Below are 56,722 nucleotides of genomic sequence, written 5' to 3' on the forward strand. Positions count from 1 at the left end.
CGCTCAGGGCGCGATTGACGCGTTAGTGGCAGGGGGCTTACAGCGCAATGTTGAAAAGCTCATGGGCCGGTTGCTCAAGCACGTGCTGACGTAATTGCGGATTGTGGTCGATCGCCCTCAGGCGGCGCCAGAAATTTGTGCGGGCTCTCCTCGGCCGTGAAATGAAAGGCTCGAGGTCGAGCAGTGCCCTCAGATCTCGTCGGTAGTGCAGCGGCAAACGTTGCCAGAGTGCCGCTTCAGCGGGGCCAGTACCTCGGAAAAAACTATCATAGTCGCTGTTGTCCACTAGCAGATCCACCTGATTCATCACATTGTAGGCTTCGACTTCAGCGAGCATGCGTGGGCTGAGCCATCGGCTTTCAAGGCGCATCGCCTGGGCGACTGCGTGCGATAGCTGAAAGTTGGCCGGTAGCTGTTGCAGCTGATTGTCAGCCAGGTCGAGCGTCACAGGCGTGCTGGTGATGCTTTCCAGCCCGCGCGGCAATTCGGTCAGTGCGCAATTATCCAGGAACAGTGTGAACAGGCGCGGTATCCGACTCAGGTCTGGCGCGCGCAGCAACGGGTTGCCGCCCATGTCCAGCACGCCCAGGTTGGTGAACTGGTCGAATGTCCGCTGGGCGTCGTCATCCCAGGTGATGCGGTTGTTGTCGAGGTCAAGCCAGGCCAGTTCCTGGGGGTTGGCCAGGCGAGGCAAGCGATTGAAACGGCAATGGCTCAGGAGCAAGCGCTTGAGCCTGGGGAAACGTTCCAGGAACTCGGCAGGCAACTGGCTCAAATTGCGGTTGTATTTCAGCGATACATGTTCGATGTGAGTGAATTCGTCCGGCAGGGCCAGGCTCGCCAGGTCGTGATTTTCCAGGTCAAGCCGTGAAAGGTCCAGGCTGCACACGTCGGTATTGTGACCCAGCGGCAACCTGGATATGCGTCGCCAGGCATTGATGATCGGCGCGATGGCCTCCTGCCGCCGATGAGGGGACTGCGGGTCGGGACGTGCCCATTCGCCAAGGTCGCGGCGCAGGGCCTCCAGGCGTCGCTCAAGGTTGCGCATTTCCATCGTGGGTGAGCGCCCTTGCAGTTGCCAGTCGTCCATGGCGCGGAGAAACTCCTGTTCGGTTGCGGTGGGATACAGGCGCCGATAGCGGGTTGCCAATGGGGCTTCAAGGAAAGGGCCGACTGGTTGCACAGCGCGACCTCCCCGCAGCCCTTCGCCGCCAGCCCGGCGCCGTGCGCCTGCGCCCCAAAGGCGCTGAAGCAGGTCGATGCGACGGGGTTCGGTCCAGGCCAGCACACGCTGGCGCAGGGTGTTGCCATCAGTGCTGGAGATACCCAGTGCCTGGCGTCGGATGCTTGGCAGTGCTTGCTCGATTGCCCTGCACAGGTCCTGATCCTGTGTCGCTGGGGCGGGTCGTTCGCCCAGGTCGGCCTCATAACCCTCAGCCGATTTGATGACTTGGCACACCGTGGTTGAATCGCTGCTGCCCATGCTGTCGAGCACAGGGCCTTGCGGGCTGCCTGAGCGAAGCTCCAGGCGCAGGTCCGCAGGCCAATCAGGCATGCTATCCAGGTAGCTGAACAGCAGCCGTTCACTGTCGGTCGTCGCCTGTACGGGCAGTAGCAGATCTTGTAGCGCACGCACCAGTGGCCACTCGCGGTGTTGTTGCAATAGCTGTTGGCTTTCAGGGGGCGCAGTCTTTGCCATGCGTTTCAAGGTGTCCAGCATCAGCGCTGGCGCAGGTTGCCCCTCAAGGTGTACCTGGCACAGATCGGCCGCGTCGACACCACAGATACGCCCGGCCAGTTCCAGCTGGGCCGGTGTGAAAGCTGCATAGTCTTCGCCTAATCGTTTTGCCAGTACGGCGAACGACCACTGCTGTGGTTGCTCGTGGGCTGCGCGCCAGGCGCCATGACCGTTGTGTTCGAGCGGGGGCTCAAACGCGTGCGAGTTGTCGGGGTGAACGATCCGCCATTGCTGGCTGTGCGGGTCGAAACGCTGTTTGTAGAGCGCGCCGTCCATGCGGATGAAATGGCTGCCGTCCTGTACATACTGACCTTGCTCATTGGGCCGCAAACCTTCCGGTAGGGCCTGGGGGCTACGGTATGGCTTGAGGCTCGGCTGCCACAGGCGATTGCGGCCGTCGTCGCAGCGAACTTCCTGCAGGTTCTCCAGTAACGGGCTTTTGAACAGCTTCGGCACGACGTGACCCGCTGCTGCCAGGCCGCCGATCAGGGCCAGGTTCACGCCGACGGCTTCCAGGTGCTGCCAAGCCATCTGGCGATCGCCCTCACTCCAGGCTTCATAGCCTTCGTAGGCTTCGCCGAGCAACTGGCAGGCAGCCACGGCCAGCATCACGGTACCCACGGCCGGGATGAAAAAGCCGGCCAGGTTGAGCACATCCAGCCCAAGGTTTTCCCATTCATCAAGGCGTCTGGCGCGCGCCTGGGCGTCCGCCACGGCAGTGGGTACTGCTAGCTGTTCGGCTTCGCTTTTCAGGCGGGCCACATGCTGATCCTGAAAAAAACCGAAGGGTTCGTCGGTAATGCGCTGCATCGATGGATGCAAGTCGGCCGGACTGGCTGTGTCCAGGTTCTGCTGCAGCAAGCTGAGGAAGTGGGGTTGGTCCTGGTGGCTCAGGAAAGCCATAAAGCGCTGACGGTTATCGGGTTGCTGCAGCAGTGCTGCCAGTACGCGGTTGACGGCGTCCAGATCGGTGCAGGGATGCAGGGCAGGGGTATGGCCGGGCAAGTAGAGCAGCAAGCCGGCAGTACTGGCGTCGATCAACATCACCTCGTGCAAGGTGATACCGAACAGTGCCAGTTGCCAGCAGGGCACGGGGCCGTTTTGCAGCAGCAGGTCTAGCCGATCGCGAGTTACACCGCCCACTTCATGGCGCAGGTACGCCAGGTCCGCTGCCAGGCGCAGGCGGTCCTGTTGTACCGCAATCGCCTGTTCACGCACCTGTGGTGCACTGAAGCATTGCTGTAGATGAGCCTGGTAGGCAGCACCGAGGTCAAGTTCCCGACAGAGCTGGGCGAATGCCCCGGGAGCGAGATCGAGACGATCGACCTGATAGCGCTCCGATGCCAGCGTAAAATGCACAGTTGGCGTCTGCGGCCCAGTCACCGCCGTTGCTTGCACACTGATCGGCGTCACCTGGATTGCATCGCGATTGGCGATTGCACTTTCGGTGATGAACGTTTCGTCATCGGCAAAGTTCTGCAGCGCGGCCTGCAACAAATTGTCACGGCGGTGGCTGTATAGAAAGCGCAATACACGCCAGCTCCAGCTTCGGTCGACGCGCAGCAGTTCACTGGTGCGCAGCGGTTCAGTGAAGCCGCGCTCGGCCAGGCGTGCTTGCAGCATCGGCTCGGCGAATTCGGTGATCTGCTTCAGGTTCTTGAGTGAATGCGCCAGTGCGGCTTGTGAGCGCAGCAGGCGCTTGTGGCTGGTCATCACCGTTTCACGCAAGTCGGGGGCAGCATTGTTGAACCAGTCCTGCTCGTATGCCTCCAGGCGATGGCTTTGACCCAAGGCCTGCCATTGCTCAGGCGTAGCGTGTTGAACCCACTTGGGCAGTTGCTCTGCGATCAGGGTTTCATTGGGGGTGGGGAAGTTATGGTCGTTCATGTTGATGCTCCTTCATTGAAGGTGGCATCAAGCGATATTGGCCTGCAGGCGGAGCGGTAATGGGGTACCGCAATTTTCACTTGGGTGAAATACGCCTGATATATAGCAAAAGCAATACAGCACGGTAGTGCGGCATGGTATTTTTTGACGTCATGAAATAGGCCCGCATGCTGTCAAAATGCCGCTTGCCAATGCGCGCGCTTGCATCTTAAATTGTTACTGAATGTAAGGCTGGTCAAGGTAGTTGATGTTATATACATCAAAGGCTTATGTGTGCATTCGCAGTTTTATCATGCTCTTTCCCGATCAACCCATTGGCAACAGCAAAGGACGTTGAAGAAGACATGAAAGCGAAGCTGACGGCTGTTGCGCGAAAATTCATCTCGCCCTCCATGCGCTACGAAATACGAAATGTATCAGACAAGTTACGCGAAGTGCTTGGACGTGCCTGTTTCTGGCGATGGGAAGTCGCAAGGTTCAGCCTGCGGCAGCAAAGCCCCTACGAAATTCTCTACATCGGCCGCAAGCAGCAACGGGAAATGGCCAGCCTGCTGATCGGCGGCAAGGATCAGGCGCCAGTAACGGTGGCGGCCAGCGGCGCCAAGCGCCCGGTGGTGTTGGTAAGTGAACTGCCCACTGCCGGCGCATTGTCGGTGCCGCATTATGTCAGTGCGGTGGTGCCCCTGGGGCGGCCACTGGACGAGATCATTGCCCGCTACGACAGCGAACTGCGCCGCACTATCCGCAAGAACCGGTCGCTGTACCAGATGCGCCCGGTGATGTCGGACGAAGAAATCGCCATGGCCGACCGTGACTTGTTGCGGCCATACGCCACCGCCAGGCAGGGCAGCAAGGCGGCGCAGTTTCCCACCGAAGAAGTGTTCCGCCTGGCCAAAGGCTATGGGCGGCTCGATCTGATCACACTTGATGACGAGGTGGTCGCCTGTCATCTGGGGTGTGAGGTCATCCGCGGTGGCAAGCGTTACTGGAGCACATTGCGTTTTGGCTATTGCGAAAGCGTGTTCTCGGACGCAAAAAAGCTGCGCGAAGTCAATTCCATGACCACTTTCATGACGCTGGAATGGGCGTTGGCCAATGGTTTCGATTACCACGATATCGGCCTGTGCGTGGCGCGCCCGGATGACGGGTTGCTGAGGTGGAAGCGCAGGCGTGGCGGTGATGTGGACACCCTGAACAACCACGCCTGCCTGTTCGTGCGCCTGCCCAGAACCGGCAAGGCGGACTTCCTCTGGGAAACGCCGCTGTTCGCAATGGAAGGCAACAAGGTCACTTTGCACCTGGGCCTGCCGGATACAGCCAGCGACGAGGAAATTGCCAGCCGTTATCAGGAAATGGTGTTCGGCGGCCTGCACAAAATCTACCTGTACAGTGCCAAGCGGGCAGGGGAGGTGTTCCTGCAGACGCTGCGCAGCCGCTATGCGGGCTTTCCCAGTCCACCGATTCTGGAACACGTTGCCTGTCAATGACAGGTAGCCGTGCCGAAGCATGTACTGACCTGGCCTTCAAGGGAGGGCGCAAATGGGTACTGATATTTCCAGGTTCGCTACGCCAAGCGGTTTCGGCCGCCACAGATGGACACTGGCTGCCTACAGCGCCATGGTCAGGAAGCGTCTGGGGCACCAGCCCGGTCTGGAACTCAAGAGCTTGGCCGAAAAAAGCTGGGATATCGCGCCGGGTGGCAGCGCCGTTTCGCCTGCGGCGATTTTCCTGCCCGGCCAGATGGAACGGGTCACGGGCTGGCAAGAGAAAGAATTCTTTCCTTACGTGCATCCTGGCCCGACCATGCAGGGCGGGCTGTCAGTCACGCATGGCCCGACTCGCGGCTATCTGCTGAAGGATGTGTGGCTGATCGATGGTGCCTTGTACAAGGGCAAGGCAAGCCAGTGGCTGTCGTTGCGGCAAGTCAGTGTTCCCTCGCTGAAGGTCGAGCACGAAATCGAGCGCGCGGCCATCTACTGCACGCACAACGGCAACAGTTGGTTCGGAACCTGGATGATGGAGGATTGCCCGACCTATGCCCTGGCCAGCAATGAGGGCGTGCCGGTGACCATTGCGCCATCGGCACGCTACCCGCTGTTTACTCAGGCCCCGGCATACGAGGCCTGGCTGGGCATGCAGCCCCTGCGCCTGCGCACGGCCCTGTTCCGCGAGCTGGTGCTGTTCGACGACATGAGCAACAACGACAGCCGTTTCCAGCGTTTCCGCGACATGGGGAACAAGCTGCTGGCCCATGTTTCCCATGCGCCGCACCCTGGCGTGTTCATTCTGCGTGGCAGCGATGGCGAGCGGCGCATGTTGCGCAATGAGCTGGAACTGGCCGAATACCTGCGCAAGTCGCGCGGTTTCAGGGTCATCAACCCGCTGAAGATGCAGGTGCCGGAAATCGTAGCAGCGTGTGCCGGAGCCCGAGTGGTGATGGGTGTCGAAGGCAGCCAACTGGTACACGGTGTCAATGTCCTTCAGCCGGGTGGCACCGTGTTCGCCTTGCAGCCACCGAACCGCTTTGTCAGCTATTACAAGTTCCTGACAGACCGTGACGGTCAACACTTCGCGTTCGTGGTCGGGGAGCCTGACGGCGAGGGTTTCAGCATCAGTATTGATGAAGTGGAGCGAACCTTGGACCTGTTGCCTGCCTGAATATTGGCGTGACGATTTTCATATCGATATAACAATGATTGCCGTTCAGTATTTCAGCAATGCAACAGCGGCGCGGTCCCTGTTTTGGCGCGTCATGCAAACAGGGGCGCCGCTGTTCACTTTTCAGCTGGTAACCTCTGCGGCTGAAAACCCTGTGCCAGAGCCTTCCTGTCAAAATACGTGCACACCGTCAATCCTGCTGTAGAGCGACGGCGGGTTTCTGACGCGACCATGTGATGGTCATTAATTTTTATTATGGTGTCGGATCGTTGACGTAATGTCATTCTGCCCATAAGCTCAAATCAGCAGCGATCAAGTCTTCCGACTACCTGAATAATAATGATCTGTCCTCTTTGCAGGAGGGGAACATGCGCTCGACTCTCTTCATCAAATCGATATTCCTGTTGGTGTTAATGAGTGGTGCAGCGCGAGCCGCAGACTCTTACATGAGTCAAACCAATATTGTGCCGCTGGCAACCGCAGGTTGGTTGTTTGCATTTGCCATTATCGGCTTTGTGGCGGTGGCCAACAGAAAGAAGATCTAAGTTGTTTCAACGTTGCCGCAATGCCAACGGATTGACGCTAGAAAATGGATATTTGCGTTTTTCCGGCCGGCCATTGCTTGTCAATTTTACAGCCGTTGCTATATTCCACTAGCCAGTACCCCCTGTGGGTGCGAAGCGGCAGAGGCAAGAGTGGCGACATTGCGGCATCGGGCCTCGAGGAAGGTAGAGGCCAGCGCGGCGGGTAATGCCCCTGCGACGTGGAGCGAGAGGTTTGCTGCTGTTCTCATTCAGTGCTCTTAACCTGGGCCGACTGGCCGGAGGGATCCCTCATGGTACGTTTGCTGATGTCCGTTCTCTGTGCCTTGGTGGTGTGGTCTGGCATCGCCGCTGCCGACACTTCCTCTTCTGCCTACCTGTTAAGCCCCGGCGACAAAGTCATGATTTCGGTCTGGCAGGAAGATACCCTGCGTCAAGAAACCGTGGTCCTTCCCGATGGCAGTATCACCTTCCCGCTGGCGGGTCGCGTGGATGTCGCCGGCCTTGAAGCTACCGCCGTGGCGAAAAAGATCGAGACCGCGCTGAAACCTTACTTGGCCCAGCCCAATGTCAGCGTGGTGGTCACCAGCACGGCAGGCAACCTTGTGTATGTGCAAGGCAAAGTGATCAAGCCCGGCCCGGTGCCGATGGCAGGCCCTACGGCGGTGCTTCAGGCCTTGAGCATGTCGGGTGGAATGGACAAATTCGCCGACGAAAGTGCCATCAAGGTCATTCGCGGCCAAAAGGTCATGCCGGTGCGATACAAGGATCTGGTTTCTGGGCGTGACATGTCCACCAACTTCCAACTTCAGGCTGGCGATACGCTGGTCGTACCTTGACTTTCCTAATAACTAAGAACGACTTGTGCCTATCAATAAAACGACGAGTGTTGTAACGGCAATCATGATGATGCCGTTCTCTGGGGTGGTTGATGCCGCTAGCTGGCAGTCTTCAGTCGAGGTTCCCACGACTGTCGAGTACGACAGCAACCCATTGCTCCTGACGTCCAAGGAGAAAGGTGTGACGCGTACCATCATTGCGCCTGATTACACCCTGGTAGGTCAGTTCGATCGCGACCAGTTGCGCATGGGCGTGGGCATGCATGTGCTGCGCTCGTCCGACCGCTCGGTGATGGATGACCGTGAAGACCCCAACCTCAGGCTGGGCTGGCAGCGCGAAACCGAAAGCGGCGGCTTTGGCCTGCTGGCGCAATACGATGAAAGTTCGACGCTCTCCGGCGCGGTGCAGGATACCGGTGTAGTGACCACCACCGACGGCACCCAGAAGATGTCCAGGCTCACGGGCAACTGGAGCAGCGCGGTGACCGAACGCAGCACCCTGGCCAACGAACTTCGCTATTCCCATGCCAGCTACGACATCAGCTCGCTGACCGGTTATGACGAGTACGCCAACGATTTCAGCTGGACGTACGCCTGGAGCGAGCGCACCGACATCATCACCAGTTTCGAGGCACGGCGATACGAGCCGGACAGCGGCACCACGGCAATCGCCACCAACAGCTATGTCCCCAGCATTGGCGTCAAGTATCAGTTCTCTGACAGCCTGGTCGGCGATATGCATGTTGGTGTCAACCAGACCAACGGTGCCGGTACCCAGCGCCGTGGTGAAGGCGGCGCAGCGCTGACTTACCGAGGCTCGCGTACCGAGGCCAACCTCAGTGCCGACCGCAGCACGATGTCCAACGCCCAGGGCGGCGCAGCCGAGATGGACATGGTGCGTGCCGGCTGGAGCTACCTGGTCACTGAAACCACCCGGGTCGGCGCCGATGCCTGGTGGCAGGACAGCAAAGGGCAGAACCCCAACACCATGCAGACTTACAGCGTCTGGGCCAGCCGGGCCTTTTCGCCGGCCTGGGACCTGCGTTTTTCGTTGCTGTACAAGAAGCGTGAACAGGATGGCCTGCCCGATGCCGACGCTACCATCGCTGGTTTGACGCTGACGTATAGATACCCCGACATCTGAACATCGGATTGGTGGCCACTATGAAATCTGAGTACGAGCTTTCTATCAAAGATTACATTGCCATCATCAAGGATCGTGCCTTGCTGTTGGGGGTTGTCATAGTGGTCGTGCTGGCGGCGACCGTCGGGGTGGCAATCAGCGTGCCACCGATCTATCAATCGACCGGGACCATTCTGGTGGAGTCGCAGCAGATTTCCCCCGACCTGGTCTCGGCCGGCAACAACAGTTTTGCCGATGAGCGTATCGAGGTCATCCGCCAGCGGGTGATGACCCGCGAGAACCTGCTACGGATCATCGACAAGTACAACCTGTTTGCCGACCGCGGCAGCCGCCTCAGCGAAACCGACAAGATCGAGCAGATGCGCAGCGCCATCGTGGTGGCCACGCTCAGCACCTTTGTCAAAGGGCGCGGCGAGGCCACCGTGGCCTTTACCGTTTCCTACGAAGACAAACGCGCGGACGTGGCCAAGGAAGTGGCCGATGAACTGGTGTCGCTGTTCCTCAACGAGAACATGAAGCAGCGCACCGAGCGTGCCACCGAAACCACCGAATTCCTCACCCAGGAGGCCAACAAGCTCGGCGCCGAGCTGGCCGACCTGGAAAACCAGCTGGCAGACTTCAAGCAGACCCATTCCAATGCCTTGCCCGAGAACCAGCAACTGCGCATGAGCATGCTGTCGCGTTCCGAGCTGGAATACCGCGAAGTGGACCGCGACTACAAGGCCGCGCAGGAAGAACTGCGCTACCTGGAGCTGGAACTTGCAGCGGCCAACTCCGGCGCCCCGGCCCAGGCCGCCAACGGCAGGGCTGTAGCCCCTGACCCGCAAGACCTGCCAGGGCTGAAGGCGGAGTATGCGCGCCTGCTGACCAAGTACACCGAAGCGCACCCGGATGTGGTGGCAATCAAACGCAAGATCGATGTGCTCAAGGCCTCGGGCGACCAGGGCATCGCCGCCGCCGGGGCACTGAACCTGGATGCCGCCAGGGTACGCACCAAGATGGCTGCGGCGCAGTCGCGCATCGCATCGCTGGCCGAGCAGAAGCGCCAGCTGACCACCAAGATGGAAGGCTATGAGGCCGACATCCTCGAAGCACCGCAAGTTGAACGCGGCCTGGTGACGCTGATGCGCGATCACGACAACGCGCGCAAGAAGTACGAAGAAATCCGCAACAAGGAAATGGGCGCGAAGATCACCGAAAGCCTCGAGCAGGAAAACAAGGCCGAGCGCTTCGTGTTGCTGGAACCACCGCTGATGCCGGAAAAACCGGTCAAACCCAACCGCAAGAAAATCGTCGCGCTTGGCCTGGTCCTGGCCCCGGCCGCTGGCGGTGGCCTGGTGATGCTGCTGGAAATGCTCAATCAGCGCGTGCGCGGTGTCGGGGCGCTGGAAAGCGTGCTGGGCAGGCGCGTGCTGGTGGCGGTGCCGTATATCTCTACCAAGGCGGACAAGGCCAGGCGCAAGAAGCTGCTATCGATGATGATCGGTGCCGGTTTGCTGCTGGTTGCTATCCTGTTGGTGGTCGTCCATGTGGTTTACATGCCTTTGGACCTCCTGCTTTACAAAGCTATGGCTCGGTTTGAATAGGGAGCGCAGCGATGGACAGAATTACGCCGGCTATTGGTAAGAACATTCACCAGGTTTCGCCTGCCACCCCCGAGACGGCGCAGGTACCTTCGGTCATGGAGAAGCCCGGGGAGCTCGGCCAGTTCGATTACGTACAGACCAGGGTGGTGCCGCTGAATGCGGAGCTCCTGGAGCGTAACCGGATCGTTTCCTTCAACAAGAACTCGAACATGAGCGGGGCGATCGACCTGCTGCGCACACAGGTGCTGCAGGCCATGGAGGACAATGGCTGGCGTACGCTGGCAATCACCTCGCCAACGCCCGAGGCGGGCAAGACGGTGCTGGCCGTCAACCTGGCCATGAGCATCGCCCACCACACCAACAAGACGGCCTTGCTGGTCGACTTCGACCTGCGCCGCCCGCGGGTGGGCAGCAGCCTCGGCCTGCCGATGGAGAAGGCGCTGAACGACGTGCTCAACGGCAAGGCCTGGCTCGAAGAGGCGCTGGTTAACCCGACGCTGCCACGCTTTGTAGTGCTGCCGACACGCGAGCCGGTACCGATGTCCACCGAGGTGCTGTCGTCACCCAAGGTCAGCAACCTGATCACCGACCTGCGCGACCGTTATGACTCGCGGATCTGTATTTTCGACTTGCCGCCACTGCTGAGTTCGGATGACGCGATCACCGTGCTGCCGAAGTTCGACTGCGTGTTGCTGGTGGTGGCCAATGGGATGAACAGCAAGAAGGATATCGAGGATTGCCTGTACCACCTGGCCTCGTCGAACCTGGTTGGGGCGGTACTGAACAAGGCGGATGAACAACCGCGGACTTACTACTGAGGGTTGGCCCCTTCGCGTCGAGCTGACGCGAAGGGGTTGGCTGTCACTTCCAGGGATACTTCTGCTCCCACTCCCACGCGTGACTCACGATCTCATCCAGTGAACTGAACACGGGCTGCCAGCCCAGCACTGCCCTGGCTTTCTCAGCATCCGCCACCAGCCGGGGCGGGTCACCGGCGCGGCGCGGCGCTTCGATGACAGCGATCTGCCGGCCAGTCACCGTGCGCGCTGTCTCGATCACTTCCTGCACCGAAAAGCCCAGCCCGTTGCCCAGGTTGAAGGATACGGTTGCACCATCTCTCAGCAGGTACTCCACTGCCAGCGCGTGCGCCGAAGCCAGGTCGGCAACATGGATATAGTCACGGATGCAGGTGCCATCCGGTGTGTCGTAGTCATGGCCGAACACGGTCACGGCCTCGCGCCGCCCGGAAGCTGCCTGCAGGATCAGCGGGATCAGGTGGGTTTCTGGTTCATGGCATTCGCCCAACTCGCCATCCGGGTCAGCGCCGGCTGCGTTGAAGTAACGCAAGCTTACCGAGCGCAGGCCATAAGCCCGGTCGAAGTCCTCGAGCATCTGTTCCACCATCCATTTGCTGCGCCCGTAGGGGTTGATCGGCAGCTTCGGGTGTTGCTCGTCGATGGGCACATACTGTGGGTCGCCATACACGGCGGCACTTGAAGAGAAGATCAGCCGCTTGATACCTGCCCGTACCATGGCCTCTAGCAGGCTCAGGGTCGCGCAGACGTTGTTCAGGTAGTACTTGTCGGGGTCGACCACCGACTCACCGACCTGGATGAACGAGGCGAAATGGAACACCGCGTCGAAGTGATAATCGCTGAACAGGGCGTCCAGCGCGTGGCCGTCGGCGATGTCCAGGCATACCCATTCGATGCCGGGCGCCGGCGCCTCAAGGTCCGCCACCACCACCTCATGGCCGGCACGCAGCAGGTGCTTGACCATGTGTGAGCCGATATAACCTGCACCACCGACAACCAAGTACTTCATCCAATCCTCCTGGAACAGACGCAGCGTCGAATGCCTGGAATACAGGGCTTCAATGACTGTAGATGGCGATATGCCCTATTTCAAGAACAGCCAGTTGGCCATGTGCTGGCCATCGAAAGTGATCAGGTAACGCCCATCCTTGTAGCTCGCCGGCAGGGCTTTTTCCTGGCCGTCGCTGCTGCGGCTGTAGAGTTTCAGGCCCGCCGGCGCCTTGATGCTCAGGCTGCCTTGCAGGGGTTCGACATGGAACGGCGTTACGTCGTCGGGCCTGGGCACGGCGCGGCTGCCCAGCGAAATCAGCAGGCTGCGCGACTGGGTGAGCGGTTTGGCGTCCAGGCTCTGCACCACGACGCTGGCGTAGGCGGTTTTCAGCTGGAGCTGGATGTCACCCACGTTGAGCGACTGGCCGCCCAGCCATCCGGTTGCCGCCTGCGTCATGGGTGTATCGATGGTGTACAGGCCCTGCTGCCAGTTGTGCCGCAGCTCGCCGGTGTCGGTTACCGCCTCACTGGCATCGCTATCGATCAGCGACTGCCCAGGGTCTTTCAATACCTGCGCATCGGCAGGTATCACGCCGGCCTGCAGCCACGGCAACTCCGGGGTTTTCGGCATGGCGATCTGCAGGCGGCCTTTCTCCATGGCTGTGCGCAGCATCACCGAGTTGGCTGGGGAAATCTCCTGGTTGAACAGGGTGGCTGCGGTGGGCGCGAAAACGTAGCGGGTCTTGGCCTGGTGCACGTCCTGGCGCCGATAGAGCAGGGCGGCCGCGGGGAGGGTGGCAATCAGCCCCGGGTCGTTGTAGGCATTCCAGTTGTCGGCCCGGCGCCACTGTTCATAAAACGCTTGCTGGCTGTAGGCGTATTGCATGATCGCGTCCCAACCCTGATGGCTGCCGGTGCCGGCCACGTAAAGCGGCAGCGAGTGGCGATCGGGCAGGGGGAAGGGTTCGGCGTTCCATTCGGTGACGGTCATCGGCTTGCCCAGCACCTGGGCCGCACCCAGCCAGTGGATCATGCCGTCGCTGCTCAGCGGGTTCTTCTCCAGCTGGCCGAGGCCGCCGTAGCTGTGCGCGTCGACCACGTCGCCAGCGGTCAGTGCTGGCAGCGAGGACAGGCCATTGAGGCCCCAGGTACTGGTGGTGGCGATCGGCACCTTGACCCCGAGGGTGTGCAGGTAGCTGATCATGTCAGCGTAGAAGCGCTGCTCCAGGTCGTTGAGAAACAGCTTCGAGGGGCCGTGCTCCCAGGCGCGCCAGGTCTTGTCTTCCGGCAAGTCGTGGCGCTCGGCGAAGGCCTTGGCCTGATCCATGTAGAGGCGGTTGTGCTTGGGAACATTCTTGTCAGGCAGCAGCGCATTGCCGAAGTGGTGGGTGACGTCGTTCTCGTTGGTGATCAGCACCGCGGCAATTGCCGGGTCGTCCTTGTAGGCGAGCCCGGTGTAGCTGTTGACGTGGGTCAGGTACTGCTCGGCAAAGCGCTTCATCGCTTGCTGCATGGTGACGTTGACGAACAGGTAGCCCTTGAGGCTGGCGACCGAGTGCTCCTTGGGCAGCTCGTCGAAGCCATAGATGTTGTCCGCTGCGGTGAGCGGGCGTGACACATGCAGGTCGAGCCATACGTAGATGCCTTCGTCCTTGAGGCTCTTGATCCACAGGTCGATCTTCTTCAGCGACTCGTCGCTAAGCTGCTGGGTATCCTTGAGCTGCTGCAAGTCACCGAAGACGTTGGGCGTCACCCAGGGGGAGTCGTGGTGGTGCAGGCGTACGAGGTTGAAGCCCAGGGCCGACAAGCGCTTGGCCTGTTGCTTGATTTCCTCGTCGGGCGTGCGGAACAGCGAGTAGGCCGCCATGTTGGTGCCCCAGAAGCGCACCGGTGTGCCGTCAGCGAACACCAGCTGTTCGCCATCGGCCTTGACGAAGCCGCGCTTGCCGGCCGGTTTTTCCGCTGCGTTGAGGAACGACAGGTCAACCGGCGAGGTGCGCCAGTCGAGCTGGTCATCCGGCCAGGTCGCGGGGTCGGTGATGCCAAAGCGTTCGGTGGCGGTCTGGCCGATGGTGATATCGCCGGTCACGCTCAACTGCGCCTTGATCTGCTGTTGCCCGGGCTTGATCGGGTCGGTGTAGAAGAAGGTGCGCACCTGGTCGGTGTTGCCCCGTTCGAAATAGACCTTGGCCAGCGGTGGGTCGAAGCGCATTTCGACGTGCGGCCCCTTGGGGTTCTTGCCCCACGCCCAGCCGCGGTTTTCCGGTAGCAGCACCGGGTCGCCCATTTCCCCGGCGATCAGCGTGGGGTCGAAGCGCCAGACGATGCCGCCGCCCATCACGCCACTCTGCCTGCTGTGCGCCTGCAGGTCGAAGTCCCAGGTGAGGGTTTGCGCCTGGGGCTTCTGGATGTCGGCCTTCAGGTCGAAGTCCAGGTCCTTGTTGCTGCCGGTCACCGTGTAGCGGTAGGGCCCTTCGACCTTGAGCGCCGGATAGAACCCCGTCCAGCCCCAGTTCGCGCCCCAGAAGTCGAAGCTGGGCACGAAAGCCGGGCCACCACCGTGGGTCAGGGTGGGCAAGCCGTTCTGTTCGTCCACACGCACGACCCAGTCTGACGCCCAGCCGCTCACGGGCAATGCCAGCAGGCCGACCAGTAACGATGTGCGGGTCCATGTACACAGGGCAAGGCTGGGCATCTGACTACCTCGGTTGAAGGCTGATGGTGGTCACCTGGCTGGTCTCGGTTGCGGCCTGTCGGCGCAACATTTCTATGTAGGCGACGCTGAGCCCGGCAATCGACCAGTACACGATCGGGATGACCGTGATGCTGCTGACAGTGAAAATGGTCACCAGGATCCCCAGCAGGGTCGCCAGCAATACCCGCCCCAGCAGGCGGTGCGGGTCGGCGTTGTCAGTGAACGGTCGCATCGCCTTGCGGATACCCAGCAGGATGCAGGCGAAAAAGCCCAGGAACAGCCCCAGCCCCACCAGGCCGACGCGCAAGGCCAGGCCGACGTAGGTGTTGACGATGTCGATGATGCCTTCGCCCTGGATCATCGATTGCATTTCCGGGGTGCTGCGGTAATCGAACGAGCCGAACAGCGGGTTGCGCTGGATGACGATCCACGAATTGTCCAGCAGGCGTTGGCGGTAGGTGATGTTCTCCGTGTCCACCTTGCCGATGAAGGGCAGCAGGTCGAGCACTTTGTCGCCACCGGGCATGACGCTCAGCAACGGTATGGCCAGTACCCCGGCCAGTGCCAGCAGCGCCAGGCGCGACACGGCGTGCCTGCCCATCGCGATGAACACCACCACGATCACGCCTGCGCCTATCCACGGGCCGCGCGAAAGCGGCGCAAACAGCCCGGCGGCCAGTAGCAGGGCGCCCAGATAACGGTGCGCAGGTTTCTGCACGAAGTGCTGCACGAACAGGAACAGGCCCATTGCCACCGCCATCACATAGCCGAGCACGATGGCCTGGCCGGTGGTGACGCTGGCACGCAACGAGCCACCCCGGCTCAGGTAGGCTTTCATGTCCCATTGCAGGCCCAGGGCATCGATCAGGGCGTTGTACAGCAGCCAGTGGCGTACATACTCGGCAACCCCGAGCAGCGCCAGGAGGAAGCCTGCGATGACGAACGCCAGCAGGGCGTCCTTGAAGTCGCTGAGCTCACGCAAGCCACGGCTGGCCACGTAGTAGGGCAGGAACACATCGATATACAGGCTTAGCACCTGGCGCAGCGTGTCGGTGACGGTGGTCTCGCGCAGGGCAAGCGCGCTGGTCAGCACCAGGCTGGCCAGCAGCAGCTTGTCGGGCAGCAGGCGGCCGAAGCGAACGCTTTCGCTTTGCTTGCTCAGCACCAACGCAGCTGGCAGCAGCACGCACAGGGTCAGGACGCGTTGGTGGTTGATGTCGAACAGGTAGTTGATCACGCCAAAGCCAGGCACTTCAGTCATGGCTGGCGGGATCAGGAACAGCAACAGGAAGAACAGCGCCAGCGGGTTGTGCTCGCGGCGTTGGGCGACCAGCAGGATGACCGTGGCGGCGCCGGCATACAGCCAGAAGCTGTGGGCAACGAATGCCACCAGGGTCAAGGCAAACCACAGGTTGCGGCGTCGCTTGAAGTCCGTCAGGGGGATCAGGTCCGTTGCCGGACGCCGGGCCATGAAGAAAACCACACTGGCCACAAGCAGAATGACGACCAGGGCTCTTAAATGTTCAGGCATGGGTTGTAGGCACCTATCCCTCGGTGGACTGGATGGAGGCTAGCATCGTGGCTAAATGAAACTATAGTGACTTCTAGCCATTCGGTCAGAGATTGAAGTCATGCAGTCGATTGAAGTCGTGGCGATGCGAATCTTCCAGTGCAGGCGCGTGGCGCTGGTTATGCCTATGATTGCGCTAGGGGCACTCTGTGCCTCTCTGCTGACGCGCTTTTTCGATTGACCCTGATGGTCGCCCGACAAGGCCCGCCGCAGAGAGCGGGGCATAAGAAAATCAATGGTATGGGGCTCTGATCATGGGGACGCTGCAGTTTTGTACGCCGTTGCTGGGGCGCAGAGGCTTTATTCGCAATTGTGTCTTGTTGAGTGCCGGCGCGGCCGTGTTTGGTGTCAGCGCCAATGCAGCGCGCAAGCCTGAGCCAAAGGGAGGCTTCGTCGTCATCAATGGCTGGGTCTTGCCGGTTGGCTACTTCCAGGACGGTCGCTCATGATCAAGGATTACGACACTGACAAAAGCCTGCGTGACGCTTACGACTTCTGCATCATCGGCGCAGGCCCGGCGGGGATCACGCTGGCGTTGCGCCTGGCCGGGGCCGGCTGGAGCGTGGCGTTGCTCGAAGGCGGCGGGCGTGAGTACACACCGCGCTCGCAGGGCCTTTACAAGTGCACCTCCACTGGCCTTGAGCTGTTCCCCGCCGAAGACCGCTTGCGCTACCTGGGCGGTACGTCCAATCACTGGGCCGGCCGCTGCCGTCCCTTCACCGCTTCGGATTTTGCCGTGCCGCCCCCGGTGGACATGCCCGGTTGGCCGATCACATACGCTGAAGTCGAGCGCTATCTGCCGGGCGCCATGGAGATCGTCGATCTGCCCCAGGGCGCGGAATTTCGCGCCATGAATGCCGGCCTGAACGGTGGCGATTTCGATGCCGACCGTTTCCTGCTCAGTACGCCAACGCGCTTTGCGCAGAAGTACGCCACGGCGCTTGACGAGACGCCAGGGCTGGATGTGTTCATCAACTGCAACTGCGTCGACCTGCTGTTCGATCAGGCCGCTGGCCAATTGAAGGCTGTGCAGGTGTCCGACTACGACGGCAAGCGCCGGCCTGTTACTGCGCGCAACTACATCCTCGCCATGGGCGCCATTGAAAACGCCAGGCAACTGCTCAACAGCAAGTCCCTGGCGCAGGCAGGCGTGGTGAGCAAGGACGGGCTGGTCGGCCGCTGCTTCATGGAACACCTGAACATCGACATGGGTACGTTCATCCTGCGCAGCGGTGAAAATACCGAGCCGCGCCAGTACTTCACCACCGATGCCTTCGTCGCCGAGTACCGGGCAGGCAAGGGCAACGTCCTGGCGTCTGTGCTGGCCGACGTGCAGACCTATGGCCGCACGGCCGAGGTGAAGCGCTTTCTGGAAAACCTGGCGTGTGACATGGGTGTGGCCAGCAAGATCGAGTTCGTGGCCAAGTTCAGCTGCCCAGGCGATGGCGTGATCAGCACGCTGATCGAGCAGTTTCCCAACGTTCATAGCCGTATCTCGCTGCTGGACGAGCAGGACGAACTGGGGGTGGCCAAGGTCAACGTCAACTGGGTGCTGAGCGACGACGACCGGCACACCATCAAGTGCATCGGCAGTGAACTGGCCAAGCAGTTCGCCGAGACGGGCCTGGGTTTCGTCAAGCTCAACGACTTCGTCTACGACACCAGCCTGCCGCTGAAGATGTCACCCCACGCGCATCACATGGGCACCACGCGGATGGCGGCAACGGCAAAGGACGGGGTGGTCGATATCAACTGCAAGGTGTTTGGCAGCGAAAACCTCTATGTCGCCGGCAGCAGTGTCTTCGCCACCGGCGGGGCTTCGAACCCGACAATGCCATTGCTGCAGTTCGCCTTGAGGCTGGCCGACCACCTCAACGAGAAGATGCGCTCGGCAACGGGGGCGGCGGCTTGAACCGTTGAACTGAAGTAGCGATGTGCAAGGGTTGAGTGCAACAGGGTCAGCACCTACAAGAACGAGACCTTGTTCGCCTCAGGGACAGTCCAGGATCGCTTGATTTGCGAGGCATGCCGTATGTTTGGATGGATACGCAGTGCAGTGGCGCATTATGCCAATACGACCGGACGAGGCGTTGCGGCCTACAAGAAGCTTTGCAACCCCACACCCAGGCAGTGGGGCGAATACCAGTGCCGATGGGGCGGGTTCTATTCCGTAGGCAGCAATTTTCACATGAATGTCGGTTGCAACGTCACCGACCGGGCGCTGGTGCGCATCGGCAATAACGTCGGCTTGTCCGATTGTACGTTGCTGGGCCATGACGGCGTGGTGGCGCTGATCGAGCTCTGCTATGGCAAGAAACTGGACTCGGTTGGTGTCATCGATGTCAGGGACAACAGCTTCGTCGGCCACGGCGCGATCGTCATGCCACGCGTGACCATCGGGCCTGATTCGGTGGTGGCTGCCGGTGCCGTGGTGACCAAGGACGTGCCACCGGGCACGGTGGTCGGCGGCAACCCGGCAAAGTTCATCTGCACCACTGCCGACTTGATCAAGCGGGTCGAGGATCGTTGCAACGCCTACCCCTGGATAGACCTGATCAAGCAGCGCTCAGGCTCCTTCGACCCAACGCTGGAGCCAACCTTGGCGATGCACAGGCGTCGCTATTTCTTCGGGGACGGCAGCAATGGATAAGAAGCCTGTCGATGTGATGGTGGTCAATTTCAACACCGCGTCGTTGCTGCAGCCGATGTTCGACGCACTGCGCGCCGCCGGCGGGGAAGCCCTGGCCAGCTACCTGGTGGTGGACAATGCGTCGGTTGACGACTCGGTGGAGCGCCTGGGCAAGGTCTGCCCTGATGCCTTGCTGCTGAGCAACAAGCTCAATGTCGGTTTCGGCCGCGCCAACAATCAACTGCTTGCGCACCTGCAGGGCAAGTACGCGCTGCTGCTCAACACCGATGCCTTCGTGGCTGCCGACAGCCTGCAGAAAACCGTCGACTACATGGAGGCACACCCGGAGTGCGGCATCCTTGGCGTGCGCCTGGTGGGCCGTGACGGCGATCTGCAACCGAGTTGCCGCTATTTCCCGACACCCTTGAACGTATTCGTCTCGCGCACCGGGCTTGGGCGTTTTTTCCCGGGCTTGAAAATGGTCGATGAAATGGACTGGGACCACGCTTCGGTGCGTGAGTGCGACTGGCTGCCCGGCTGCTTCTACCTCGTGCGCCGTGAAGTGCTCGACCAGGTGGGGCTGTTCGACCCGCGTTACTTCCTTTATTACGAGGAGGTGGACCACTGCAAGCGGGTGAAGGCGGCCGGCTGGAAAGTGGTGTATTTCCCTGACACCACGGTGGTGCACATCGGCGGTGAAAGCTCCAAGTCGGTGGCCGAACTGGAAGCGGCGAGCCGGCAGATATCCGGTTATCAGATCGAGAGCGAGCTGTTGTATTTCCGCAAGCACCACGGCGTGGCAGGGCTGGCCTTGCATATGCTGCTGGTGAGCCTGGGTGACCTGGTACTGGCGCTCAAGGCATTGCTCAAAGGCCGCGGCCTGGCTGCGATCAAGGCGTGCTGGAAACATACCCGCGTCACCTGGTCGTTGTTGTTCAAGACCCAGTTTGCCAGCCAACCCACACGGTAGGTGAAACCATGTTCGACAACATCCGCGCAGACTTGCGCGCTCACGGTGGTGATTGGGGCGCCCAGGGATTCTGGGTGCTGCTGGTCTACCGCTTCGGCCGCTGGCGCTATGGCGTACGTCCGGCCCTGCTGCGCAAAGTGTGTTCCTTCGTCTACAAGGTGCTGTTCAAGTTCGTGCAGATCATCACCGGGGTCGAGCTGCCCTGCGAGGTCGTGATTGGCCGCAATTTCGTCATCGACCACTTCGGCGGCATCGTCATCAGTGGCTATGCGCGCTTTGGCGATGACTGCCGGATCCGCAACGGTGTGGTGGTGGGCCTGAAGAACGTCGACGAACCCATCGCACCGGTGTTCGGCAACAACGTGGATATCGGCGCCGGGGCCAAGGTGCTGGGCAATATACGCATCGGTAACAACGTCGCGATAGGCTCGAACGCGGTGGTGTTGACCGATGTGCCGGACAACTCCCTGGCAGTGGGGGTGCCCGCGACGATCAAGTCGCGCAAGCACAGCGATGCAATGCAGTACACGTGACCCAGCCCGCAGCTGACGAGTGAAGCCCATGGTGACAGGCATTGGAGTGGTTGTGATCGGCCGCAATGAAGGCCAGCGCCTGGAGCGCTGCCTGTTGTCCCTGGTGGGGCGGGCGGACCAGTTGGTGTACGTGGACTCCGGCTCCTCCGACGGCTCGGTGCAGCTGGCGCGACGGCTTGGCGTCGAAGTGGTGGCGCTGGACATGACGCAACCCTTTACCGCTGCACGGGCCCGTAACGAGGGTTTTGCCTGCCTGCAAGGCATCGTGCCGTGTATCCGCCATGTGCAGTTCGTCGACGGTGATTGTGAAGTCGATGCCGGCTGGCTGGGCAAGGCCCAGGCCTTTCTCGACCAGCACCCGGACGTGGCGGTGGTGTGTGGGCGGCGCCGCGAGCGCTTCCCGCAGCGCTCGGTATACAACCTGCTGTGCGACCTGGAATGGGACACACCGGTGGGGGAAACCAAGGCCTGCGGGGGCGATGCACTGATGCGTGTCGACGCCTTCATGGCGGTATCCGGGTTTCGCCCGGAACTGATTGCCGGCGAAGAGCCGGAGCTGTGCGTGCGCTTGCGCGCAGCTGGCTGGAAGGTCTGGCGCCTGGCCGATGAGATGACCCTGCACGATGCCGCCATGACCCGTTTCGGGCAATGGTGGCGGCGCAGTCTGCGAGCCGGTTATGCCTATGCCGAGGGCGCCTACCTGCATGGGCTGGCCCCGGAGCGGCATTGGCTGCGTGAATCTCGGCGCGCTTGGTTATGGGGCCTGCAACTGCCACTGGCGATCCTGGTCGTGAGCCTGCTGTCGGGCGGTTGGGGGCTGTGGTTGTTGCTGGTCTATCCGCTGCAGATCGTGCGCCTGGCCCGCCGGGGCGGGCGTTCGACGCGGGAAAACTGGTGGCAGGCAGTGTTCCTGGTGCTGGGCAAGTTCCCCGAAATGCTCGGCCAGGCGAAGTTCCTGCTTAACAGGTACGCGGCCGGCAAGGCGCTGCTGATCGAGTACAAATGACATGTCGATGACGTTCAGATCGTTAGCCAAAAGTGTGCTTACCTTGCAGCCCGGCTATTCGCTGCGCGCGCTCAACAACAAGTTCAAGTTGACGGTATCGATGGCCCGCGAGTGGCCTGGCTTGCAGGCCTTCGCCAAGCGCATGTCACAGGCGCTGGGCAAAGACCGCTTCGAGCGGCTGGGCGTGGACTGCATCGGCGTCGTGCAGTGGCCGTACATCAGCAAGAGCTGGAGCGCCCCACAGCGGCTCGAAGCGGTAGCGTCCCACTATGAAGTGGTCGCTGCGCATTGTGCCCCGTTGCTGCTGTTGCAGCGTGACGAACATCGGCTGTTGTGCGACCTGTCGGCGTACTCCAGCGGTTGCAGCCTGGTGCTCGATCGGCCCATCTGGTTCAAGCGCGAAGGGGAGCTGGTGATCAACCTGTTCCAGGGCGAGCTGCGCGTGGCCTCGCTCGCGTTCACCCTGTGCCGTGAAGCAGCGGGCCTGTGCCTGTACATCGGCGCAGTGCAAGGCATTCACAAAGGCGTGGACAGCGAGACCTCGCTGACGATCTACCGCGACCTGACCAAGGACTTCGAAGGCCTGCGCCCCAGAAGCCTGTTGATCGAGGCGATCAAGTGCGTGGCCAGAACCCTGGGGGCCGAGCGCATTTATGCGGTGGGGGATGAATATCGCCACCATCGCCATCCTTATTTTGGCGCCGACAAACACCAGGACCTGGCCGCCAACTACGACGTGATCTGGCAGGAAAACGGTGCCGCTCCCTCGGACCGCGAGGACTTTTTCACCATCCCCTTGGCACCTGCGCAGCGCGCGGTAGAGGAAGTCGCGGCCAAGAAACGGGCAATGTATCGCAGGCGCCATGCGTTGCTGGATGACGTGTTTGGCCAGATACAGGCCGCCCTGGCTGCCAGCTCTGTGCAGCAGAGCGCGGCAGACCTGGCCATTCAGTAAACGGACTCAGATTCGGGGCACTATGCGCATTGCTTATTTCATCAATCAGTATCCCAAGGTCAGTCACAGTTTCATCCGCCGCGAAATACTGGCGCTGGAGCGCCAGGGCGTGGAGGTACAACGCATCGCCTTGCGTGGCTGGGACGCCGAACTGCACGACGCCGAAGACCTGGCAGAACGGGGCAAGACCCGCTATGTACTACAGGAGGGGTTGAGGGGCTTGTTCAAGCCCCTGTTAGAGGTGATGCGGGCACGCCCCAAAGCGTTTCTTGCAGCCCTGCGCCTGGCGCTTCGCCTGGGTTGGCGTGCCGATCGCCCATGGCCCTACCACCTGGTCTACCTGGCCGAAGCGTGCCGGGTGGTGCAGTGGTTGCAGGCATCTGCTGCCGAGCACGTGCACGCGCATTTCGGCACCAACTCGACAGAGGTGGTCATGCTGGCCAACGCGCTGGGCGGGCCCGGCTACAGCTTCACCGTGCATGGGCCGGAAGAGTTCGACAAGGCACAACTTCTGCACCTTGGCGAAAAGGTGCGCCGGGCCGCGTTCGTTGCCGCTGTCAGTTCTTTCGGGCGCAGCCAGTTGTACCGCTGGGTGGCACATGAGCACTGGGGCAAGGTCAAGGTGGTGCATTGCGGCCTGGAGCGCAGTTTCCACGAAGGGGCTGCGTTGGCTCTGGCGGATGCGCCCCGGCTGGTCTGTGTGGGGCGTTTGTGTGAACAGAAAGGCCAGTTGCTGTTGATCGAGGCCGCGCATGCCCTGGCCAGCCGGGGCGTGGCCTTTGAACTGGTGTTGGCAGGCGATGGCGAATTGCGCGGCCCGATCGAGGCGCTGATCGCCCGGCATGGATTGCAGACGCAGGTACGCATCACCGGCTGGATCAGCAGCGCGCAGGTACGCGACGAGATCCTTGCCGCGCGCGCGCTGGTATTGCCCAGCTTTGCCGAGGGTTTACCGGTGGTCATCATGGAGGCCATGGCGCTGCGTCGCCCGGTGCTTACCACCTACGTGGCAGGCATTCCCGAACTGGTGCGCCAGGGCGAGAACGGCTGGTTGTTCCCGGCAGGTTCGGTCGAAGCGTTGACCGATGCCATGCTTGACTGCCTGCAGCAACCTGCAGAGGTGCTGCAGCGCATGGGCGAGGCGGCTTACCAGCGCGTGCTCAAGCGCCACGACATCGATACTGAAGCGGCCAGGTTGCTCAGCCATTTCAAGGAGCCGACATGCTGACCCTGTTGGGCGGGTTGCTGGTGCTGGCGGCGCTACTGCTGCTGTTGCCGGCACTGCTGTTGTTCACCCAGGTCGTACTGGCCTGCCTGCCTGCGCCTGTGCGGGTAGCCCGGCAAGGCAAGCGTGCGCGGGTAGCCGTGCTGGTGCCCGCGCACAACGAGGCAACGCTGATCGCCTCTACGCTCGCCAGCATCAGGCCGCAATTGCGTGAAGGCGACCAACTGCTGGTGGTCGCCGACAACTGCACGGACCAGACCGCAAGCCTGGCCCGCGCGGCCGGTGCACAAGTGGTCGAGCGCCAGGATCAACAGCGACGCGGCAAGGGTTACGCATTGGACTTCGGGGTGCAGCATCTGCGCCAGTCGCCTCCGGATGTACTGATCATCATCGACGCAGACTGCCAGGTAGGCGCGGATGTGCTCGAGCAACTGGCACGCTGTTGCGTCGACAGCGGCCGGCCGGCACAAGCGCTGTACCTGATGCATGCACCTGCTGGCGCAGGGTTGAAAGTGCAGGTCGCCGCCTTTGCCTGGCGGGTAAAGAACCTGGTTCGCCCGCGTGGTTGGGCCCGGGCGGGCTTGCCCTGCCAGTTGATGGGAGCGGGCATGGCATTTACCTGGCAAGACTTGTCGGCCGTCAACCTGGCCACCGGGCATCTGGTCGAAGACCTGAAGCTGGGGCTTGAGTGTGCCGCGCTCGGCAAACCGCCCCTGTTCTGCCCGGAGGCTGTCGTCAACAGTCATTTCCCCACCAGCCAGGAAGGCCTGAGCATCCAGCGCAAGCGCTGGGAACATGGGCACCTGGGGGTTGTGCTGGCGGAGGGCCCGAAGCTTGTCGGGCATGCGCTGGCGCGACGTAACTGGCCGCTGTTGGGCATGGCCTTGGACCTGCTGGTGCCTCCGCTGGCCTTGCTGTCATTGCTGCTGACGGTGCTTTTTTTGGTCACCTGGCTGGCATTCGGACTATTTGGGCTGCTGTTGCCTGCATTGCTTGCCACGCTGGGGTTGGGCCTGTTGGGTGCTGCAGTCTTGCTGGCGTGGGCACGCTTTGCACGGGAGGTGATGCCGTTTTCGGTACTGATGTACGCGCCGTTCTATGCGGCCAGGAAAATCCCCCTGTACCTGGGGTTCCTACTCAAGCGCCAGGTGGACTGGGTGCGTTCGAAACGGGATGACAGCTGATGGGTGCTTGGGCCTGGCTGCAACGCTGGAAGACGATCATGGGCAAACTGCACCTGGTCGAGGATGCTGCAGACGAGCAACGGCTGCTGGTGTCGCTATGTTCAGCGCAGCGGCCAACGGTGCTGGGCTTCGTCAACGCCCATGCCATGAACCTGGTCGCCGGCAAGGCTGATTACTGCCAGGCACTGGCAGCGGCGGACGTGCTGCTGCGCGATGGGGCCGGCATGGCGATATTGCTGCGGCGCCTGGGGTTGGCGCCCGGGCTCAACATGAACGGCACGGATTTCATCCCCAAGCTGCTGGCGGCCTTCAATGGCAGGCGCGTGGCGTTCTGGGGTACGCGGGAGCCGTTCCTGTCCGAGGCCGCTCAGCGCTGCGAAGTGCGGTATGGCGTGCACGTGGTGTCACGGCACGATGGTTTTGCCGAGGTCGATACTTACCTGGGCCTCGCCCAGCAGCAACAGCCAGAGTTGATCGTGTTGGGCATGGGGATGCCCAAGCAGGAACAGGTGGCCGCCCGGCTGGCGGCGCTTGGCTACCCCTGCCTGATCGTATGCGGCGGCGCCATCGTGGATTTTCTGGGTGGCAAGGTTACGCGAGCGCCCCACTGGGTGCGGCGCTTGAACGGTGAGTGGATTTTCAGGTTGCTCAAAGAGCCCAAGCGGCTGTTTACGCGCTATGTGGTTGGCAATCCATTGTTCCTGTTGCGGGCGCTGCTCTACGCCAGAGCGCCTGCGCATCGGCTGTAGCGGCGAAGCTGAACGCAGTCTGTCGGAGTGGTCGATCTGCTCCGCAGCAAACCCCGGGTACTGCTACAGTGATATCAGTCTGTAGCAGCGCGCCGGGCAGCAAAATTTCAAAGGTTTTTCAGGTACCTGAGGTGAGTTTCCATCGCTTCGTTGTGATGGTCAGGCATATGCCATACACACAGATCAGTGAGGCCTTACGATGGTGTTCGAACCCCGCAGCAGTCGGTCGTTGCTCCAGCGAAGAAGCAGCGTCAGTAACGCCGTTCAAGCAGGCCTTGATGGGATTGCCGTCACCGGTGTGGCGTGGTACCTGATCTACGACCAGTTCGGTTACATCACTTCGGACTACGTGATCATGCTCCTGCTGCTGATCGGCGCACTGGCGGTCATTTATGATCACTACGCCATCTACCGCAGCAACGTAGGGCTTTCGGTAAAGGCCTTCAGGCTGTTCAAGGCCTGGTCGGCAACGTTCTGTTTCCTGGTGGTCATCGCCTTCCTGACCAAGCAGAGCGAAACCTACTCACGCCTGCTGGTCGTGCAGCTGTTTGTCATTGGCTATTTCGTCCAGTTGTTCCTGCACGTGGCCATGCGAGAGTTGCAGAAGCGCTTTACCGCCCATGCGCGGCTGGATAATGCCTTGATCATCGGCAATGGCGACCTGGCCAACTTCCTGTACCAGAAGATCAGCAACAACCCGTGGTTCGGCGAGCGGGTGATGGGCTGCATCTGGGTCGATCAGGAAGAGGACCAGGGGCGCGAGGCGCAAGATAACAAGCAGCGCCTGCCGGTGTTGGGCAGCATTGCCGACCTGGACGATATCATTGCCCAGCATGGTATTCGCACGGTGTACCTGGTAACCCCTCTTGGGGGGTCGGCAGTCATCCAGGATGTTTACCTCAAGTTGCTCGACAAGTGCATCGCGGTCAACTGGGTGCCGGATATCTTCTCGCTGCGCCTGATCAACCATAGCGTGCGTGAGATTGCCGGGATTCCGGTGCTGACCTTGTCGGAAACGCCACTGACCGGCACCAGCCTGTTCCTGAAAAACCTCGAGGACCGCGTGCTGGCAGCGCTCATTCTGCTGTGCGCTTCGCCGGTGCTGCTGACGGTCGCGCTGATCATCAAGTTCGACAGCCCGGGGCCGGTGTTCTTCCGCCAGGACCGCACAGGCTGGACCGGCGAGTCGTTCCGTATCTGGAAATTCCGCAGCATGCATGTTCATCAGCCGGAAAACGGCGTGGTCGCGCAAGCGCAGCGCAATGACCCGCGGCTGACCCGGGTCGGGGCATTCATCCGGCGCACAAGCCTCGATGAGTTGCCGCAACTGTTCAACGTGCTGACCGGCGACATGTCGCTGGTCGGCCCGCGCCCCCATGCCTTGCAGCATGACACGCTGTATTCACAGGACATCGTCGACTACTTCGCCCGCCATAACATCAAGCCCGGCATGACAGGCCTTGCGCAAGTGCGCGGGTACCGGGGTGAAACCAAGGACATCGAGCAGATGATCCAGCGGGTCAATTCGGACATCGAGTACATCAACAACTGGTCGTTGTGGCTCGACTTCGTGATCCTGGTGCGCACGATCAATGCCTTCACCGGCAAGCAGGCTTACTGACGCCGGAATCCAGCGTGGTGTACAGGGGGAGGGGGCATGAGCATCTTGTCAGCGGGAGGGGCAGGTGCCGCTAGGCTGTTGAAAGCCGAGTGGCCCTCGCTGGTGCTATGGGCGTTTCTGTTTTCGCCGCTGTTCGCCAGGCTGTTGGCGGACTGCCAATGCGCGAAGATCGACTTGCTGGTTTTATACACCTTTGCCATTTCATTTTTGTGGCTGCTGGCAATCCGCTTCGCATCCGCCAATCAGTTCAAGGTGCATCTGCTGCTGTTGCCCTTCTATCTGCTGGCGAGCATCGACCTGTTCCTGGTGCTGAACTTTGGTTCGCGCCTGACAGCGGCCTACCTGTTCATCGGCTTGACCAACTACAAGGAAGCGACCGACTTTCTCGCCACCTACTGGCGCTCGATCGCTGGCATCCTGGCCGTGTTCGCGGTGTGCTATGGGGTGGGGTTGGCCGGGTTGCATGGGCGTCGCCTCTACCGCAACAAGGCCATTTTTGCGCTGGCGCTGAGCGGCTTGCTGCTGGGTTATGGGGCGTACTTCTACAAGACCGTGAAGGTCAATTCGTTGAGTAAAGGTGCCGTGCTCGATCTGGTGGCGAAAGACCAGAGCACGCCGGTTGGTTACCTGTCGCAGATCGGCCTGACGGCCACCTTGTATGTGGAATCCAAGGGTTACATCAAGCAGCGCCTGGAATCGGAGGTGAAGATCACCAGCATCTCCGGCCAGGCCGACATCCAGACACTGGTGTTCGTCATTGGCGAATCTTCGCGCCCGCACAACTGGTCCTTGTACGGTTACCACAACAAGACCACGCCCCATCTCGACCAGCAGCCGGGGCTGTTCAAGTTCAACCGCATGTGTACCACCGCGCCCTATACCTCGGTTGCCGTGCCTTCGCTGCTCAGCCTGGAACCCATCCGTGACTGGGACTTGATCGCCTCGAACAAATCGCTGGTAGGGATCTTGCGTGCGGCTGGCTACGACACTTACTGGCTGTCTTCACAGGAGGTAGACAGCTTTGGTGGCATCATTCCGCAGATCGCCGCAGAAGCTCAATACCGCCAGTATCTGGAGCGCAGCTATGACGGTGCGCTGATGCCGGCCTTGCAGAACGTGCTGGGCAAGGCCAATGGGCGCCGGCAGGCAATATTCATTCATATCAAGGGCAGCCACTTCGAATACGCGCGGCGCTACCCCAGTGACTTTGCCCAGTTCAAGCCTGCCAGCAGCAGCCAGAAAGACCGGATCACGGCCGATTACGACAATTCGGTTTTGTATACCGACTGGCTGCTGTCCACGATCATGCAGCAACTGACAGCCAGCCAGAACAAAGCGCTGCTGGTCTACTCGTCGGACCATGGCGAGAACCTGCTGGATGACAGCCGGCAACTGCTGGGCCATGGCATGGGCAATGAATATGACCTGTCGACCTCGGCGTTTGTCTGGTCAAGTGGCAACCTGTCAGCTGAGCAATCGGGCAAATTGCAGAAGTTGAAGGCCAGGGAGGACCAGCAGGTCAGCATCGCCTCGTTGCCGCATACGGTGCTGAACATGACCGGGATTTCGATGCCGGGCTATGACAGCACCCAGGACTTGCTCAGCGATGACTACAAGCCCTCGCAATGCCCGCACCTGCTCGGTACCGGCTATGTGCCGTCGTTCAACTTCGATATCAAGCACATTGCCGCTGAATGATCAGGCCGGTAGCGCCAGTGGGTGCAAGGTGCGAAAGCTTTGTGCTTCCTCCACCAGCCAGTCATGCACCGCACGGGCGCCGGGCTGGTTCAGGCCACCTGGCGGGTAATGCACCATGTAACGTTTGTGATTGGCGATGGGGTGGCCGAAGGGCACGATCAAGGCGCCGCGTTCAAGCTCGTCATTGAGCAGTGTGCGCCGCGCAATGGCCACGCCGATGCCGGCGATCGCCGCTTCGATGGTCAGGTGGTTACGGTTGAAGGTGTGCCCTCGGCGCACATCCAGCCCGGTGGCGCCGATACCCTCCAGGTAGAACTCCCACTCCGCGTATTCCGAGCTGCCGCGCCAGGCGGTGATGTCATGCAGCAGCGGGTAATGTGCCAGGTCGGCCGGACCATGCAGCGGCGGGCGGCCACGCAGCAGCGCGGGCGAACAGACCGGGAAGATCTGTTCGTCCAGCAACGGGGTCGACAGCATGCCGGGGTAACTGCCGTCGTTGAGGTCGATGGCCAGGTCGAAGTCGCCAGGGTGCAAGGCCTGAGCGCTGTCTTCGGCGACCAGGCGCAGCTCGATGTCCGGGTAGCGCTGCTGGAAGCGCGGCAGCCGCGGAGTGAGCCACTTGGCCAGGAACGAAGGAATTGAACGCAAACGCAAGGTGCCGCGGATTTCCCCGGCATCCAGGCGCAGCAGTTCGGCCTCGATGCTGCCATAGGCCTCGGTCACGGCCTGTGCCAGGCGCTGGCCCTCGGCGCTCAGTTCGACCCCCCGCGCCCGGCGCAGGAACAGTTTGTAACCCAGGCGCTCTTCGAGCTGACGCATCTGCTGGCTGACCGCACCCGGGGTGATGTGCAGTTCTTCGGCGCAGCGGGTGAACGACAGGTGCCGCGCCGCACAGGAAAAGACATGCAGCCAGACGAACATCTGGCCATTGAGTTGCCGTCGCATCGTTTAGTACCACTAAAGCCTTGCTTAGGAAGTTTCGTTGGTCATCTACCAGTGAGCGGGGCAGTATCGCGCAAATTGGTAATAGCGTTCAATTTTCTCAGACAGCCGTGCGGCAGCGTTCAGCGCCGGTACGGTCAGGCATTAGTATGGCTATCAGTGTTTTCGACCTTTTCAAGATTGGCATCGGCCCGTCCAGTTCCCATACCGTAGGCCCGATGCGGGCGGCGGCGAGCTTTGCCCAGGCGTTGCGTGAGCAAGGCCTGCTGGCGCAGGTGCAGCGCATCGAAGTGCGCCTTTACGGCTCGCTTTCAGCCACCGGGGTAGGCCATGCCACCGATCGCGCCTGCCTGCTCGGCCTGATGGGGCAGTGGCCGGATCGCATCGACCCGGCCACCATCGAACCGCGTATCCATCAGTTGCTGCAGGAGCAGTGCCTGATGCTCGACGGCAGCCACCCACTGCCGTTCCAGTACGCCCGCGACATGCTGCTGCTGGACGAAAGCCTGCCTTATCACCCCAACGCCATGACCCTGGAGGCCGTGGGCGGGCAGGGCAGCCTGTTGCAGCAGACCTACTACTCCATCGGTGGTGGTTTCATTGTCGAGCAGGGCGAGATCGATGCACCGCAGGCAGAAGCGAATGCCGTCAACCTGCCGTACGAGTTTTCCAGCGGCGCCGAATTGCTGGCCTTGTGCAAGGCCAACAACCTGAGCGTCGGCCAACTGATGCTGGCCAACGAATGCGCCTGGCGCCCGGAAGCGCAGGTGCGCGAAGGCCTGTTGCGGATCTGGGCGGCGATGCGTGATTGCGTCGACAACGGCCTGCGCAACGAAGGCATCCTGCCCGGTGGCCTCAACGTCAAGCGGCGCGCCGCACGGCTGCACCGCGCCCTGCAGGAGGCCGGGCAGCCCAACGTGATCGGTTCGACCTTGAGCGCCATGGAGTGGGTCAACCTGTTTGCCCTGGCGGTCAACGAAGAGAATGCCGCAGGCGGGCGCATGGTCACCGCGCCCACCAACGGCGCTGCCGGCATCATCCCGGCGGTGTTGCACTACTACATGAAGTTCAACCCGAGCGCCTGCGACGACGATGTGGTGGCGTTTCTGCTGGCCGCTGCCGCAGTTGGCATCCTGTGCAAGAAGAATGCGTCGATCTCCGGTGCCGAAGTCGGCTGCCAGGGGGAGGTCGGCTCGGCCTGCTCGATGGCCGCCGCGGGCCTTGCCGAAGTGCTGGGCGCCACGCCAGCGCAACTGGAGAATGCCGCCGAAATCGCCCTGGAGCATAACCTCGGGCTGACCTGCGACCCGGTCGGTGGGCTGGTCCAGGTGCCGTGCATCGAGCGCAATGCGATTGCCGCGGTGAAGGCGATCAATGCCGTGCAGATGGCCCTGCGGGGTGACGGTGAGCATTTCATCTCGCTCGACCGGGTGATTCGCACCATGCGCGACACTGGTGCCGACATGCATGCCAACTACAAAGAGACTTCGCGCGGCGGCCTGGCGGTGGCATTCGTCGAGTGTTGATCGTGGTTTCGCCGGCAAGTTGCCTTGCCGGCGAACATTGCTTGCGGGTTATACGCTTTCCAGCTGGTCGATGGCCGCCTTCAGCCGCTGCGCCAGTTGCGGACGGCCTTGGTGGGTCACATCCGGCGCCTTGCGCACTCGCCCATGCTGATCGAGCCAGTGGCCGTTGCTGAAGTAACGGTAGCTGGCTGAACCATTGCTCCAGTCGGCTTCCAGCAGGCCGTGCAGGTGGAAGGTCTGCGCGATCTGGCTGAGCGGGCCGCTGGGGCTGCCATCCAGGCTGAGAACGATCGACGGCGCGCCGGCCGGCGCGAACTGCAGCTCGCTGTAGTCACCCCACACGTTGGCCTGGAATGGCTGCTGCGGGTAGGTGGCCTGGCTGGCGCGGGCCTTGCCGGAGACCTTCTTGGTCACGGTGTTGACCAGCAGGTCGAGGGTCAGGGTCGGGGCGCCGAGCAAGCCGTTGCTGACGTTCAGGCGCACATGGAACAGTCCGATTGCCATGGTGTATCTCCTTGCCTGCTCAGGCTTTCTTGGCGGCCTTGGTGGCCGGGGACTTGGTCGCAGCAATGGCCTGGTCGAGGCCGCCGGTGGCCAGCTGCTTGAGCTGCGCGACATCGCCGTTGGCGATGGCCGCCTCCAGGGTGGCGTTGTGCAGTTCGCTGTGCAGGTCGACATTGGCCAGCTGCTGGATGCGCTGGCCTTCCAGCGTGACCGGGACGTTGTCCACGCTCACCCAGCGCTGGCCATTGAAGTACTCGTAGTCGGCCACGCCGCGTTGCCAGCTCGGGTCGAGCAGCGCCCTGAACTTGAAATGCACGGGCGAGTTGGCGTGCGGCCCACCCTGATTGCCCTGGGCAGTAATCAGGATCCTGGCGTCGCTCGGCGGCTGGACGGTGAGGTAGGTATAGCTGCCCCAAACATCCAGGTGCAGGTCCAGCGGTGGGTTGATGGCCTGGGTAATCTGGGCCGCGCCATTGACGCTGCGGTCCGGGGTATGGACCAGCAGGTCCAGTTGCAGGCGCGGTGCGCCTGCGGCGTTGTTGCCTATCTGGTAGGACACCGGGAACAGGCCTACCGAAGGTGCGAGCAGTGAATCAGACATGATTGCCTCCATTGCATTCGATGAATGAAAAACCGATACACGACTGCGAAGGCGGGCGGAAAAGGCGGGGAGAAGAGGGAGCCGGGCGGCGCTGATGCTTGCCCGGAGCGAGCGGCTGTTGTCAGCCTGCTTGTGCAACCAGTCCCTGGTCTGCGGTGCCGCCTGCCTGGCAGCCCGCTTGAGTAAAGCAGGGCTGCCAGGCAGTGATGGCGTTTTTACATGATCTCCGACGAGCGGAGCGGCTTTCGCTTACTTGCTCTTGTTCTTGAGGGTAATGAAGCTGGCACGCATGTCCTTCGCCCAGCCGTCGAGCACGGCCTTGACATCGTTGAGGGTCAGCTTGGTCTTGTCGTTTTCCAGCTCTTTGCCCGTGCCCTTGCGCACCACCTGGGCCAGCACCTTCTGGTTGCCGCCATCGAGGAAGGCCGCTTCGACACCAACATCTACCTCCTGGTCGCGGCCACCCATGGCCGTGTTGACGCCCGCCGAAACCAGCGCGATCGGGATGAATTCGTAAGGCTTGAGGCCTTCATTGCTGGTGGACACCGCGGTAATCGCCGGGCGGACCACGATGGTGCCCGGGCCGGGCGCCTTGGCCAGCGTCAGCACGCTGCCCAGCTCACGGCGCATGGCATCGTTGAAGTAGCGGGTGATTTCAGCCAGCGTCTGCTGGGAAATGACCGCCGTGGCTTGCGGCTTGGGGTAGAACTGGCTGGGCTCGATGAAGACCTGCGTGTACTGGTTGATGTTTACCTTGGGGTCAATCCAGCGCATCACGGGTGCGCCAGATGGGCTTTTCGCTTCCTGCAGGCGACTGTAGTCCTTGAGGAAACCGGAATAGTCCTTGGGGTCCACGCGGTTGCTGGAGCAGGCAGCCACAGCGAGCAAAGCGGCGCACAGCAGGGTAACGCGAGGCAATGATTTCATGATGATCATGCATCCATGATGGGTCGGCCAGAACAACGCTAGCAGGTGCTTGGCAGAAGGCCAGTGGGTGGCTGAAAAGTGCGCTTTGCACCCGGTATCGTATTGATTTGGCGCAATGGCTTGACCACTGACGGCCGGCGCAAATCGTGGCCAGTCATGGTGCTGACATTTCCTACAGCGTGGCCGGAACACGCTGTCTATGCAATCGCAGCGACCCTTGGAAAACTATGCCCGTAACGGGTATGGTCTGGAGGCCGCTCATGGAAGTTCTCAAGCGCAGGGATTTTGCGCGCTGGCAAGCTGCGCAGCAGTTGTCAGATGCGATGTTGTGCCAGGCGGTGAATGAAATGCGCAGGGATTTGGTAGATGCCAGCCTTGGCGGTGAGTTGTTCAAGAAGCGTGTTGCAGGGCATGGTACTGGCAAGCGAGGCGGTTACCGGACATTACTCTCTGCGCGCATCGGCAATCGTTATGTGTTTCTGCATGGGTTCGCCAAGCGCGACAAGGCCAACATCACGCTGGAAGAACAGAAAGCACTGCGCTTTGCTGGCAAGGTTTTCCTGGACCTTTGTCCCGTATCGCTCAGGCGGGCATTGCAATCAGGTATTTTGATGGAGGTCTGCTGTGAGCAGCAAAATTGTTGAATCATTGCGCGAAGACCTGGCCGTTCTTCATGACGCCGGGGCTGTCGGCAAGGTTACGTTGCGGGATTTCGAAAAGCTTTGTCCGGCGCCAGTTCGGGATTTCAGTGCCTTGGATATTCGCCAGCTTCGCGAAGCGCTGAACTTCAGCCAGCCGGTATTTGCGCTGCATCTGCATACCAGCGCATCCACGGTGCGCAAGTGGGAGCAGGGCGAGACGCGTCCGGCCGGGCCTGCGTTGAAGTTGCTAAATGTTATTGCAATCAAAGGGTTACATGCGATTCTTTAAGCATTTAGCATGATTTTCTTTGTATTGAAAAATACATATAAATCAATAACGTAAATTAATATATTGAAGTGATATGTGATATATGGCCCGCCGCAAGCGTAGTCTTCTCGCGACGGGCTCAGGCCCGCTTATGCTTAGCCCAGCGCCTCCCGCAACCGGTACCACAGCATTCCCAACGCCAGCAGCGGTGAGCGCAATGCCTTGCCGCCCGGGAAAGTCAGATGGGGTACCGCGCTGAATACATCCAGCCCGTGGCTTTGCCCCTGTGCGATGCCTTCGGCCAGCAACTTCGCCGTCCAGTGCGTCACGTTCAGGCCGTGCCCGGAATAGCCCTGGGCGTAGAAGACGTTAGGGTGCTGGCTCAGCCGCCCCACTTGCGGGAAGCGGTTGGCGGTGATTCCGATCATGCCGCCCCACTGGTAGTCGATGCGCATATCGGCCAATTGCGGGAACACCTTGAGCACCTTCGGCCGCATGTAGGCTGCGATGTCCTTGGGGTCGCGCCCGGAGTAGTGGCAGGCGCCGCCAAACAGCAGGCGGCGGTCGGCTGTGAGGCGGTAGTAGTCCAGGCCGACTTTCTGGTCGCACATGGCCATGTTCTGCGGGATCAGCTGGCTGGCCAGTGCTTCCGGCAGCGGCTCGGTTGCCACCACGTAGCTGCCTGCGGGCAGCACTTTACCGCTCAGGCGTGGTTCCAGCTCGTCGAGGTGAGCATTGCAGCCCAGAACCAGGCTCTGCGCCCGCACCTTGCCCCGTGCCGTATGCACGGTCACCGTGGGGCCATGTTCGATGCGCAGCACCGGGCTCTGCTCGAAGATGCGCACGCCCAGCCCATGGGCCACGCGCGCTTCGCCCTGAACCAGATCGAGCGGGTGCAGATGGCCCGAGCCCATGTCCACCAGGCCGCCGGCGTACTGGTCGCTGGCGACGATCTCGTGCATGCCCTCGGGGCCGACCAGGCGGGTTTCGTGGCGGTAGCCCAAGCTGGCCAACTCTTGCTGTTCATCCTTGAAGGCATCGAACTGTGCCGGGGTATTGGCCAGCTCGCAGAAGCCCCAGCGCAGGTCGCAGGCAATCGCATACTGTTCGATACGGCGGGCCACCAGGGCCACCGACTCGATCCCCGCTTGCTTCAGGTATTGCACGCCGTCCTGGCCGACGTAGCGGGCAAAGCCGCTGACGTCGTGGCCGATGCCGCGAATCAGCTGCCCGCCATTGCGTCCGCTGGCGCCCCAGCCGATGCGCCGGCCTTCCAGCAGCACTACGCTGAGCCCGCGTTCGGCCAGTTCCAGTGCGGTGTTGACCCCGGTCAGGCCGCCACCGACCACGCAAACGTCGGCCGTCAGTTCACCGTCGAGGCTGGGGTAGGGCGCCGCGTTACGCGCGGTGGCGGCGTAGTACGACGCGGTATGTTGAGTATCGAAAGGCATGGCGCGTTCTCGGTTCAGCGGTTGGACTTGATCTTGCTCCAGGAGCGGGTCATGACACGCATGATCTTCGGGCTCGGGGTGCTGGAGATGTACAGCTTGTCCAGTACTGCCTGGGGTGGGTAGATCTCGGGGTTGTCGACCAGCGACTTGTCCATGTAGGCCTGGGCATCAGGGTTGGCGTTGGCGTAGCCGACCGTGGCGCTGACCTTGGCGATCACCTTCGGGTCGAGCAGGTAGTTGATGAAGGCCAGGGCCTGATCGGGGTTGCTGGCGTCCTTGGGGATCGCCAGCAGGTCGAACCACAGGTTGCTGCCTTCCTTGGGAATGCTGTAGGCAATCTTGACCCCGTTCTTCGCTTCCACCGCCCGGTTGGCGGCCTGGAATACGTCGCCGGAGTAGCCGAAGGCCACGCAGATGTCACCGTTGGCCAGGTCCGAGACGTACTTGGAGGAGTGGAAGTAGGTGATGTACGGGCGTAGCTCAAGCAGGCGTGCTTCGGCCTTGGCATAGTCGCCCGGCTTTTCGCTGCGAGGGTCCAGGCCCAGGTAGTTGAGCATTGCCGGGAACAGCTCGTCGGGCGAATCCATGAAGGCCACGCCGCATTGCTTGAGCTTTTTCAGGTTCTCCGGCTCGAACAGGGTCGCCCAGGAGTCGATATGGTCAACGCCCAGTGCGGCCTTGACCTTTTCGACGTTGTAGCCGATGCCGTTGGTGCCCCACAGGTACGGCACCGCGTACTGGTTGCCCGGGTCGTTCTGCTCAAGCTGCTTGAGCAGCTTCGGGTCCAGGTGCTGCCAGTTCGGCAGCTTGCTGCGGTCCAGTGGCAGGAACGCACCGGCCTGGGCCTGGCGGGCCAGGAAGTGGTTGGAAGGCACCACCACGTCGTAACCGGTGCGGCCGGCGAGCAGCTTGCCTTCCAGGGTTTCGTTGGAGTCGAACACGTCATAGACGACCTTGATCCCGCTGCTGGCCTGGAAGTCGGCCAGGGTCGTGTCACCGATGTAGTCGGTCCAGTTGTAGACGCTGACGCTGGGCGTGGCCTGGGCGGCAGCGCCGAACAGCAGGGCGAATGTAGCGGGGATCAGGGCTTGCAGATGACGCATGTGGACACCTCGTTGGTCTTGTTCTTTGAATTCGGTGCAAGGGGGGGCGCCTGGCGCCCCCGGGGCATTACACGCTCAGCAGCAGGAACTCGCGCTCCCAGGAACTGATGACGCGCTTGAAGTTTTCATGCTCGGCGCGCTTGACCGCCACGTAGCCCTGGACGAACTGCTTGCCCAGGTACTGCTGCACGGTTTCGCAATCTTCCATGTGCTGCAGTGCATCTTCGATGGTGATCGGCAAGCGCAGGTTGCGCCGCTCATAGGCACGGCCCTGCACGGGTGCGCTCGGCTCGATCCTCTCGATCATGCCCAGGTAACCGCACAGCAGGCTGGCGGCGATCGCCAGGTAAGGGTTGGCATCGGCACCCGGCAGGCGGTTTTCCACGCGCATGGCATCGGGGCTTGAGGTCGGTACGCGTAGCCCGGCGGTGCGGTTTTCCTCGCCCCACTCGACGTTGACCGGTGCCGAGGTGTCCGGCAGGAAGCGGCGGAACGAGTTGACGTTCGGCGCGAACATCGGCAGCAGCTTGGGGATGTACTTCTGCAGGCCACCGATGTGGTGCAGGAACAGTTCGCTCATGCTGCCATCGTCATTGGCGAACACCGGCTTGCCGGTGGCAATGTCGACCACGCTCTGGTGCAGGTGCATGGCACTGCCCGGTTCGTCGGTGATCGGCTTGGCCATGAAGGTGGCGGTGACGTTATGTTTGAGCGCGGCTTCACGCATGGTGCGCTTGAACACGGTGATCTGGTCGGCCAGGTCCAGCGCGTCGCCGTGGCGGAAGTTGATCTCCATCTGCGCCGGGCCGTCTTCGTGGATCAGCGTGTCCAGGTCCAGGCCTTGCAGTTCACACCAGTCGTAGACGTCTTCGAACAGGGGGTCGAATTCGTTGGCGGCGTCGATCGAGAAGGACTGACGCCCGCTTTCGGCGCGGCCCGAGCGGCCCAGTGGCACTTGCAGGGGCAAGTCCGGGTCTTCGCAGCGCTGGGTCAGGTAGAACTCCATTTCCGGCGCGACAATCGGCTGCCAGCCTTTGTCGGCATACAGCTTGAGCACCTTCTTCAGCACGTTGCGCGGCGACAGCTCGATCGGGTTGCCCTGCTTGTCGAAGGTGTCGTGGATCACGATGGCGGTAGGTTCGATGGCCCACGGGATCTGGTAGACCGCCGTCGGGTCGGGGCGGCAGACCATGTCGATATCGGCCGCATCGAGCAAGCTGTAGTAGATCTCGTCATCGACATAATCGCCGGTGACGGTCTGCAGCAGCACGCTTTCGGGCAGGCGCATGCCGCGCTCGTGAAGGAACTTGGCGGTCGGTGCGATCTTGCCGCGGGCGATGCCGGTCAGGTCGCTGATCACGCATTCGACTTCAGTGATGCGGTGTTCTTTCAGCCAGGTGGACAGCTGATCGAAGGGGGCGTTCATACAGACCTCTTGGTTGGGTTTTTTTGTGGGAGCGGGTTGCCCGCAAAAGCCGTTGTACGGTTTTCAGGGGGTTACGCTTCCCAGGTGACACGCTGGAGACTATCTTGAGCGCAGGCCCGCAAAGCCATCTATCCACTTTCTTCGGCAATGAATGCACCAAAAGAGTGCAAATAGGACAAAGCGTGACAACGCCCAATGCCTTGCAAGTTCAGGCTTTCCACACCACGGATGTCACCGAACAGGTGCGCGCCACCCCCGGTTGGCAGCAGCAATACCGGCAGATGTCGCCAGGGCATTTCAGCGGCCAGTTGCGCTGCCTGGGGCTCGATGGCGTGGAGGTGTACGAAGAGCGCCTGAATACCCGGGTCGAGCAGTTCTTCCGTGCGCCGAGCGGTTCGTTGGCGTTCTGTTTCGACCAGAGCGAAAACAGCCTGTACCTGCTCAACGAGCAGAGCCGCAATATCTGGATCACGCCGGAGAACTACCAGGAGGTGGCGGTGGTGTTCGACCAGGCGTTTCTTGCCCGCCACGGGCTGGACCCGCAACGGCTCGAAGGGTTGTTCATGGTGCCGCTGGGCAGCGGGCAGAATGCGTTGTTCGGCAGTTGGCTGAGCGCCACCTTGACCCGCCTTGGCCAGGCTGATTGCCCACTGCAAGGGCAGGCACTGGCCGAGCAGTTGCTAGAAGACTGCCTGTTCATCCTCGACAACGCCTGCCAGCGTTTGCAAGGCGGGGCGCTGGGGCGGCGTGGCGAGGAGCGGGCGATCATGCAACGGGTCAGTGAATGGGCGGCAGATTGCCCGGAAGAAACCCTCAATCTGGTGGAGCTGGCCGAGGTGGCCGGTGTGTCGCTGCGCCAGCTGCAGCAAGCGTTCAAGGCGTTTACCGGAATGCCGCCGGCGCATTGGCTGCGCTTGCGTCGGCTCAATGGCGCGCGGCGGGACCTGCTGCGCGGCGGCGAGGTGACCGTGGCCGAAGTAGCCATGCGCTGGTCGTTCTGGCATTTAGGAAGGTTTTCAGAGAGTTACCGGCAATTGTTCAAGGAATTTCCGAGCGAGACCCTCAAGCGGGGCAGGAGCTGACCTTCTCGTTGTCCGTGCCGGCCTCTTCGCGGGCAAGTCGGGGCGCCGAACCGCCGCTCCCACAGGTACTGCGCTGCCTTCAGGCCTTGTGATATCCCTGTGGGAGGTGACCGTGGTCGGCGTGGCCAGGCCTTAGTTGTTTTAATAATATTTATAGATTTTTCAAGCCGTTACCGGTAATTGTTCAAGAAGTTTACTAGCGAGGCGTTCAGGCGGGGCAGAGGCTGAGATGGTTTTTTGCCCGTACCGGCCTTTTCGCGGGTAAACCCGCTCCTACAGGTACTGCGCTGTCTTCAAGCCTTGTGATATCTGCGGGAGCGGGCTTGCCCGCGAAGAGGCCGGCACAGACAACCCAGCATTCCCCTTGGAAAATTGCTATCGTGCCCGGCAGTGTCCAGCCGAGGTCCCGATGTTCTTCCTGCCTTTGCCCAGCGACCAGGCCGACCGCCTGGCCAGCGCGCCCACCGCCACCGACTTCTTCCCGACCGCCAGCCTGCTGGAGGCTGCCGCCGTGCTGTTCGTGCAGAACCTGCCGCGGCAACCAGCCAGCGTCTCGGCGGACGCGCAGGAGCGCCGGTTCGCCGAAATCGTGCGCATCGCCAATGATGTCGAAGCCGCCGCTGCGGGCCGCTTCCAGGGGCAGGTAGCGCAGCATTTCGACCGCGAAGCATTCGCCATGGGCCTGGGCATGCTGGGTGATAACGGCGTCGCCCTGGTGTCGGCCGAAACCGAGTACCAGCTCGACGAGTTCCAGGACGCCGAAGGCCAGTGGAATTTCCAGTTTGCCGATACCTACCGCCAGCGTGTCACGCCGCTGCACCCGGTGTACCTGCCCTCGCTGGCCAGCGACCTGATGCTCAGTGACCAACAGAACCGCCTGCTGCGCGAGTTCCTTTGTGGCGTGGACGAATCGGTTGCCGTGCAGGGTTTCGCCGGCACTGGCAAGACGTTCCTGATCCACCAGTTCGCGCGCCTGCTCGACCCCCAGCGCACCTTGTTGCTGGCCCTCACCGAAGGCCAACTGCGTGCGTTGCAGGCGCGGGTGAAGGATGCCCAGGCCTACACCGCACTGACCTTCGGCCAGCTGGCCGACGAAATCCTCAACCGCGACCTCACCAGCAACGGCTGGCGGCTACGCGACCCGTACCGCACCAAACTGTCCTGGCGCCCGCAGGAAGCGCAAGTGGTGCGCTGGCTGAATATCCCCGACATCGGCCCGCTCGCCGCGCGCGATGTGGTGGCCCTGTGCATCAAGGCCGTGCGCAGCTTCTGCCGCAGCGGTGACAGCCAGTTGCAGTTGCATCACTTGCCCTGGGCCGGGCCTGGGACCACGCCGCTGGACCAGGAAGTGTTGCTGGAAAAGGCCCGCCTGTACTGGCAGGAACTGATCCGCCCTTCGGCGCGCGAAATCCAGCTGCCGGTGCGTGATTACCACCGGGTCAAGCTGTTGTCGTTGACCGCCGAAGTGATCGACAGCCGCTACAGCCACGTCATCGTCGACGAAGCCCATGAGTTGTCCGCACCGATGCTCGCGGTACTCGACCGCAGCCCGCAATCGGTCATAGCCCTGGGCGACGAGCTGCAGAACCTCAACGGCCTCAGCCCGCACCATGGCAATTTCATCCGCCAGCGCTACATTGACCATTCGTTGCGCGCCGGCCCTGCCATGGACGGCGTGCTCAACCCGTTGATCCAGGCGCACCCGGCGGCTGTCCAGGCAGCTTTCAGTGGAAGTGCCGAGCATTACACCCGGGTGAGCTTCTTCGACACGGTGACGGTGCCTGAACAGCCGACCGCGTTGATCGTGGATGACGAATGGGGCCTGTTCGGCTGGTTCCAGCGCCTGACTCATCAAGGGGTACCGTTCGTGCTGCTGCAAGGCGCGCGCAAGGACTTCGAGCTGTTCGTCGAGGATTGCATCGAGCTGTACCGCTACGGTACCCGGGCACGCCATCCGATGCTGTTCCGTTACCCCAGCTGGCAGGCACTGGAGCAGGACAAGGGCGACGACAAGGCTTTTGTCGCCGTGGCCGGCATGCTGCGCAAAGGCTACACCCCCGAGCATTTTGCCAAGGCCAAGAGCCGTTACCGCTGGGACAAGGCGCCGAAGCTGTTCCTTGGGCGGGTGCGGGATGTGAAGAACATGGAGTTTGCCCGGGTGATGGTGTCGCCGGAGCTGATGGTGGCGCCTACCACGGCAGGCAACCGCAACGAGCGGGCGCGGATGCTGGCGGGGCTGTATACCGCCTGTTCGCGGGCGCGGCATGAACTGATCGTGCCGGGGGGGATGCTGGATTGGGTCAAGGACCAGGTCCGGGATTGAGCGCCCGGGGCTGCTGTGCAGCCCTTTCGCGACACAAGGCCGCTCCTACAGGATCACGCATTGCTCTGTAGGAGCGGCCTTGTGTCGCGAAAGGGCCGCACAGCGGCCCCAGGCTTTTAAATCAGTTACGGTCCAGCCAGACAGTCTGGGCATTGGTGAACTCACGCACACCAAAGTGCGACAGCTCGCGCCCGAAGCCGCTCTTCTTCACGCCACCAAACGCCACGCGGGGGTCCGAAGCGCAGTAACCGTTGATGAACACGCCACCGGTATCCAGCGCTGCTGTCATGCGCTCGGCCAGCGCATAGTCCGCCGTGTAGATGGTCGATGCCAGGCCGAACTCGCTGTCGTTGGCCAACTCCACCGCATGGTCGGCATCACGGGCAGTGATGATCGCCGCCACCGGCCCGAACAGTTCCTGCTTGAAGGCAGTCATGTCCGGCGTGACGTTGGCGAACACGGTCGGTGCATAGAAGTTGCCCAAGCCTTCGACCTTGTTGCCGCCCAGCAGCAGGGTGGCACCTTCGGCCAGGGTGGCCTGCACTTGGCCATCCAGTTCGTCGCGCAGGTCGTAACGGGCCATCGGGCCGATGTAGGTGTCATCTTCCAGCGGGTTGCCGAGCTTCAGCTTGCGGGTGGCTTCGACGAACTTGCTGGTGAACGCCTCGACAATGCCTTCTTCGATGATCAGGCGCTTGGCGGCGGCGCAGACCTGGCCAGTGTTCTGGTAACGGCCAATGACGGCGGCCTGCACAGCCGCATCCAGGTCGGCATCGGCCAGCACGATGAACGGGTCGGACCCCCCCAGTTCCAGCACGCACTTCTTCAGCGCGGCACCTGCCTGGGCACCGATGGCCATGCCGGCGCGCACGCTGCCGGTCAGGGTCACGGCTGCGATGCGCACGTCATTGATGGCGCGGGTGACACCGTCCGGGGTGACGTTCAGCACCTCGAACACGCCTTCAGGCAGGCCGGCATCCTTGAACAGTTCACCCAGCAGGTAGGCGCTGCCCATCACGTTCGGCGCGTGCTTGAGCACATAGGTGTTGCCCGCCAGGATTGCCGGCACCGCGCCACGCAGTACCTGCCAGACCGGGAAGTTCCATGGCATCACGGCGAGGATCGGGCCCAGCGGGCGGTACTCGATGCGGGCTTTGTCGACCTGGGTTGGCTCTGCGGCCAGCATGGCCGGGCCGTGCTCGGCATACCAGCGGCACAGGCCGACGCACTTGCCGACTTCACCACGGGCTTGGGCGATCGGCTTGCCGATTTCGCGGCTGATCATCTGCGCGAAGGCTTCGGCCTTGGTTTCGAGGGTGCTGGCCAAGGCGAGCAGGTACTCGCTGCGCTGACCCAGGGACACTTGGCGCCACTGGCCGTAGCCAGCCTTGGCACGTTGCAGCGCCGCTTCCAGTGCGGCGTCGGTGTCGAAGGGGTAGGCGCCAATCTGCTCGCCGCTGAAGGGGTCGACGGAGATGGCGTGGGTCAGGCTGCTGATCGCACTCATGGCTGGAGACTCTCGTTGTTGTTAATCAGTGACGCCAGACTAGTGGGCTATGGCTTTAATGAAAACTGAATAATAATGAGCGAAACATTCACGTTTGGAGAATGACTGTGGACCTGGTGCAACTGGAGATCTTCAAGGCCGTGGCCGAGCAGGGCAGCATCAGCGCCGCCGCCCAGCATATCCATCGGGTGCCGTCGAACCTGACCACGCGCATCAAGCAGCTGGAGGAAGACCTTGGCGTCGAACTGTTCATCCGCGAAAAAAGCCGCCTGCGCCTGTCGCCGGCCGGCTGGAACTTCCTTGAGTACACCCGGCGCATCCTCGACCTGGTGCACGAGGCGCGGCTGACCGTGGCTGGCGAGGACCCGCAGGGCACCTTCGCCCTGGGTTCGCTGGAGAGCACGGCGGCGGTGCGTATCCCGGCGCTGCTGGCCGCCTACAACCAGCGCTACCCGAAAGTCGACCTCGACCTGTCCACCGGGCCTTCCGGGACCATGCTCGAAGGCGTGCTGTCGGGGCGCCTGGTGGCGGCATTCGTCGACGGCCCGGTGTTGCACCCCACGCTTGAAGGCATGCCGGTGTTCGAGGAGGAGATGGTGATCATCTCGCCGCTCAACCATGCCCCGGTCACCCGTGCCCAGGACGTCAACGGCGCGAGCATCTACGCCTTCCGTGCCAACTGCTCGTATCGCCACCACTTCGAGAACTGGTTCGTCCAGGACCAGGCAGTGCCAGGCAAGATCCACGAAATGGAGTCGTACCACGGCATGCTCGCCTGTGTCAGCGCTGGCGCCGGGCTGGCCATGCTGCCGCGCAGCATGCTCGACAACATGCCCGGCTGCAGCACGGTCTGCGCCTGGCCGATGCAGGAGCAGTTCCGCTACCTCAAGACCTGGCTGGTGTGGCGTCGCGGCACGGTTTCGCGCAGCCTGAGCATGTTCGTGAAACTGCTCGAAGAACGGCGAACGGCGTGAACAACGGCATTGGTTGGGGTCAAACATTAGGTAAGCCATCTCCTTGAGGAGGAGCTGACCATGCGTAACCATCACTATGCTTTGGGCGCCACGCTGCTGATCACACTGGCGCTGCCCTGGACCCTGGCTGCCGCTGCGGAAGTGGACGACCACAACGCCCCCATCGACATGCAAGCCGTGCAACTGCAACCGCAGGAGCAGAATGGCGTGCGCTACCTGGAGGGCGGTATCGGCCAGGATGAGGCCAATGCCATGCGCCACACCAAGGGCTACGACCTGCACGTCGAACTGTCGACCGGAGCCCACGGCCAGTTCGAAAGCGGCGCCGCAGTCGATATCCAGAATGCACAAGGCAAGTCGGTGTTGAGTCTTCAGGATGCCGGCCCGCTGGTGTATGTCCAGCTGCCGCCGGGCCAGTACAAGGTCGTAGGCCAGGGGCAGGGTACTACGGTCCAGCAAATGGTCACGGTCAATGGCAAGACGCCTGCCACTGCAAGCCTGAACTGGCACTGATCGGCGTCAACAGGCGGAGTGCAGTTGCACTTCGCCTGAGCAGGAGCCTGTCGGCATGAGCCTCGACCCACAACTGCAAACGCTGCATGAGCAGGGCTACCTGGTGCTGCGCGGTGTGCTCGATGGTTTGCGCGTAGCGTTGCTGCGCTGCGCCATCAACGACCTGCAGCCGCTGCACTGGGATTATCAAGGCCTGTTGGAACACTACAAGTGCGTCTTCAATCGCGACCCGCTGTGGTTGCCATTTCTCGACCTGCCGCCGTTGATCGACCTCGCCGAAGCTGCGCTAGGCGCAGATTGCCACGTGATTGGCCAGACCGCCTGGCGCAGCCACCCTGGCTACCCAGGCATGGGCCTGCACCTGGATCATCTACCCATGGTGTTGCCGGAATGGCTGGTTGCACGTGGCGATTTTTGTCAGGCCATGCAAATTCTGACTGCACAGGTGTACCTGAGCGATATCGACCTCGACATCGGTCCTACTTGGGTAGTGCCCGGCAGCCATCGCGCTGCGCGCCCACCGCAGCCTGGCGAGTGCCATTGGCAGGGTCGTGAAGCGCGGCCAGTGCTGTGCCAGGCGGGCGACGCGCTGCTGTTTCGCAGCGATCTCTGGCACAGCGGTGGCGCCAACTGCAGCCATGGGCGCGAGCGCGACATGCTGCAGGTGCACTACGGCCGGCGCATGGTGGCGCAGAAGTTTTCCCCCTACCTGCGCTGGCAATTCAACCCGCAGGTGCTGGCGCAAGCGACACCGCGGCAACGGCGCTTGCTGGGGGAGCATGAGGAGGCCGAATACGACTGAGGCGGTTCGTTAGCGTAGGTAAATTCAAGCAATGCTGGCAATTCACTTTCAACTTTCTGATTATCTGGACAATAATCAGAAAAGTATTACTCCGTGTGACCGGTTGGATGCACCGCTCACCGCAAAAATCGAGGGGCCCAAGCCCCCATTTGCCAGCAAACGTTGCCAGTGGGCAACGACTTGCCCGCGTTGACCATCAGGAGAAGTCATTGATGAAAAACCGTCTTGCCAGCACGCTGGTTGTCGCCCTATTGGCCGTCGCCGGCACCAGCCTGGCCCAGGCCGCGCAGGTTTCCGGTGCCGTGGGGGCCACCGGCCAGGGCGACATGACCTACCGTCTCGGTATGTCGTTCGACTGGGACAAGAAGTGGCTGCAGAGTGACATCGGTTATGTAACCGGCTATTGGGACGCAGCCTACACCTACTGGGAAGGTGGCGATGCCAGCGGCGCTCACTCGCTGTCGTTCAGCCCGGTGTTCACCTATGAGTTCAGTGGTTTCACCTACACCCCCTACATCGAAGCCGGTATTGGCCTGGCGGCCTTCTCCAAGACCGACGTGGGCGATCAGCGCCTCGGTTCGTCGGTCAACTTCGAAGACCGCATCGGCTTCGGCCTGAAGCTGCCGGGCGAGCAGAAAGTGGGTGTCCGTGCGATTCACTACTCCAATGCCGGCATCAAGCAGCCGAACGACGGGATCGAATCGTACTCGCTGTTCTACAGCAAGGGGTTCTGATGCCGGGGGCCGCAATGCGGCCCCAGCATTCTAGAAGGTGTAGGCAACCCCAGCCTGCACCGTGCGCGGCGCCCCAGGGTACACGTAGGTGTTGAACGCCCCCTCGTCATACCCCTTGTTGAATACGTTCTTCACATCCAGGTTCAACCGCACGTGCTCGTTGACCTTGTAGAAGCTCAGCAGGTCGACCACGCTGTAGCGCTCCATGGTGTAGGTCGTCGCTGCCGTCTGCCCGGCGCGGTCGTCCACGTATTTCACGCCAACCCCCAGCCCCAGCCCCTTGGCCAGCCCGTCCTGGAACTCATAGGTATTGAGCAGGCTGAAGCTGTTGCGCGGGATGTTCGCCAGGCGGGTACCAGTGGGGATGCTGTTGTCCTTGGTCACCTCGGCGTCGACGTATGCATAGCCACCGATCATCCGCCATTCCGGCGTCAGGTTGCCCGCGACGTTGATGTCCAGGCCGCGGCTGCGTACTTCGCCGGCAGCGACGCTGTAGGTGCCACTCGGGTCGTTCGGGTCGCGGGTCAGCACGTTTTCCTTGACGATGTGGTAGATCGCGGCGTCGACGCTGAGCTGGCGGTCGAGTGCCTCCCACTTCACGCCCAGCTCGTAAGACTTGCCTTTTTCCGGGTCGAAGCCGGTGCCTTGCAGGCTGGCGCCGCTGTTGGGCTTGAACGAGCGCGCGGTGTTGGCGTACACGGCGACGGTATCGGTCAGGTCGTAGATCAGGCCGAAGCGGGGCGTGACGCCGTTCTCGCCCTTGTTGAAGTCACCGGCATTGTTGAGCTTGTTGTCGTAGTCATGCTCGAAACGCTCGAAACGTACCCCGGCAAGGGCTTTCAGGCGCTCGGTCAGGGCCACCTGATCCTGGATGAACGCTGCCCAGGTCTTGAGGTTTTCCTTGTCATGGGTGGTGGTGCGGGTCAGGGCAGGGCGCGGCTGGCCCAGCACCGGGTCGAAGATGTCGATCGGGTAGGCGCCGGTCCCTGCAGCCGAACGCTGGATGATCGAGTTGTAGTCGTAATCTTCGTACTCGATGCCGGTCAGCAGCGTGTGGCTGAAGCCGCCGGTGTCAAAGTGGCCGGTAAGGTTGAGCTGGTAGTCGCGGTCGGTCCACTCCAGCTTGCGGTAGTTGAAGTTGCGCCCCAGCGTGCGGCCGTCGGCCTGCAGGCCGTTGGCTTCCACGGCGTTGCCCTTGAGCGAGCCGTCCAGCCATTGCATGCCGCCACCCAAGGCCCAGTTGTCGTTGAGCAGGTGCTCGAAGCGCAGCTGGGCCATGTTGTTGTCGTTGTGCAGCAGGTTGTCGCTGCCTTTTTCCCAGATGTTGGTGTCGCGCGAGGCGCTGCCGAGCTGGCCGGGCAGGCGGGTCAGGCCGCGGTCCAGTGGGTGGTTGTTGCGCATGAAGTCGCCTTCGAAGATGACCTTGGTGGCATCGTTGACCTGCCAGCTGATCACCGGCGCGACGTCATAGCGCTCGCTTTCGACATCGTCACGGAAACTGTCGCCGCCTTCGCCTAGCACATTCAGGCGATAGGCCAGCGAGCCATCGGCGTTCAACGGCCCGCTGGCATCCAGGGTGGCCCGGTGCATGCCCTGGTCATCGAACTGGCTGCCCAGGGTGACCTTGGGCTCGGCCAGCGGCTGCTTGCTGACCACGTTGAAGGTGCCGCCGGGGTCGCCGCGGCCATACAGGCTGGTGGCCGGGCCGCGGATCACTTCCAGGCGTTCGACGGTGTTGGCATCGGGAGCGTTGGGGTAGCCGCGGTTGATCGGGAAGCCGTTGCGGTAGAACTCGCCGGTGGTGAAGCCGCGCACGGTGAAGGTGGTCAGGCCCTGGCCACCGAAGTTGTTGGCGCGGCCAACGCCACCGGCATAGTCCAGGCCATCCTGCAGGCGGGTGGCACCGGTGTCTTCAAGCACATCCTTGGGCACCACGCTGATCGACTGCGGGGTCTCGTGCAGGGCCGTGTCGGTGCGTGTGGCGCTGGCCGAGCGGCTGGCCTTGTAGCCGTCTACCGGGCCATCGGCACGCTCGCTGTCGGCGCTGCTGGTGATGTTCAGGGCCTGGAGTTCGATCTGGGCGCTGTCGCCGAGCGGCTCAGGCTCGGCAAAGGCCAGCGGGGAGAGAGCTTGAAGCACACAAAGCGAAACGAACGTGCGACGCATCGACGGTACGATCCTGGAGTAGGGCGCTGGAGGGGAGTGTGGGAAGCGCCGAGAAAATACTACGAATCATTATCAAATGCATTAATTTTAAGTGGCACTGGTGTACCAGATACCATTTGGTTTGCTGGCCTGGCCTTTTCGCGGGCAAGCCCGCTCCCACAGGCACCGGCAGGCTTCAGGCTGCTGGTATACCTGTGGGAGCGGGCTTGCCCGCGAAAAGGCCGGTTCAGGCAGTGCAGTGCTCAGTGAGCAGCCCTGATCGCCAGTACGTTGCACAACGGATGCTCCAGCACATGGGCCGTGGTGCCACCCAGGAACGTCTGCATCGCATCATGCCGATGGCTGCCCATGACGATCACATCGACCCGGCTGTGGCTGACGAACTGGGCAATCGCCCGGATCGCCGCACCTTCGACAAAATGCCGCCGCTCCAGTGGTATCTGGTGATGGTCGCCCAACCGGTTGAACGCCGCCCGCTGCGCCGTACGCACGCTGCCATCGAACCCCGGCATGGTCACGGTGCCTGCACCGAAGTCGGCGATATGGGTCTTGGCCGCATCGCACACATGCAGCAGGTGCAGTTCGGCGTTGCATTGCAGGGCCAGGGCATGGGCGCTGTAAATCACCTGGTCGTCCAGGTGTTCGCCCGCACCGTGGCAGTTGAGGTCGACCGCCGCCGCAATCTGCCGGGGCAGCGGCAGGCGAATGTCGCTGACCAGGTGCACGGCCACCGGGCTTTCCTTGAGCAATTGCCAGTCCAGCGGCGTGACCAGAAGGCGCTTGAGTACCGGTTCGTGCTGCACGTCCTTGACCAGCAGGTCGCAGCCCAGCCGTTCGATACGCTCGAGCACACTGCCCAGAGGGTCGCGGGTCAGCAGCAGTTCGGTGGACACATCGAGCCCGGCGTTGCCCAGCTGCTCGGCTTCGTCGGCCAGCCACTGGCGATTGTCGCCGAGCAGTCGCTCACGCTCGCGGCCGTCGCTCATCAGGCCGAAGGTGTCGACATCGTCGACGAACACATTGATATCCAGCAGGGCACCACTGGACTCCGCCAGCGCCGCCGCGCGCTGCAGCGCCGGGGTATGGCGCATTTGCGGGCCGAGCATGACCAACAGACGCTTGAACTGGCTCATCGCACACCTCCACGTGTGGCAGCCCCCCGGTTCATGCCATGTCATCTGGTCTGTACAGTCTAGACCCCGTTGCGCCAGGCAAAACCTTTCACGCTTTTTTCACCAAGCACTGGTATCATCGCGCCACTCATTGGGGAGTAGCCTGCCGTCGCGCACTGCGAAGGCGCTCTGGTCAACATATTTGGCAACCTGCCATGGCCAGCGCATCCACCCGGATTGGCGAGACCAACGACCTTCCTGCAGCCAAGCCGGGCCTGCAGGTCGTCTGTCGTTGACTCGTTGCCCGGCTGGAGTCTGATCGTTGAATCCCATTTCCCTCGTCTTTCTCGCCTTCGCCATGTCCACGGACGCCTTCGCGGCCGCCATTGGCAAAGGTTCCAGCCTGCACAAGCCACGCCTGGCCGAGGCCCTGCGCACCGGCCTGATCTTTGGCGTCATCGAAGCCATCACCCCGGTCATCGGCTGGCTGCTTGGCCAGGCGGCCAGTCAGTATGTCGAACAGTGGGACCACTGGATCGCCTTTACCCTGTTGCTGCTGCTCGGCGCGCACATGGTGCACGCCGGCCTGAAGCCGGATGACGAAGTAGAGGAAAAACAGAGCCAGCACTCGTTCTGGATCCTTGCGGTGACAGCCGTTGCCACCAGTATCGATGCCCTGGCAGTGGGCGTCGGTCTGGCCTTCGTCGACGTGAACATCTGGGTGGCGGCCGCGGCGATCGGCCTGGCGACCATGACCATGGTGACCATTGGCACCATGCTCGGGCGTGCGCTGGGTTCGGTGGTGGGCAAGCGCGCCGAGATCGTTGGTGGCATCGTGCTGATGCTGGTCGGCGCAACCATTCTCTACGAGCACCTTACAGCGGTGTAATACGCGGGTTGTCGGGTATGATGCAGCCCCGACATTTCCCACGAGGCCTGCCCCCATGTCCCTGAGCGCTGAACAGATCGGCGAATTCCAAGCCTTTGCCGAACAGCTGGCCGATGCCGCTGCGCTGGCGATCCAGCCGTATTTCCGTGCCAGCCTGGAGGTCGAGGACAAGGGTGGGCGCCTGTACGACCCGGTGACCGTGGCCGACAAGGCGGCCGAGGATGCCATGCGTGAACTGATCCAGGCGCGCTACCCGGAGCATGGCATCCTCGGTGAGGAGGCTGGCGTGGCGGTGGGCAGCAGCCCGCTGACCTGGGTGCTCGACCCGATCGATGGCACCCGTGCCTTCATTACCGGCCTGCCGCTGTGGGGCACGCTGATCGCCCTGAATGACGGCACCCGCCCGGTGGTGGGCGTGATGAACCAGCCGTTCACCGGGGAGCGTTTCGTCGGTACCCCGGCAGGCGCCTGGCGCAGCGGTACACCGCTGAAAACCCGTGCCTGCACCGACCTGGCCGCGGCCACGCTGATGTGCACCACGCCGGACATGTTCGACACCGCCGCGCGCAAGGCGGCATTCGAAACGGTGGCCGGCAAGGCTCGGCTGATGCGCTATGGCGGTGATTGCTACGCCTACTGCATGTTGGCTTCGGGCTTTGTCGACGTGATCGTCGAGGCGAGCCTGCAGCCGTATGACGTGCAGGCGCTGATGCCGATCATCGAAGGGGCGGGCGGGGTGATTACTGCCTGGGATGGTAGCAGCGCGCAAAATGGCGGGTGCGTGGTGGCTTGTGGTGACCCGGCGCTGCATGCGCAGGTGGTGGAGATGCTGCGCCACGCCCTGTAAATGATGGGGCGCCTGAACTGGTCCCTTCGCGGGTAAACCCGCTCCCACAGGAACTGCACTGCCTTCAAGAGCAGTGATATTCCTGTGGGAGCGGGTTTACCCGCGAAGAGGCCAGTTCAGGTTAACACCGCACTTTTTCCGATTTCCGGGCTCTATGCTTGGCCAGGCTGCGCCGATCCTCAGCGCGGCCGCGATTCCGACCCCGGTGCCGATGGTTGCAAGCAATCCCCGATTCTTCCCACGCCTGCTGCTGGCAGGCGCCCTGATTGGCCTGGCCGGCTGCAGCCAGCAGCAAGGCCGTGACATCGTCAGCCAGTTCGGTGACGGCAAGCCCAGCGAGCTGTTCCAGACCAGTGTCGACCGCATGGCCACGCTGGCCATGCGCGATAACTTGCAGAGCCTGTATCTGCTGATGAACAAGCTGTACCTGCGCAACCCCAACCAGTGGAAGATGTCCGGCTACCTGGACGCCGCCACTGCCGAGCGGCAGATCCGCATCGCCATCGAGCAGCGCCAGCCCTTGCCGCAACTGGGCAATCGTCGCGACCTGGCCGCCCTGAGCTATGCCCTGAGCCCGGAGTTTCGCGGCGACCGGGTCGGTGCCTTCATCTACGCCATCGGCAGCATGTTGATCACCGCGCACGGCGGGCGGACCGAGTTCTACATGACCGATACCATCGACCCGCTGTTCGTCAACAACGCGGCGCGCAATATCGAGAAGGCAACCTGGATGCTCAGCCAGCGCCAGGATGCCAACGGGGTGTTGCTGCTGTTCTCCAACGAGATCTCGGAGGAAGGTAGCAATCTGAGCTTCGCCGTGGAGTTCGGCAAGATCGTGGCGCGGCTGGATTTGCTGGCTGAGCTGCTGGATGAGCGATATCGGCGGATTGGGCTGAATTATGCGCAGAGTTTGCTGTTGATGAACTTCCTGCCAGTGCAGTGAACGGGGCTGCTTTGCAGCCCATTCGCCGGCAAGCCAGCTGCCACGGGTCTTGTCGATTGTTTGAGATTGGCGCAGTACCTGTGGATGAGCCAGTGCAGTTGTCAGAGCAGCGCTTGAATGGCGCGCCTGTAGCGTTGCCCAGCGAGGCTCATGCTGTTGTTGTGGCTGGCACCCGGGACCAACAGCAGGGTCTTGGGCTGCTGCGCGGCATCGAACAGTTCCTGGCTGAAGCGGGGTGGCACGAAGCGGTCATCCAGGCCGTGCACCAGCAGCACGGGCAGGCCGACATCCTTGATCTTGTCCAGCGAATCGAACTTCTGGGACATCAACCAGCGCACTGGCAGTGACGTATTGGCAACCGCCGCCGCAGCATCGCCCAGTGAGGTGAAGGTCGACTCCAGGATCAGGCCACGGGCCGGTGCAGTGCTGCCATCCTGCTGTGCCTGGCGGGCCAGTTCGGTGGCCAGCTCGACAGCCACGGCGCCGCCAAGTGAATGGCCGAAAATCAGGCGCTTGCCGGCATCAGGCTGAAACTGCACGAAGCGCTCCCAGGCGATACGCGCATCTTCGTAGACCGTGGCTTCGGACGGCAAGTCGCCGCGGCTCTGGCCGAACCCGCGATAGTCCACGGCCAGCACCGAATAGCCCATGGCATGCAGTTGCTCGATGCGAAACAGCTGGCCGGTGAGATTCCAGCGCACACCGTGCAGATAGAGGATGGCCGGCGCATCGGCGCGTTTGGCGGGCCACCACCAGGCATGCAGGCTTTGCTGGTCGGTGAAGCTGCGCGGGCGCAGGTCCAGTTCCTGCACGTCGCTGGGCAAACCGTGGAACCAGCTGGCCTGGCCAGGTTCGATACGGAACACCAGCTCGCGCTCCTTGTGCTGCAGCACCGCGCAGCCAGCGGGCAGGCCGATGACTATCAGGGTGGCGCACAACCAGGTGAGCCAGCGACGGCGTAGGTGCGTGAGGAGGAGGGTAGGCATGTTGGGTTTTTATCAGATGCGATGGACTTGATGTCAGGAAAATTACCGAGCGGTGCTATGGCTTGGTTGCAAGCTGTTTCTGGAGGTTCTGGGTTGTCAGGTCGGGCCTCTTCTGGGGTGTGGGGGCGGGTTTACCCGCGAAAGGGCACTTGCAGATCGATGATCAGGCGTTGCGCAACTGCTCCAGCAACGGCTGAAACTCCTCCAGCAACCACTCGCGCAAGCGCCGGCAACTGGAGTCGTGCTCCTTTTCCTCGTTGAAGGCGAGGAAATGGAAGGTGTCCTTGAGCACCAGCTCCTGCTCGACCGGCCGTACCAGCAAACCTTGCGCAACCAATGGCGCGATCAGGTGATGCCAGCCCAGCGCCACCCCCTGGTTGTTCAGCGCCAGTTGCACCAGCAGGTTGTAGTCGTTGGCATTGAAAAAGTGTGGCGCGGTGCTGGCGCGGCTCTTCAGGTCGACATCATGCAACGCCAGCCAGACATTCCAGTCGACGTGCTCCGCGACCTGCGAGCGGCCATAGGGGGTCAGGTTGAGCAGCGTGCCGTCGCGCAAGCCCTCCAGCGTGCACAGTTCGGGGTGCGTGGCCAGGTACTGTGGCGTGCACACCGGGTAGATCACGTCATGGTTGAGCGGGTGCGAGCTGTAGCCGGCCTGCACCTTGCCCAGCTTGGTGATGTAGATGTCCGGGCGCACCCCGGGCTCCATCGACAGGAAGTTCTGGGTGGTCACCAGGTTGATGTCGATGTCCGGGTTTTCGTCGAGGAACTTGGGCATGCGCGGCCCCATCCATAACGCGGCAAACGCCGGCGAACAGCACAGGGTGACTACATGGCGGGTGTTGGTGTTGCTGCGGATACGCTCGGCAGCCTGTGAGATGTTGACGAACGACAACTGCACCGCATCGAAGAAGATCGAACCGGCCACGGTCAGCTCCACCGCCCGGCCCACGCGGTTGAACAGCTCGGCGCCGAGGTAGGTTTCCAGCTCGCGAATCTGCCGGCTGACGGCGGCCTGGGTCACGCACAGGGCCTCGGCGGCGCGGGTGAAGTTCTGGTACTTGGCGGCAGCGACGAAGACTTTGACGGCGCGCAGCGACGGCATCTTGATCAGCGTTTGATCGGGTTCGGAGTGTCTGACCATGGTGGCGGGGCGAAGTCCTTCGTATAGCCAGGTGGGTCACTCTAGCCTGTCAACGGCCTGGCGGTAAATGCGCAGGCGCTCTGGCGCCGTGAGCCCAGGCTGATTGATAACTTCAGGTAATGGTTAGCGCCATACAAATGTCGTTGGACCCTGTCCGGGTCAAGGCCTAACGTAAAACCCACGGCGCGGCATTCGCGACAGCGATGTCGAATAATTTTGAAGCAGGACATTCTGCGTGCCGGTTTTGACTCACGTTCGAATTTGAACGGACTGCCAAGCGTACTCGCACTGATCTCTACCCGCCTTATTGAAAGTGCGAAGTTCAAAGATTGGTTAATAAGCATAATAAAGAGGGTCGTATGAGCCATGCCGATGAGATTCTTTCGGTAAAAAATATCTTCAAGGTTTTCGGGCCCAATCCCGACATGGCCATGGAGATGCTCCGCAAGGGCGCCGACAAGAACGAAATCTTCAGCAAGACCGGCCATGTCGTCGGCGTGTTCGATGCAAGCTTTTCCGTCAAGCGTGGCGAGATCTTCGTCATCATGGGCCTGTCCGGTTCGGGCAAGTCGACCATGGTGCGGCTGTTCAACCGCCTGATCGAACCCACCTCCGGCAGCATCCACCTCAACGGCAAGGAAATCACCGGGCTCTCCGACAAAGCCCTGCTCGATGTGCGGCGCAAGGAAATGGGCATGGTGTTCCAGTCCTTCGCCCTGATGCCGCACATGAGCGTGCTGGAAAACACCGCATTCGGCCTGGAAATTGCCGGTGTGGCCGAGGCCGAGCGCCACAGCCGTGCCCGTGAAGCACTGAGCCAGGTCGGCCTGGCCGGCCACGAGCACAGCTACCCGCACCAGCTTTCCGGTGGCATGCAGCAGCGCGTGGGCCTGGCCCGGGCGTTGGCCAACGACCCGACGATCCTGCTGATGGACGAGGCGTTTTCCGCCCTCGACCCGCTGATCCGCAGCGAGATGCAAGGCGAGCTGATGCGCCTGCAGGCTGAGCAGCAGCGCACCATCATCTTCATTTCCCACGATATCGAGGAAGCCATCCGCATCGGCCACCGCATCGCGATCATGGAAGGCGGCCGAGTGGTGCAGATCGGCACCCCGCAGGAGCTGATCAACCAGCCGGCCAACGACTACGTGCGCACCTTCTTCAAGAGCTTCGACAGCTCGCGGGTGCTCAAGGCCGGTGACCTGGCCAGGTTCGACCCGGCCGTGGTGTGCAAGGTCAATGGCAAGGCGCCGAGCTTTCAGGCCGGTGTGCCGTTCGGCTACCTGGTCGACGACCGCGGGCAGTTGCTCGGTGTGGTCGACACCGATGCCAATGGCGCCACCGCCAGTGAACGCTACAGCCTTCACGAGCAGCAGCCGGTGTACACCGACACGCCACTGCATGAGGTGCTGGGCATTGCGGCCGACCTGCCATACCCGGTGCCGGTGCTCGATCGCCAAGGCGCCTTCAAGGGCACCGTGTCGAAGAACGAGCTGCTGCAGACCCTGAGCCGCCACTAAGTACAAGAAGAGGTAAGCCCTCATGTCCGAATTCAGCCTTCTCGACCCGTTCCAGGCGGCCACCATCCCGCTGGGTGACTGGGTTACCGCAACCCTCAACTTCCTCGTGCACAACTTCCGTGAGGTGTTCCGCGCCATTCGCTGGCCGATCGACCAGGTGCTCAACGGCATCGAGTTCACCCTGCAGAGCATTCCACCGACTATCGGCATCCTTCTGTCGTCGCTGCTGGGTTGGCAGTTGGCGGGCAAGCGCATGGCGCTGCTGTGCTTCGTCACCCTGACCTTGCTCGGCCTGATCGGGGTTTGGTCCGAGTCGATGACCACCCTGGCGCTGGTGCTGACCTCGGTGTTCTTCTGCGCGGTGATCGGCATCCCGCTGGGCATCGTCTGCGCCCGCAGCAACCGCCTGGAAAGCATCATCCGGCCTTTGCTTGACGCCATGCAGACGCTGCCGGCGTTCGTCTACCTGGTGCCAGTGGTGATGCTGTTCGGCATCGGTAACGTCCCCGGCGTACTGGTGACCATCGTCTTCGCGCTGCCGCCGCTGGTGCGCCTGACCAACCTTGGCATCCGCCAGGTGCCGGAAGACAAGATCGAAGCCGCCCGCGCCTTCGGCTGCACGCCGCGGCAGATGCTGACCCGCGTGCAGTTGCCGCTGGCCACCTCGACCATCATGGCCGGCCTCAACCAGACCCTGATGCTGTCGCTGTCGATGGTGGTGATCGCCTCGATGATCTCGGTGGGTGGCCTGGGCCAG

Annotated in this window: 50 protein-coding genes (2 of these 50 cut by a window edge); 34 read left to right on the top strand and 16 right to left on the bottom strand. The window is 62.0% G+C overall.

From position 1 onward, the window contains the following. Positions 1-26, top strand: partial view of a putative bifunctional diguanylate cyclase/phosphodiesterase gene (locus tag BUQ73_RS11165; RefSeq protein ID WP_079227982.1) — the final stretch only. 1,576 nt of this gene lie to the left of the window's left edge; only the last 26 of its 1,602 coding nucleotides appear in the window; its start codon lies beyond the left edge, outside the window; its stop codon occupies positions 24-26. 11 nt (positions 27-37) lie between these two features. Here the strand turns inward: BUQ73_RS11165 and BUQ73_RS11170 are convergent, their stop codons facing one another. Beyond that, positions 38-3,625, bottom strand: coding sequence for a leucine-rich repeat domain-containing protein (locus BUQ73_RS11170; RefSeq protein WP_079227983.1), 3,588 nt, complete (start codon positions 3,623-3,625; stop codon positions 38-40). Between the two features lie 344 nt (positions 3,626-3,969). Between BUQ73_RS11170 and BUQ73_RS11175 the strand changes: the two genes are divergently transcribed. The 7 genes from BUQ73_RS11175 (at position 3,970) to BUQ73_RS11200 (ending at position 11,212) form a co-directional block, all read left to right on the top strand. Next, entirely contained in the window at positions 3,970-5,112 is a 1,143-nt protein-coding gene (locus BUQ73_RS11175; protein ID WP_079227984.1) for a hypothetical protein, read from the top strand. 52 nt (positions 5,113-5,164) lie between these two features. After that, a complete protein-coding gene (locus tag BUQ73_RS11180) occupies positions 5,165-6,283 on the top strand; it encodes a glycosyltransferase family 61 protein (RefSeq protein ID WP_079227985.1) in 1,119 nt (372 codons plus the stop codon). A gap of 368 nt (positions 6,284-6,651) precedes the next feature. Next, positions 6,652-6,828 (top strand): EPS-associated small membrane protein EppA, encoded by a 177-nt coding sequence (gene eppA / locus BUQ73_RS28480; protein WP_177331659.1) that lies wholly within the window; start codon positions 6,652-6,654, stop codon positions 6,826-6,828. 290 nt (positions 6,829-7,118) lie between these two features. Beyond that, entirely contained in the window at positions 7,119-7,664 is a 546-nt protein-coding gene (locus tag BUQ73_RS11185) for a polysaccharide biosynthesis/export family protein (protein WP_079227986.1), read from the top strand. Positions 7,665-7,689: 25 nt separating this feature from the next. Then, positions 7,690-8,808, top strand: coding sequence for a hypothetical protein (locus BUQ73_RS11190; RefSeq protein WP_192858696.1), 1,119 nt, complete (start codon positions 7,690-7,692; stop codon positions 8,806-8,808). A 20-nt stretch (positions 8,809-8,828) separates the two neighbouring features. Continuing rightward, the gene (locus BUQ73_RS11195; protein WP_079227987.1) at positions 8,829-10,394 is read left to right on the top strand and encodes a GumC family protein; all 1,566 of its coding nucleotides are present in this window, start codon (positions 8,829-8,831) and stop codon (positions 10,392-10,394) included. An 11-nt stretch (positions 10,395-10,405) separates the two neighbouring features. Then, positions 10,406-11,212, top strand: coding sequence for a CpsD/CapB family tyrosine-protein kinase (locus tag BUQ73_RS11200; protein ID WP_079227988.1), 807 nt, complete (start codon positions 10,406-10,408; stop codon positions 11,210-11,212). 43 nt (positions 11,213-11,255) lie between these two features. On the opposite strand, the gene galE is transcribed toward BUQ73_RS11200, so the two are convergent. The 3 genes from galE to BUQ73_RS11215 all read right to left on the bottom strand — a co-directional run bounded on the left by galE (position 11,256) and on the right by BUQ73_RS11215 (position 16,425). Continuing rightward, the gene (gene galE / locus BUQ73_RS11205) at positions 11,256-12,218 is read right to left on the bottom strand and encodes a UDP-glucose 4-epimerase GalE (RefSeq protein ID WP_079227989.1); all 963 of its coding nucleotides are present in this window, start codon (positions 12,216-12,218) and stop codon (positions 11,256-11,258) included. 75 nt (positions 12,219-12,293) lie between these two features. Beyond that, on the bottom strand, positions 12,294-14,894 hold the full coding sequence (locus BUQ73_RS11210) for a cellulase family glycosylhydrolase (protein ID WP_079227990.1): 2,601 nt from the start codon (positions 14,892-14,894) through the stop codon (positions 12,294-12,296). A gap of 4 nt (positions 14,895-14,898) precedes the next feature. Beyond that, on the bottom strand, positions 14,899-16,425 hold the full coding sequence (locus BUQ73_RS11215; RefSeq protein ID WP_079227991.1) for an O-antigen ligase family protein: 1,527 nt from the start codon (positions 16,423-16,425) through the stop codon (positions 14,899-14,901). 293 nt (positions 16,426-16,718) lie between these two features. Between BUQ73_RS11215 and BUQ73_RS11220 the strand changes: the two genes are divergently transcribed. From BUQ73_RS11220 to BUQ73_RS11275, 12 genes are all read left to right on the top strand, one after another. Beyond that, positions 16,719-16,913, top strand: coding sequence for a hypothetical protein (locus BUQ73_RS11220; protein WP_027916658.1), 195 nt, complete (start codon positions 16,719-16,721; stop codon positions 16,911-16,913). Then, positions 16,910-18,376, top strand: a complete 1,467-nt coding sequence (locus tag BUQ73_RS11225) for an FAD-dependent oxidoreductase (protein ID WP_079227992.1) — start codon at positions 16,910-16,912, stop codon at positions 18,374-18,376. Before BUQ73_RS11220 ends, BUQ73_RS11225 begins: the two co-directional genes overlap by 4 nt. A gap of 120 nt (positions 18,377-18,496) precedes the next feature. Then, complete coding sequence (locus BUQ73_RS11230) at positions 18,497-19,114, top strand: acyltransferase (RefSeq protein WP_079227993.1); 618 nt, start codon at positions 18,497-18,499, stop codon at positions 19,112-19,114. Next, entirely contained in the window at positions 19,107-20,063 is a 957-nt protein-coding gene (locus BUQ73_RS11235; RefSeq protein WP_079227994.1) for a glycosyltransferase family 2 protein, read from the top strand. The genes BUQ73_RS11230 and BUQ73_RS11235 overlap by 8 nt, the downstream gene beginning before the upstream one ends. 8 nt (positions 20,064-20,071) lie before the next feature. Then, positions 20,072-20,596, top strand: coding sequence for a serine O-acetyltransferase (locus BUQ73_RS11240; RefSeq protein WP_027916654.1), 525 nt, complete (start codon positions 20,072-20,074; stop codon positions 20,594-20,596). A gap of 28 nt (positions 20,597-20,624) precedes the next feature. Beyond that, positions 20,625-21,602: a glycosyltransferase gene (locus BUQ73_RS11245; protein WP_027916653.1), complete on the top strand. Its 978-nt coding sequence runs from the start codon at positions 20,625-20,627 to the stop codon at positions 21,600-21,602. A gap of 7 nt (positions 21,603-21,609) precedes the next feature. After that, positions 21,610-22,557, top strand: a complete 948-nt coding sequence (locus BUQ73_RS11250; protein ID WP_079230535.1) for a VirK/YbjX family protein — start codon at positions 21,610-21,612, stop codon at positions 22,555-22,557. A 22-nt stretch (positions 22,558-22,579) separates the two neighbouring features. After that, a complete protein-coding gene (locus BUQ73_RS11255; protein WP_079227995.1) occupies positions 22,580-23,785 on the top strand; it encodes a glycosyltransferase in 1,206 nt (401 codons plus the stop codon). Beyond that, positions 23,779-24,966 (top strand): glycosyltransferase family 2 protein, encoded by a 1,188-nt coding sequence (locus BUQ73_RS11260; RefSeq protein ID WP_079227996.1) that lies wholly within the window; start codon positions 23,779-23,781, stop codon positions 24,964-24,966. The genes BUQ73_RS11255 and BUQ73_RS11260 overlap by 7 nt, the downstream gene beginning before the upstream one ends. After that, positions 24,966-25,715, top strand: a complete 750-nt coding sequence (locus BUQ73_RS11265) for a WecB/TagA/CpsF family glycosyltransferase (protein WP_079227997.1) — start codon at positions 24,966-24,968, stop codon at positions 25,713-25,715. Before BUQ73_RS11260 ends, BUQ73_RS11265 begins: the two co-directional genes overlap by 1 nt. Positions 25,716-25,914: 199 nt before the next feature. Further along, positions 25,915-27,336, top strand: a complete 1,422-nt coding sequence (locus BUQ73_RS11270) for an undecaprenyl-phosphate glucose phosphotransferase (protein ID WP_079227998.1) — start codon at positions 25,915-25,917, stop codon at positions 27,334-27,336. Between the two features lie 36 nt (positions 27,337-27,372). Continuing rightward, positions 27,373-29,034, top strand: a complete 1,662-nt coding sequence (locus BUQ73_RS11275; protein ID WP_079227999.1) for a phosphoethanolamine transferase — start codon at positions 27,373-27,375, stop codon at positions 29,032-29,034. On the opposite strand, the gene BUQ73_RS11280 is transcribed toward BUQ73_RS11275, so the two are convergent. Further along, complete coding sequence (locus tag BUQ73_RS11280) at positions 29,035-29,979, bottom strand: LysR substrate-binding domain-containing protein (protein ID WP_079228000.1); 945 nt, start codon at positions 29,977-29,979, stop codon at positions 29,035-29,037. Between the two features lie 146 nt (positions 29,980-30,125). Here BUQ73_RS11280 and BUQ73_RS11285 point away from each other — a divergent pair, with 146 nt between their 5' ends. Beyond that, positions 30,126-31,502 (top strand): L-serine ammonia-lyase, encoded by a 1,377-nt coding sequence (locus tag BUQ73_RS11285; protein WP_079228001.1) that lies wholly within the window; start codon positions 30,126-30,128, stop codon positions 31,500-31,502. Between the two features lie 48 nt (positions 31,503-31,550). Here the strand turns inward: BUQ73_RS11285 and BUQ73_RS11290 are convergent, their stop codons facing one another. The 3 genes from BUQ73_RS11290 to BUQ73_RS11300 form a co-directional block, all read right to left on the bottom strand. After that, positions 31,551-32,006, bottom strand: a complete 456-nt coding sequence (locus BUQ73_RS11290) for a DUF1842 domain-containing protein (protein WP_079228002.1) — start codon at positions 32,004-32,006, stop codon at positions 31,551-31,553. A gap of 19 nt (positions 32,007-32,025) precedes the next feature. Further along, complete coding sequence (locus BUQ73_RS11295; protein WP_079228003.1) at positions 32,026-32,607, bottom strand: DUF1842 domain-containing protein; 582 nt, start codon at positions 32,605-32,607, stop codon at positions 32,026-32,028. Positions 32,608-32,856: 249 nt separating this feature from the next. Then, positions 32,857-33,534, bottom strand: coding sequence for a DUF3313 domain-containing protein (locus BUQ73_RS11300; protein WP_079230536.1), 678 nt, complete (start codon positions 33,532-33,534; stop codon positions 32,857-32,859). Between the two features lie 260 nt (positions 33,535-33,794). Here BUQ73_RS11300 and BUQ73_RS11305 point away from each other — a divergent pair, with 260 nt between their 5' ends. Both BUQ73_RS11305 and BUQ73_RS11310 read left to right on the top strand, forming a co-directional pair. Further along, the gene (locus BUQ73_RS11305) at positions 33,795-34,178 is read left to right on the top strand and encodes a type II toxin-antitoxin system RelE/ParE family toxin (protein ID WP_079228004.1); all 384 of its coding nucleotides are present in this window, start codon (positions 33,795-33,797) and stop codon (positions 34,176-34,178) included. Further along, a complete protein-coding gene (locus BUQ73_RS11310) occupies positions 34,159-34,464 on the top strand; it encodes a helix-turn-helix domain-containing protein (RefSeq protein WP_079228005.1) in 306 nt (101 codons plus the stop codon). The genes BUQ73_RS11305 and BUQ73_RS11310 overlap by 20 nt, the downstream gene beginning before the upstream one ends. 134 nt (positions 34,465-34,598) lie before the next feature. Here BUQ73_RS11310 and BUQ73_RS11315 read toward each other — a convergent pair whose 3' ends face one another. The 3 genes from BUQ73_RS11315 to BUQ73_RS11325 form a co-directional block, all read right to left on the bottom strand. Then, on the bottom strand, positions 34,599-35,894 hold the full coding sequence (locus BUQ73_RS11315; protein ID WP_079228006.1) for an NAD(P)/FAD-dependent oxidoreductase: 1,296 nt from the start codon (positions 35,892-35,894) through the stop codon (positions 34,599-34,601). A gap of 14 nt (positions 35,895-35,908) precedes the next feature. Next, positions 35,909-36,997 (bottom strand): polyamine ABC transporter substrate-binding protein, encoded by a 1,089-nt coding sequence (locus BUQ73_RS11320; RefSeq protein WP_079228007.1) that lies wholly within the window; start codon positions 36,995-36,997, stop codon positions 35,909-35,911. A 67-nt stretch (positions 36,998-37,064) separates the two neighbouring features. Next, a complete protein-coding gene (locus BUQ73_RS11325) occupies positions 37,065-38,423 on the bottom strand; it encodes a glutamine synthetase family protein (protein WP_079228008.1) in 1,359 nt (452 codons plus the stop codon). Positions 38,424-38,605: 182 nt separating this feature from the next. Between BUQ73_RS11325 and BUQ73_RS11330 the strand changes: the two genes are divergently transcribed. Together BUQ73_RS11330 and BUQ73_RS11335 are read left to right on the top strand one after the other, a co-directional pair. Next, positions 38,606-39,505 (top strand): helix-turn-helix domain-containing protein, encoded by a 900-nt coding sequence (locus tag BUQ73_RS11330; RefSeq protein ID WP_079228009.1) that lies wholly within the window; start codon positions 38,606-38,608, stop codon positions 39,503-39,505. Positions 39,506-39,914: 409 nt separating this feature from the next. Then, the gene (locus tag BUQ73_RS11335) at positions 39,915-41,828 is read left to right on the top strand and encodes an AAA family ATPase (RefSeq protein WP_079228010.1); all 1,914 of its coding nucleotides are present in this window, start codon (positions 39,915-39,917) and stop codon (positions 41,826-41,828) included. 121 nt (positions 41,829-41,949) lie between these two features. On the opposite strand, the gene BUQ73_RS11340 is transcribed toward BUQ73_RS11335, so the two are convergent. After that, positions 41,950-43,335, bottom strand: a complete 1,386-nt coding sequence (locus BUQ73_RS11340; protein WP_079228011.1) for an aldehyde dehydrogenase family protein — start codon at positions 43,333-43,335, stop codon at positions 41,950-41,952. A gap of 107 nt (positions 43,336-43,442) precedes the next feature. On the opposite strand from BUQ73_RS11340, the gene ptrR reads away from it, so the two are divergent. The 4 genes from ptrR to BUQ73_RS11360 all read left to right on the top strand — a co-directional run bounded on the left by ptrR (position 43,443) and on the right by BUQ73_RS11360 (position 46,358). Continuing rightward, complete coding sequence (ptrR, locus tag BUQ73_RS11345; protein ID WP_192858720.1) at positions 43,443-44,309, top strand: putrescine utilization regulator PtrR; 867 nt, start codon at positions 43,443-43,445, stop codon at positions 44,307-44,309. Between the two features lie 60 nt (positions 44,310-44,369). After that, positions 44,370-44,822: a hypothetical protein gene (locus tag BUQ73_RS11350; RefSeq protein WP_079228013.1), complete on the top strand. Its 453-nt coding sequence runs from the start codon at positions 44,370-44,372 to the stop codon at positions 44,820-44,822. Positions 44,823-44,877: 55 nt separating this feature from the next. Then, entirely contained in the window at positions 44,878-45,624 is a 747-nt protein-coding gene (locus BUQ73_RS11355) for a phytanoyl-CoA dioxygenase family protein (protein ID WP_079228014.1), read from the top strand. A gap of 212 nt (positions 45,625-45,836) precedes the next feature. Further along, positions 45,837-46,358, top strand: coding sequence for an acyloxyacyl hydrolase (locus tag BUQ73_RS11360; protein ID WP_079228015.1), 522 nt, complete (start codon positions 45,837-45,839; stop codon positions 46,356-46,358). Positions 46,359-46,388: 30 nt separating this feature from the next. Here BUQ73_RS11360 and BUQ73_RS11365 read toward each other — a convergent pair whose 3' ends face one another. Together BUQ73_RS11365 and BUQ73_RS11370 are read right to left on the bottom strand one after the other, a co-directional pair. Then, a complete protein-coding gene (locus BUQ73_RS11365; RefSeq protein ID WP_079228016.1) occupies positions 46,389-48,524 on the bottom strand; it encodes a TonB-dependent siderophore receptor in 2,136 nt (711 codons plus the stop codon). A gap of 242 nt (positions 48,525-48,766) precedes the next feature. Then, complete coding sequence (locus BUQ73_RS11370; RefSeq protein WP_079228017.1) at positions 48,767-49,657, bottom strand: universal stress protein; 891 nt, start codon at positions 49,655-49,657, stop codon at positions 48,767-48,769. 301 nt (positions 49,658-49,958) lie between these two features. On the opposite strand from BUQ73_RS11370, the gene mntP reads away from it, so the two are divergent. From mntP to BUQ73_RS11385, 3 genes are all read left to right on the top strand, one after another. Next, complete coding sequence (gene mntP / locus BUQ73_RS11375) at positions 49,959-50,525, top strand: manganese efflux pump MntP (RefSeq protein ID WP_079228018.1); 567 nt, start codon at positions 49,959-49,961, stop codon at positions 50,523-50,525. Positions 50,526-50,580: 55 nt separating this feature from the next. Further along, positions 50,581-51,372 (top strand): histidinol-phosphatase, encoded by a 792-nt coding sequence (gene hisN / locus BUQ73_RS11380; protein WP_079228019.1) that lies wholly within the window; start codon positions 50,581-50,583, stop codon positions 51,370-51,372. A 211-nt stretch (positions 51,373-51,583) separates the two neighbouring features. After that, on the top strand, positions 51,584-52,315 hold the full coding sequence (locus BUQ73_RS11385; RefSeq protein ID WP_079230537.1) for a hypothetical protein: 732 nt from the start codon (positions 51,584-51,586) through the stop codon (positions 52,313-52,315). 101 nt (positions 52,316-52,416) lie between these two features. Here BUQ73_RS11385 and BUQ73_RS11390 read toward each other — a convergent pair whose 3' ends face one another. Together BUQ73_RS11390 and BUQ73_RS11395 are read right to left on the bottom strand one after the other, a co-directional pair. Continuing rightward, entirely contained in the window at positions 52,417-53,301 is an 885-nt protein-coding gene (locus BUQ73_RS11390; RefSeq protein ID WP_079228020.1) for an alpha/beta hydrolase, read from the bottom strand. 163 nt (positions 53,302-53,464) lie between these two features. Next, positions 53,465-54,445, bottom strand: a complete 981-nt coding sequence (locus BUQ73_RS11395) for a LysR family transcriptional regulator (RefSeq protein ID WP_079228021.1) — start codon at positions 54,443-54,445, stop codon at positions 53,465-53,467. A 359-nt stretch (positions 54,446-54,804) separates the two neighbouring features. On the opposite strand from BUQ73_RS11395, the gene BUQ73_RS11400 reads away from it, so the two are divergent. Both BUQ73_RS11400 and proW read left to right on the top strand, forming a co-directional pair. After that, positions 54,805-55,965 carry a quaternary amine ABC transporter ATP-binding protein gene (locus tag BUQ73_RS11400; protein WP_079228022.1) on the top strand — a complete coding sequence of 387 codons (1,161 nt, stop codon included), beginning with the start codon at positions 54,805-54,807 and terminating at the stop codon, positions 55,963-55,965. 22 nt (positions 55,966-55,987) lie between these two features. Then, positions 55,988-56,722: the 5' portion of a glycine betaine/L-proline ABC transporter permease ProW gene (gene proW / locus BUQ73_RS11405; protein WP_079228023.1), read on the top strand. 219 nt of this gene lie beyond the right edge of the window; the window shows 735 of its 954 coding nt (coding positions 1-735); its start codon is at positions 55,988-55,990; its stop codon lies beyond the right edge, outside the window.

The organism is Pseudomonas putida, assembly GCF_002025705.1.
Classification (GTDB): Bacteria; Pseudomonadota; Gammaproteobacteria; order Pseudomonadales; family Pseudomonadaceae; genus Aquipseudomonas; species Aquipseudomonas putida_J.

Excerpts from the sequence above, each read along its gene's own strand:
- BUQ73_RS11290 (WP_079228002.1), bottom strand. The coding sequence starts at position 32,006 with ATGGCAATCGGACTGTTCCATGTGCGCCTGAACGTCAGCAACGGCTTG.
- BUQ73_RS11275 (WP_079227999.1), top strand. The coding sequence starts at position 27,373 with ATGAGCATCTTGTCAGCGGGAGGGGCAGGTGCCGCTAGGCTGTTGAAA.
- BUQ73_RS11210 (WP_079227990.1), bottom strand. The coding sequence starts at position 14,894 with ATGCCCAGCCTTGCCCTGTGTACATGGACCCGCACATCGTTACTGGTC.
- hisN (WP_079228019.1), top strand. The coding sequence starts at position 50,581 with ATGTCCCTGAGCGCTGAACAGATCGGCGAATTCCAAGCCTTTGCCGAA.
- BUQ73_RS11305 (WP_079228004.1), top strand. The coding sequence starts at position 33,795 with ATGGAAGTTCTCAAGCGCAGGGATTTTGCGCGCTGGCAAGCTGCGCAG.
- BUQ73_RS11385 (WP_079230537.1), top strand. The coding sequence starts at position 51,584 with ATGGTTGCAAGCAATCCCCGATTCTTCCCACGCCTGCTGCTGGCAGGC.
- BUQ73_RS11280 (WP_079228000.1), bottom strand. The coding sequence starts at position 29,979 with ATGCGACGGCAACTCAATGGCCAGATGTTCGTCTGGCTGCATGTCTTT.
- BUQ73_RS11265 (WP_079227997.1), top strand. The coding sequence starts at position 24,966 with ATGGGTGCTTGGGCCTGGCTGCAACGCTGGAAGACGATCATGGGCAAA.
- BUQ73_RS11365 (WP_079228016.1), bottom strand. The coding sequence starts at position 48,524 with ATGCGTCGCACGTTCGTTTCGCTTTGTGTGCTTCAAGCTCTCTCCCCG.
- BUQ73_RS11185 (WP_079227986.1), top strand. The coding sequence starts at position 7,119 with ATGGTACGTTTGCTGATGTCCGTTCTCTGTGCCTTGGTGGTGTGGTCT.
- BUQ73_RS11270 (WP_079227998.1), top strand. The coding sequence starts at position 25,915 with ATGGTGTTCGAACCCCGCAGCAGTCGGTCGTTGCTCCAGCGAAGAAGC.
- BUQ73_RS11320 (WP_079228007.1), bottom strand. The coding sequence starts at position 36,997 with ATGCGTCATCTGCAAGCCCTGATCCCCGCTACATTCGCCCTGCTGTTC.
- BUQ73_RS11200 (WP_079227988.1), top strand. The coding sequence starts at position 10,406 with ATGGACAGAATTACGCCGGCTATTGGTAAGAACATTCACCAGGTTTCG.
- BUQ73_RS11235 (WP_079227994.1), top strand. The coding sequence starts at position 19,107 with ATGGATAAGAAGCCTGTCGATGTGATGGTGGTCAATTTCAACACCGCG.
- BUQ73_RS11255 (WP_079227995.1), top strand. The coding sequence starts at position 22,580 with ATGCGCATTGCTTATTTCATCAATCAGTATCCCAAGGTCAGTCACAGT.
- BUQ73_RS11360 (WP_079228015.1), top strand. The coding sequence starts at position 45,837 with ATGAAAAACCGTCTTGCCAGCACGCTGGTTGTCGCCCTATTGGCCGTC.
- BUQ73_RS11230 (WP_079227993.1), top strand. The coding sequence starts at position 18,497 with ATGTTTGGATGGATACGCAGTGCAGTGGCGCATTATGCCAATACGACC.
- BUQ73_RS11175 (WP_079227984.1), top strand. The coding sequence starts at position 3,970 with ATGAAAGCGAAGCTGACGGCTGTTGCGCGAAAATTCATCTCGCCCTCC.
- BUQ73_RS11240 (WP_027916654.1), top strand. The coding sequence starts at position 20,072 with ATGTTCGACAACATCCGCGCAGACTTGCGCGCTCACGGTGGTGATTGG.
- BUQ73_RS11325 (WP_079228008.1), bottom strand. The coding sequence starts at position 38,423 with ATGAACGCCCCCTTCGATCAGCTGTCCACCTGGCTGAAAGAACACCGC.
- BUQ73_RS11390 (WP_079228020.1), bottom strand. The coding sequence starts at position 53,301 with ATGCCTACCCTCCTCCTCACGCACCTACGCCGTCGCTGGCTCACCTGG.
- BUQ73_RS11245 (WP_027916653.1), top strand. The coding sequence starts at position 20,625 with ATGGTGACAGGCATTGGAGTGGTTGTGATCGGCCGCAATGAAGGCCAG.
- BUQ73_RS11340 (WP_079228011.1), bottom strand. The coding sequence starts at position 43,335 with ATGAGTGCGATCAGCAGCCTGACCCACGCCATCTCCGTCGACCCCTTC.
- BUQ73_RS11335 (WP_079228010.1), top strand. The coding sequence starts at position 39,915 with ATGTTCTTCCTGCCTTTGCCCAGCGACCAGGCCGACCGCCTGGCCAGC.
- BUQ73_RS11300 (WP_079230536.1), bottom strand. The coding sequence starts at position 33,534 with ATGAAATCATTGCCTCGCGTTACCCTGCTGTGCGCCGCTTTGCTCGCT.
- BUQ73_RS11215 (WP_079227991.1), bottom strand. The coding sequence starts at position 16,425 with ATGCCTGAACATTTAAGAGCCCTGGTCGTCATTCTGCTTGTGGCCAGT.
- eppA (WP_177331659.1), top strand. The coding sequence starts at position 6,652 with ATGCGCTCGACTCTCTTCATCAAATCGATATTCCTGTTGGTGTTAATG.
- BUQ73_RS11260 (WP_079227996.1), top strand. The coding sequence starts at position 23,779 with ATGCTGACCCTGTTGGGCGGGTTGCTGGTGCTGGCGGCGCTACTGCTG.
- BUQ73_RS11195 (WP_079227987.1), top strand. The coding sequence starts at position 8,829 with ATGAAATCTGAGTACGAGCTTTCTATCAAAGATTACATTGCCATCATC.
- BUQ73_RS11315 (WP_079228006.1), bottom strand. The coding sequence starts at position 35,894 with ATGCCTTTCGATACTCAACATACCGCGTCGTACTACGCCGCCACCGCG.
- BUQ73_RS11285 (WP_079228001.1), top strand. The coding sequence starts at position 30,126 with ATGGCTATCAGTGTTTTCGACCTTTTCAAGATTGGCATCGGCCCGTCC.
- BUQ73_RS11355 (WP_079228014.1), top strand. The coding sequence starts at position 44,878 with ATGAGCCTCGACCCACAACTGCAAACGCTGCATGAGCAGGGCTACCTG.
- galE (WP_079227989.1), bottom strand. The coding sequence starts at position 12,218 with ATGAAGTACTTGGTTGTCGGTGGTGCAGGTTATATCGGCTCACACATG.
- BUQ73_RS11180 (WP_079227985.1), top strand. The coding sequence starts at position 5,165 with ATGGGTACTGATATTTCCAGGTTCGCTACGCCAAGCGGTTTCGGCCGC.
- BUQ73_RS11295 (WP_079228003.1), bottom strand. The coding sequence starts at position 32,607 with ATGTCTGATTCACTGCTCGCACCTTCGGTAGGCCTGTTCCCGGTGTCC.
- BUQ73_RS11170 (WP_079227983.1), bottom strand. The coding sequence starts at position 3,625 with ATGAACGACCATAACTTCCCCACCCCCAATGAAACCCTGATCGCAGAG.
- BUQ73_RS11220 (WP_027916658.1), top strand. The coding sequence starts at position 16,719 with ATGGGGACGCTGCAGTTTTGTACGCCGTTGCTGGGGCGCAGAGGCTTT.
- BUQ73_RS11350 (WP_079228013.1), top strand. The coding sequence starts at position 44,370 with ATGCGTAACCATCACTATGCTTTGGGCGCCACGCTGCTGATCACACTG.
- BUQ73_RS11225 (WP_079227992.1), top strand. The coding sequence starts at position 16,910 with ATGATCAAGGATTACGACACTGACAAAAGCCTGCGTGACGCTTACGAC.
- BUQ73_RS11395 (WP_079228021.1), bottom strand. The coding sequence starts at position 54,445 with ATGGTCAGACACTCCGAACCCGATCAAACGCTGATCAAGATGCCGTCG.
- BUQ73_RS11250 (WP_079230535.1), top strand. The coding sequence starts at position 21,610 with ATGACGTTCAGATCGTTAGCCAAAAGTGTGCTTACCTTGCAGCCCGGC.
- BUQ73_RS11370 (WP_079228017.1), bottom strand. The coding sequence starts at position 49,657 with ATGAGCCAGTTCAAGCGTCTGTTGGTCATGCTCGGCCCGCAAATGCGC.
- BUQ73_RS11400 (WP_079228022.1), top strand. The coding sequence starts at position 54,805 with ATGAGCCATGCCGATGAGATTCTTTCGGTAAAAAATATCTTCAAGGTT.